The following is a 57032-nucleotide window of genomic DNA, read 5'->3' as shown; positions in this document are numbered from 1 at the left end:
TACTTTCGCGCATTTGAATTCAAAACTCCCAAAGCAGAAAGAAAGTCAGTTTTCAGCAAAAAAGACACCCTTTTCAATTCCATTGCACTAGCCAGAGGAAGAGCCTCAAAAAGAGCGTTGTCTAGTACCTTATCTATCGAATAATGCAATTTCACAACCAGATTCAACAAATCGGTTTCAACTTCAACTAAAGCTGTAAAGTCTTTTTCAATAGACGCAACGTTCATCGGTACTCTCCGTGCTGGCTGATGCCTCAAAGCGTTTTTTCTGCCAATCCAATCACTTTCCCGCGAGAAAGCGATCACTACCGCACAGACAACCCTCGAATGCAGCTGAAATCAAGCCTTAGGCGCCCGCTTACGAGATCGCCCCCCACAGAAGCATTCCCATATCGTTCCCATATCGCCCTTTTTCAGACACCAAAAACCACAAACCCCCGACTTTCTCTAGGAAAATCAGGGGTTTGTGTTTGCAGAATGTGGCGGTGAAGGAGAGATTCGAACTCTCGATACAGTTTCCTGTATACACACTTTCCAGGCGTGCTCCTTAAGCCACTCGGACACTTCACCGTATCTCGTCAAACCTATTCAGTCTGTCGAGGCGCGCTAATGTAGTCGAAAGCTTTTCCGATGGCAAAGGTTTTTTTCAGAATTTTCATGCGCTTAAGTCAATCAGCCGGCCTCCCCCACGCCCCCGGCCCACGGATCAGGGCAAAACCGCCAATCTCCGGCCCGGTGCGCAGCCCTCTATCCCCTCCCCAACAGGCCCGCCGCAAGCTGCCAGCCCGGCCCGAACACGGAAAAGCCTGACTCACCAGTCAGTCACGGCGCTTTACCTGACCCCAGCGGCTGGGTAACGTCTGCTCCACTTCTATATAAGGAATTGCGTCATGAGTGAATTGATCTCTTACCACCTCGACGACGGTATCGCGACCCTGACCTTGAGCAATGGCAAGGTCAATGCCATTTCCCCAGACGTGATTGCCGCCTTCAACGCCGCCCTGGACCAGGCCACCGCCGACCGCGCCATCGTCATCATCACCGGCCAACCCGGCATCCTGTCCGGCGGCTACGACCTGAAAGTCATGACCGCCGGCCCCAAGCAAGCCGTGAGCCTGGTGACCGCCGGTTCCACCCTCGCCCGCCGCCTGCTGTCCCACCCTTTCCCGGTGATCGTCGCCTGCCCGGGGCACGCCGTTGCCAAAGGCGCGTTCCTGCTGCTCTCGGCCGATTACCGGATCGGCGTCGAGGGACCGTTCAGCATCGGCCTGAATGAAGTGCAGATCGGCATGACCATGCACCACGCCGGGATCGAACTGGCCCGCGATCGCCTGCGCCGTTCGGCGTTCCACCGCTCGGTGATCAATGGCGAGATGTTCAATCCACAGGACGCCGTGGACGCCGGGTTCCTCGACAAGGTGGTGGCCGCCGATGCCCTGAAAGACGCCGCGCTGGCCGCCGCCCAGGCGCTGAAGAAGATCAATATGAACGCTCACAAGAACACCAAGCTGAAGGTGCGCAAGGCGCTGCTGGAAACCCTGGATAACGCGATCCTTCTCGATCAGGAACATTTGGGCTGAACCCCGCGCCTGCCTTTACCGTCGGAGAAGGATTTATGCCTGTCTCCGTCGGCCAGGCGAACGAAAAACTGTGGGAGCCGGCTTGCCGGCGATGAGGCCCTGAGTCTTGTATCGTTCTTGCGGCCGTCATCGCCGGCAAGCCAGCTCCCACAGGGACTGTGTGCTCCTGTAGGCCCGCGTTATCGTTGATCTCCGTTGTCGGAACGCGGCCCGGCGCAAACTCGCTCCTACGGCGCCCCCAACCTCGCAACCGCTCTAATCCGCACCTGCCGCCATCAAGCGGAAACATGCGCTAAAACATCGCCATCTCCCGGCTACAGACGGCAATTGCCGAAAACAGTGCACATCCGTACACTGCGCCACCTTTTGTCCCGGCGGACCCTATAGATGCTGTTTTTGGTACGTATGTTGTTGATGGCACTGCATTTTGTGCTGGCCGGTGTGCTCGGTGTGTTGCTCGGGCTGTGTCGGCCCTTCAATCCGGACAACAGTCGGCTGTGCGCCCGCCTCTATGCTTTGCCTGCGATGTGCATCCTGCGCCTGCGGGTCAAGGCCGAGGTCGAACAGTTGATGAACAAGCCGCACGGCTGCGTGATCGTCGCCAATCATCAATCCAACTATGACCTGTTCGTCTTCGGCAACGTGGTGCCCCGCCGCACCGTGTGCATCGGCAAGAAAAGCCTGAAGTGGGTACCGCTGTTCGGCCAGTTGTTCTGGCTGGCCGGCAATGTGCTGATCGACCGCGGCAATGCCCACAAGGCCCGGCGGTCCATGCTGACCACCACCGAAACCTTGCAGCACAAGAACACCTCGATCTGGGTCTTTCCAGAGGGCACGCGCAATCTGGGTGAAGCACTGCTGCCATTCAAGAAAGGCGCGTTCCAGATGGCCATTGCCGCCGGGGTACCGATCGTGCCGGTGTGTGTCAGCAGCTATATCAAGCACATGCGCCTGAACCGCTGGCGCAGCGGCAAGATCCTGATTCGCTCGCTGCCGGCGATTCCGACCGCCGGGCTGACACTGGACGACCTGCCGATGCTGATCGCCGAATGCCGCGAGCAGATGCGCGCCTGCATCGCGACCATGGATCAACAACTGTTCCCCGAACTCCCGCGCGTTTGCTGACTCTGATCAGGCAGGGCAGGATAAGCTGCACCCCCCTCAAAAAAAGAAGAAGTGATCAGCACTATGGGTAGAGTCGTTGCCTCGGCGGTTTACAGTGCCGGCAGGAAAGTCCGGGATATCACACTCGATGAGGGCAGCGCCTGGGCGGCCAAGCCGGACCATTTTGTCTGGATCGGCCTGGAAGAACCCAACGCCGAGGAACTGGCCAATCTGCAAAAGCAGTTCAACCTCCACGAACTGGCCATTGAAGACGCCCTGGAAAAGCACAGCCGGCCCAAGCTGGAAAGCTTCGGCGATGCGCTGTTTATCGTCACTTATTCGCCGATACGCAACGACGGCAAGCTGCAGTTCATCGAAACCCACATCTTTGCCGGCAACGGCTACATCATCACCTGCCGTAACGGCCACTCAAAGTCCTACGCCCACGTCCGACAACGCTGCGAAGCCCGACCGCTGTTGCTGGAGCACGGCGAGGACTTTGTGCTGTATGCCCTGCTGGACTTCGTCACCGAGAGCTATCAGCCCGTCAGCGAAGCCATCCACGCCGAGATCGACGAACTGGAAAAGAACGTGCTCACCCATTCCCTGAACGAGGGCGATATCCAACGTATCCATTACCTGCGCCGTGATGTGCTGCGTCTGCGCCGCTACGTGGCGCCGATGGTGGAGATCAGCGAGGAGGTGTCGCGCCTGGACTTCCCGTTTATCGACAAGAACATGCGCCCGTATTTCCGCGACGTGCAGATCCATGTCACCCGCCAGATGGAAGACCTGGCGACCCTGCGCGATATCGCCAGCCAGACCATCGAGATCGGTGTGCTGCTGGAGGCCGCGCGCCAGAGCGTGGTGCAACGCAAGTTCGCCGCCTGGGCGGCGATCCTGGCGTTCCCGACGGCGGTGGCCGGGATCTATGGGATGAACTTCCAGAACATGCCAGAACTGAACTGGCACTACGGTTATTTCACCGTGCTGGGATTTATTGCGGTGGGCTGCACGGGGTTGTGGGCCAGCTTCAAGAAATCCGGCTGGCTATAAACCAGCCCCCTGGAAACCCCTCTCGCCCATTCAGGCCGATGCCGCCTCTGGCTTATGCGCCACGAAACGCATCATCCATTCCGCAACCGTGGTGCCGTGGTGCTCGTGCACCAGGCTGGCCACGCCACTGGAATAGATCTGCTCGCCGAGAAACTCCTGGCGAATCTCCAGCAGCGCCCGGGAGTAGTCGTGGATAAATTCCGGATGCCCCTGGAAGCACAGCACCTGGTCGTTGATGTGGTACGCCGCATACGGGCAGAAATCGCTGGAGGCGATCACCGTGGCATTTTCCGGCAGCGCAGTGACCTGGTCCTGGTGGCTGATCAACAGGGTCAGTTCTTCGCGCACCGGGCTCATCCACGGTGCCTTGGCGGCCATCTTGTATTGGTGAGTGCCCACGCCCCAGCCCTGGGTCGCACGCTCGGTCTTGCCGCCCAGCAGCAGCGCCAGCAACTGATGGCCGAAGCAGATGCCGAGTAACTTGTCACCACGCTGGTAGCGATCCAGCAGATAGACCTTGAGGGTCTGGATCCACGGATCGCTGCCAAAGGAGTCGGCCTTGCTGCCGGTCACCAGGTAGGCGTCGAAGCTCAGTTCGTCACTCGGGTAGTTGCCCTGCATCACGTTGTACACGCAGAAGGAGGCCGCGATCGGTTGACGGGAGAACAGGCGCTCGAACATCTGCCCGTAGCCCTGATATTGATCGACCAGTTCCGGGCGCAGGACATCGGTTTCCAGAATGCAGATGCGTAACGACATAAAAATACCTGACACAAAAAGACAAAGAATGAAACCCGAGCCTGCCTTGAAACCCGCGCTCAAGGCAAGCACAGAACGCACTGTCGCAAGCTGCGGTTCAGCTAGCCGGTAAACCGGCGAACGGGCGGTTGAACGGCGCTGATCCTCACACTCGGACGAACGGTAGTCGGCTAAGGGACAAGCGCTTTTCACCCTTGCATGCGTCTAGCAAAAGGCCCGCTAGGCGGCTGGCGATATGCCTCATGCCTTTTTAAAAAGATATTTTGATCAGTTGATACGAAATGGTTCTAAGTCAAGTGTGACGCGGGCTCTAAGGTTAAGCCTGTAGTGATGGCCGTCGGGTTTTGCCGAGGCATCTCTCCAGCAGCATTGTTGTCAGTAGTCGTCGTCAGGAATAACAACAAAAGGCAGTCCGCCATGTTCAAACATTCGAAAATCCGTCAAGCCGGTCTCATCGTCATCGCCACCACATTACTGTTGATCCTGCCGAACCTCACCAAAGTGATCGGCTAGACGCGCTGTGGCGTGTTTCCCGGCAACCCCAGCGCGACCTTCATCGGTTCACTACCGAAGTGCGGTTTTGTGTGCCAATCTTGAGCCATGACTCAATGGAGAGAGACTCATGCGCCACTGGATTGTCATTCCCGCGCCGCTCATCAGTTGTTCCGCCCAGGCGGGCATCATCGATGTGAATCGCGCGGTGGAGGAGATCCGCGACCGCGCGCTGATTCTCGATTTGCGCAATAACGCCGATGAGGCCGCCCCGACAGGTCCCCCTACCGAATGAAGCCGCTGATACTGCTCACGACCCTGCTGCTCTGCCCTGCCCTTTATGCCGCGCAACTGGAACTGCCCCAGGGCAGCGGTAGCCGGACCTGGCAAACCGAGGAGCTGCTGGGCCAGGCCCAGACCATCACCGTCAAGGATGATGTCTCCTACAAGCGCGACATGACCTATCGCGCGGTGCCAATAGCGGCCTTGCTGGAAGGGATCAAGGCCGACGACCACCTGCAGGCGGTGGCGCTGGATGGTTTTGCCGCCGAGATGGGTGCCGCCCCACTATTGAGTCGCCAAGGTGCCCAAGCCTGGCTGGCGGTGGAGGATCCGGGCAAGCCCTGGCCGCCACTGGCTGAAGGCAAACCCAGTGCTGGCCCCTTTTACCTGGTCTGGACAGACCCGCAGGCGGGCCATATCAGCCCTGAACAATGGCCCTATCAGATGGCGAGCATCAAGCGCCTGGCGCCTGTGGCCGAACGTTTCCCGGCCCTGCGGCCGGACCCGAAGCTGGCGGCCAATGATCCAGTGAACAAGGGCTTTGCGCTGTTTCAGAAAAACTGCCTGGCCTGCCATCGGCTCAATGGCGCCGGGGATGCCCAGGTCGGACCGGACCTGAACGTACCCTACAACCCCACCGAATACTTCGCCGCCGGCTATCTCAAGCGCTATATCCGTGACCCGCAGAACCTGCGGCACTGGCCACAGGCGAAGATGCCCGCGTTCGCGCCGGCGGTGCTGCCGGATGGCGAACTGGATCAGTTGGTGGCGTACTTGAAGCACATGGCCAAACGCAAACAGCCGATCTAGGACCTGTACGAGAACTCGCCGAGCGGCGATCAGGCAAGGCAAAAACAGGCGAGGAAGCGGAGTTTAGTCCACTAAATGAGCATCCGAGCCTGTTTTTAACGCAGCATGATCGTCGCGCAGGCAGTTATCGTACAGAGCCTAGGACCTTACTGCTGCTGCACCGACAGGATCGGCGTCGGCGATACCTGCACCTTGGCGTGCATCTGCTCACAACCGCCACCCCGGCGCATGCCGCGCACCGGGCAAGCGTCGAGGTAATCCAGGCCCACCGCCAGTTTCAGATGGCGCTCCGGCCGGGACAACTGGTTGGTCACATCGAAACTGTACCAGGCGTCGTCCAGCCAGGCTTCGGCCCAGGCATGGCTGGCCAGATGCTCGCTGTTCTCGCTGTACAGATACCCCGACACATAACGCGCCGGAATCCCCAGGCTGCGCGCGCAGGCCAGGAACGCATGGGTATGGTCCTGGCACACCCCGGCCCGCCGGGCAAAGGCCTGGGCGGCGCTGGTGTCGACTTCGGTGGCGCCTGGCGTGTAGGCCATGTGCTGGTTCAGCGCGTGCATCAGGTCGATCAAGGCACTACGGTCACGTCGCTTGCGGCATTGCTTGTCGGCGAAGCCGCGCAAGGCATCGTCCGGCTCGGTCAGGCGGGTCATGCGCAAGAACGGCAAGGCCGACTGGCTCTCGTGCTCGGCCTCGCGCTGCTCATCGATATCCACCTGGCCCCGGGCGCCGATGATGATGGCTTCGTGGGGCTCGTCCAGCGTCAGCACATGCAGGATATTGCCGAACGGGTCGAGCTGCGCCCGCACCGGACGCGGCAGGTTCAGTTGCCAGCTGAGCACGTGCTGGCGCTCGCTGTCGTGGGGGGTCAGACGCAAATACTGGATGCTCGCCCGCACCTGATCCTCGTAGTGATAGGTGGTCTCATGGCTAATGGAAAGTCTCATGCAGCCTCCAGGTAAGAACTGTGTATGGCGTTGCCCAGTTCGGCAACCAGGGGAATGAACTCAATCAGCCAGGTGTGCAGGCCTTCATCGAGGATCTCATCGATACCGGTGTAGCGCAGTCGCGCATCCATCTCGGCGGCCAGGCGCTGGGCCGGCCGGCCGTTGATACCCGGCAGGCTGGCGAGGATCTGGTCGATTTCTTCGGTGCAGGCGCGCAATGAGCGCGGCACATCGGCACGCAACAACAGCAGTTCGGCGACCTGCCGGGCGCCCGGGGCGTCACGGTAGATCTCGGTGTAGGCCTCGAACGACGACAAGGCCCGCAACAACGCACTCCACTGGTAATAGGCGTGGGCCGTGCCGTCGCTGACCGCGTCGGCCTGGTCGCCGGCCATGTCGTAGCGGGCATCGAGCAAGCGCAAGGTGTTGTCGGCCCGTTCGATAAAGGTGCCCAGGCGAATGAAACGAAAGGCATCGTTACGCATGATGGTGCCGTAGGACGCCCCACGGAACAGATGGGAACGTTCCTTGATCCACTCGCAGAAACGGCTCATGCCATAGCGCCCCAAGCCCTGGTCGGCAATGCCGCGAATTTCCAGCCAGGTGGCGTTGATGTTTTCCCACATGTCTGCGGTAATCCGCCCACGCACCGCATGGGCACTGGCCCGCGCCGCCCGCAGGCAACTGAAGATACTCGCCGGGTTGGCCGCGTCCAGGGCGAAAAAATGCAGCAGCCGGTCAGCGTGCAGCTCGCCATGGCGTTCCAGGTAATCGTCCAGGGTGCCGGTGATCAACAACGGCATGGCCATTTCATGCAGACCGTCGCCACGACCATCCTGCGGCATCAACGACAACGAATAACTCACGTCGAGCATCCGCGCGAGGTTTTCCACGCGCTCCAGATAACGCGACATCCAATACAAATCCGAGGCAGTTCTACTTAGCATGTCAGGCTTCCTTAATCCTCGACCACCCAGGTGTCCTTGGTGCCGCCGCCCTGGGACGAGTTCACCACCAGGGAGCCTTCGCGCAGTGCGACACGGGTCAACCCGCCCGGCACCACGCGGGTCTCACGACCGGAGAGGACAAATGGACGCAGATCGATATGGCGCGGGGCAATGCCGCTCTCGACAAAGGTCGGGCAGGTCGACAGGGACAACGTCGGCTGGGCGATATAAGCGTGGGGCTTGGCCTTGAGCCGAGCGCGGAAATTCTCGATTTCCGCGGCGCTCGCCGCCGGCCCCACGAGCATGCCGTAGCCGCCCGAGCCCTGGGTTTCCTTGACCACCAATTCCGGTAGGTGCGCCAGCACGTGGGAGAGCTCCTCGGGCTTGCGACATTGCCAGGTGGGTACGTTCTGCAGAATCGGCTCTTCGTCCAGGTAAAAACGGATCATGTCGGTAACGAATGGGTACACCGACTTGTCGTCCGCCACCCCGGTGCCGATGGCATTGGCCAATACCACATTGCCGGACCGGTAGGACGACAACAGGCCAGGCACGCCGAGCATCGAGTCGGGGTTGAAGGCCAGCGGATCGAGGAACGCATCGTCGAGGCGGCGGTAGATCACATCCACCTGTTTCGGGCCGTCGGTGGTACGCATGAAGACCTTGTCGTCACGCACGAACAGGTCGGCGCCCTCCACCAGCTCCACACCCATTTCCCGAGCCAGGAACGCGTGCTCGAAGAACGCACTGTTGAAGCGCCCGGGCGTCAGTACCACCACGCTCGGGTTGTCCAGCGGACTGGAGCTTTTCAGGGTGTCGAGCAGCAGGTTGGGGTAATGGTCAATGGGCGCGATGCGCTGGGCAGCGAACAGTTCGGGGAACAGGCGCATCATCATCTTGCGGTCTTCGAGCATGTAGCTCACGCCGCTGGGGGTACGCAGGTTGTCTTCCAGGACGTAGTAGGTGCCGTCGCCATCACGGACCAGGTCGACCCCGGAAATATGCGAGTAGATATCACGGTGCAGGTTCAGGCCCTGCATCGCCAATTGGTACTGCTCGTTGGCCAGGACCTGTTCGGCGGGAATGATCCCGGCCTTGATGATGCGTTGTTCGTGGTAGAGGTCGGCGAGAAACATGTTCAGCGCCTTGACCCGTTGGATACAACCGCGCTCCACGACGCGCCATTCACTGGCGGGAATACTGCGGGGAATGGTATCGAACGGAATCAGGCGTTCGGTGCCTTGTTCGTCTCCATAGAGGGTGAAAGTAATCCCGGCGCGATGAAACAGCAGATCGGCCTCACGTCGCCGTTGTGCCAATAACTCCTCGGGAGTATCGGCCAGCCAACGAGCAAACTCCCGGTAATGCGGGCGGACCTGGCCGCCGGCATCGTACATCTCGTCAAAATAGGTGCGGATCATGCCGTGCTCCTTGTCACCCGGTCACAAGGGCCTTCGCAAGGCCCGTGCCATCGGCATAAACGCTTTAATATCAACACGTTGGATAATCATCCAACCTGCGCCGCACCATCACTGTGCAGTAAACGCCCCAATACAAACAGCAGCGCCTCATTGCGAAGCAGGCTTTGCCTATCCACCAGCATAGCCAGAGTTTACCCACCTGCCCGGGCGGCCCTTTTTTGTGCGCAACAAACAAAAACGGCCGACCCTTGGGTCAGCCGCTGCTGGTGGAAGGAAGTCTCTCAATTAAGCGCCCGTACCGGGTGCTTGACGCCCCAACCTTCGATGGTGCCGCCCAGAGGCTCGACCACCGCCCCGAAGTTCTGTTCGAAGTCACCGATACCGCCATAGGTGGCGTACATCACCTTGCTCAACTCCAGGTACCAGGCACCGTCGTCACGAACACTGACCTGGGCATTCAAGGATTCACCGCGAAACTTGCCTGCCGCCCTGCGCGCCCGCTCCTCGTCCGGGAAAACGGCATAGAACTCGATGGGATGGATGCGTGCGAAATCAAAACCGCCTTCTTTCATGCGGCGCAGCACGTTGCTGCTGATGTCTTCTTGATAGGCTGTGCTCATGAAACGTCCTCCTCAGCAAGCGTTGGATAGACTTTCCGTACTCCCGAACCAGGCACCGAACGGCGCTGGCGATACGACAACCGGGAAACAAGCATGTAGCTGACAAGACCAGACCTATAGCGAATCATTCGCTGATCTCCCTTGCAGAGTAGCGCGATGACATCACCTCTGCCAGAGGGAGTGCAGAGGAAAAAGCGCGGTCAGGGTAAAGGCGTGATACTGAGGATCTGGATGCTGTTCTGATCCTTCAGGCTTTTGACCGTCGGGTCCGGGGTACGGCCTTCCAGATCATTGAGGTCAAGCGCGGCGGGAACCGGCAACAGCTTGGCGCGAATCAAGCGCGCCGCCTGCTCCAGGTCCGGTTGGCTGGCACATTCGAAGTGCTCCGTGTCCTGCACGCCATGATCGTCGACGAAGGTAACTGCCCACTTGCTCATCGGTGCCTCCTCGGTAAAGCCCATCAAGGGGCTTACAGTATCTGGACTGTAGAGCATGGAAGATCGTTCAACCGGATGTGAAAGGCATGGGCCCTGGAGAACGCCCAATAACCTGATGTGGGAGCGGTGCTTGCCCGCGAAGCTTTTGGCGACCTCAAGGGCCTCTTCGCGGATAAATCCGGCTCCCACAATGTCCGACAAGCCGAGTTGATCAGCCCCTCACTTCTCGGCGCGTTCCTTCAGGGCCTTGAGGGTATTGAACGGTGCATCGACCACGAACTTGTTGGCCAGCCACGAAGGCACGCTGCCGCCCGGCTCGGTGTGCACCTGGTAAGTCACTTCGGTCAGGCCACCGTCCTTGGGCACCAGCTTCCAGAAGCCCTCCACCTGGGCGACACGGACATAACCTTTCTCTTCCGGCAGGTAGGTCGGCACTTCCTTGAGCGTGCGAGTCAGGCTGCCATCAGCGCCCTTGGTGGTGGTGATCTGCAAGATGGAATCGCGATCAGTGACCGGGAACGGCGCCTTGAACTGGGTGTAGGTCCAGCTCAGATCACCGTCTTTTTTCAGCAGCTTCTGCGACTTGCACTCGTGAATCCAGGCACAGGCCCCGACCACGTCTTCCTGCAGCGCCTGGATCTTCGCCACGGGCGCCTTGATCAGGGTCACGCCACGGTAGGCCTTGTACTGGGAGTTGGCCACTTCACTCAGGGAGACCTTGATACCGTCCTGATCCTTGGCCGTTTCCCAGTTCTGCGCATACGCGGTACCGCTCAACAGGACAGTCAAACCACAAACCACAGCCATTCGATGCAGCGAACTCATTGTTTTATTCCTTATTGTCGAAGTTCCGTTCATTGAACACACCTCACGCCGCTGTCATTTGCTCCCACCAGCCGATCAGGCGGATCGCCTCTTCCCGGCTGCTGCCGCAGACCTCGGGATCGGCCTGGAAAGCCCCACACACAGAGGGCCGTTCAGGTTTGCCAAACAAGCCGCACAGACCTTCGACCGAGAGTTGCACGCAACGTTCTCCCGCCGGCTTACCGTTAGGCATGCCAGGAATCGGCGTACTGATGGAAGGGGCAATGCAACAAGCGCCACAGCCCTCACGGCACTTCATGACGACACGCTCCTGGCAGGGAAAAAGGTGTGTGGAGGACAGAGTACCCGCTAAAACGGCTGTTTAAAATTGGTCGCACAATTGTTTTTCACGGATAAGGCCCATGACCGGGCAGTCACCGACGAAGCGTCGTGCCGGGTGGGCCGTTTTACTGTTTGAATTCAAAATCCAGGGCCGCGCCGTCGACTTCCTTGCGCCCCTCGTTACGCAACTGTAGATCCATCTCATTCTTGAGCAAGCGCCCATTGAGCTGGAAAGGTGTCTGTTCAGGGGTTTTTTCGAATAGTTGTGGCAACAGCGGCCGACTTTTCGACAAGGGTACCGTGCCTGGCGGCTCAAGGCGCTTGACCATGTCCTGGGGCAGGCTCAGATCCAGCTGGGGCGGTGGCAGCGTGGTGTTCAGCGCGTCACTGGCCGGCACGGCTTTGGCGGCAATCGGTGCACGCCGCTTGGCCTTGCCCGGCGCAACCTTCTGGGTAGTTGCCCGTTTACTCGGTGGGTGTTTTTTCTTCACCAGCTTGACGCTGCTGGCCGGGCTCCCGAGCGGCTTTTTCGCCGTCGTCGCGGTCGCGGGTACGCTTGTGTCCTGGGCCTGCGCCGTCACAACAACTCCCGCGCCCAAGCCTGCCAGCACGAAAATCAACAGCAAACGAATGGAAAGAGTCACTTTCATAGGCTCTACGGCACGGACGACAGGGGGGGGCATATGCTCGCCTGTTGAGCGTCTCCTGACAAGCGGGCGATCATCCAGGACCGCCCAGGCTTGTTCCCGGCCCGTCACAAAAGCCCGGCCGCCGTTTCCTGGCACAGCTGGCTGGCCAGCATGCCGAGGGTCATCAACGCCCGTTCGGCCTCGCGATTCCAGGGGATTCCGCAGTTGAGCCGGATACAGTGGTTGAACTGCTCAGTGTTACTGAAGATCAACCCCGGGGCGATGCTGATGCCCTGCTGCAGTGCCCGCACGTGCAACTCCTGGGTGTTGACCCGCCCCGGCAGGCTGACCCACAGGATGAAACCGCCGGTAGGCCGGGTCATCTGCGTCCCCTCCGGGAAGAACTGCTGCACCGCCAGTTGGAAGGCACTCAGGTTCTTGCGGTACTCCTGGCGGATAAAACGCAGGTGCCGATCATAGCCGCCGTTTTCCAGATAGGCCGCCACCGCCATCTGCGTCACGCTGCACGCCGAGTGGGTACTGAAGGTCTGCAAGCGCTGGATTTCCTGCTGGAACTTGCCGGCGATCATCCAACCGATGCGCACGCCGGGCGACAGGGTCTTGGAAAAGCTCGAGCAGTAAATTACCCGGTCCAGGCGGTCATAGGCCTTGAGGGCCTTGGTCCGACCGACTTCGAACATCAGCTCGCCGTAGATGTCGTCTTCGACGATCTGGATATCGAAGTCCGAAGCCAGACGCAGCAACTGCTTCTGCCGTTCTTCCGGCATGGTCCCGCCCAGCGGATTGCTCAGCCGGGTGGTCAATACCAGGGCCTTGATCGACCATTGGTTGGCCGCCAGTTGCAGGGCCTCCAGGCTCATGCCGGTGGACGGGTCGCTGGGGATCTCGATGACTTTCAGGCCCAGCAGGTCGGCCAGTTGCAGCAGGCCGTAATAGGTCGGCGATTCGGCGGCGATCAGGTCGCCCGGCCGGGTCAGCACCCGCAACGACATTTGCAGGGCATCCACGCAACCGTGGGTGATCACCACTTCCGAGGGGTCGATCACCACCCCGGCATCGCGCATGCGAATCGCCACCTGGCGGCGCAACGGTTCGAAACCGGGACTGAACATGTAGCTGAAGGCCCGCGGGCTGTGAAAGCGCGTGACCTTGGCCAATTGCTGGTGCAACGCGCGCACCGGCAGGTAATCCACCGACGGCACCGCCGCGCCGAAGGGAAACACACCTTCACGGCGGGACTCGACCAGCACCTGTTGGATGATGCTGCTGCGGGTGACCAGCCCCGGCCGTTCGACCCGGGCGATGTCCGGGGTGGGCGCGGTCAGGGCCGGGGTCTGGTGCACGTAGTAGCCCGATTGCGGACGCGCGCGGATTAGCCCCTGGTCTTCCAGGTTGGCATAGGCCTGCAGCACCGTGGCGTGGCTGACATTGAGCTGCGAGCTCATCTTGCGCACCGACGGCACGCGCTCACCCGGCTGATAGACACCCCGCCGGATATCCTCGGCGAGCTGCTGAGCAATACGTTGGTAGAGCAATAGGTTGGTCATGAAGCGGCACTCGGTTTCAACGGCATTTTTATTCTTGGACGCAACAATACCGGAACAGTTTAAAAGTGTACTGGCACAGTTTCTACAATAGTCGACAATACAGTGACAAGAGAAGTAAAACTGTACGGGCACCCACCATCGCGCAAACACCGCATCCTCTTGTAGGCGCTGGCTCGCCGGCGATGAGGCCCTTGAGCCTTGCGGTGCCTACCTGGACGCCATCGCCGGCAAGCCGGACTCCTACAGGGTTGCACGGTGTTTTCGAGGATATAGCAGGCACAAAAAACCCGGCGCCTTGAGAGGGCCGGGTCTTCGTTGTAAACCGATAGCCGTCAGCGTGCCGTGCCCAGCCGGCCCTTCTCGTCGGAAAAAACGATCTCGACCCGACGGTTCTGCGCTCGCCCGCGCTCGCTGGCATTCACGTCCACCGGGTACTGGTCGCCATAACCCATGACCTCGATGCGCTTCTCATCGATACCCAGGTCCACCAGCATATCGGCCACCGACTGCGCGCGGTCACGGGACAGCTGCAGATTGTTGTCCGGATCGCCGGTGTTGTCGGTATACCCTTCGATACGCACCACGCGCCGCGGGTTGAGCTGGAGAAACTGCACCAACTTGAGCACCGTGCGATTGGCCGAATTCTTCAATTCCGCCTCACCGGTGTCGAACAACACATCGCCGAGGGTCATCACCAGGCCGCGATCTTTCTGGTTACTGGTCAGGCTGGCGATCTGCTCTTCTACCCACTTGCCCTGCTGCTGCACGCTAAGCAATTTGCTTTCGCGCAAGGCCAGTTGCAGGCGCTGGCGCTCCAGTTCCAGCTTGGCCGCCCGCTCCTGGTTCAGTGCGGTTTCGCTGTGCTCGCGGGCAATGTCGGCGTAGCGCTCGCTCAGGTAGGCGTAGTGTTCGACGTCAGCGGCGCTGCCCAGATAGCCGGACAGGCGCTCGGCCCGGGCCAGGGACTCACCGGCACGGATCACATCCTTGGGCGCGTAGCGCAACACATTGGTGTCTTCCTTGACCTTCTGAAAACTCGCCGACGCCGCCTGCAAGGCCGCCTCGCTGTCGTTCTGGCCGGCGCAACCGTACAAACCGACACAGGCCAGCAGCAACAGGCCGCCCGCCCTTGCGCTCGAATAGATCATTGAGCCGTCTCCAGTTGCTTATGCAGGCGCGTGATGCGGGTGTTGAGCAGCGTGACCTGCTCCTGGCTCTTCTCGGTCAGCACCCGGGCTTCGGCCAGGCGGGCATCCAGCTCGGCCTGTTCAGACTTGCGCCGGGCGCCACGGTAAGCCTGCTCGGTCATATTGGCCTTGGCCCGGCGGAACTTGTCCTCGGCCTGTTTCAGCTCTGGGACATCATTGGCGTTGGCCCCGACGGCATGGGCCTGCGCGATGGCGCGCTCGGTCAGGCGCATCTGCTCGTTCGGCGCCGGATCGGTGGCGCAGCCCGCCAGCGCCAGCACGGCCAGGGCAGCAAATAGAGGTCGAATACTCACAAAAAAATCCCTACGGTTTTGGGGCGCTGACGGGCTGCAATTGCGCCGCCCAACGCTCCAGATTGCGCTGCAGCGCGGCTTCGGTCAGGCCGGAGGCGGGCAATTCTGTCATCTTTTTCGCCAACTGTCCGCGCAACCAGGGGTCATTGCAGGCCGAGTTGTGGGAAACCGCGAGAAACAGCCCCGGCTGGTCGATCGGTTGCGGATGGGCCTTGAGGTCGTTGGCCATGCCCAGGGCCTGGCTCGTGACCATGCCGGCATAACGCCCGGCCAGCACATAGTCGACCTCGCCCAGCAGCAGCTTGTGGAGGGCCGGGGTCAAGGTCGGTGTGCGTTGAAGGGTCAGGCGCTCCTTGATAAAGGCGCTGAACGGCTGGGTCATCCGGGCCTTTTCCGAGACCGCCCCGGTATAGCCGTGCAGATCCTCGGCGCTGTTGTAGACCAGTGGTGAATCCTTGCGGGTCCAGACCAGGAAATCGTTTTGCACCAGCGCCGGGTGGATGTAGTCCAGCGAGTCCAGTTCGTCGAGGGCGATGGGCGCATCCACCAGCAGGTCCATGCGCCCGCTGCGCACCTCTTCCTGGGCCTGGGCGCGTTTACCGCCGTAGAGCACCTCGACCTTGAGCCCCAGCTCCCCCGCCACCTGGCGTAGCAGGTCGGCACTGGCACCGATCAGGTGCTCCGGGTCCTGAGGATCACGCCACAGGTACGGCGGCGCATCCGGGCTGCCGGTGACGATCAGGCGCTCGCATTTGCCCAGCGCCAGGGCCTGCGGGGCCAATACGGGCAAGCCCAGCAGCAGTGACAGCGCCGCGGCGCGAAGCCTGTCCATGAGGTGAATCTCCTTCTCAAAAATCATCCGACGCCGGGATACACCGCGGTGATGACGGCTGGCACCGCCCTACTGTAGGAGCCGGCTTGCCGGCGATGAGGCCCGTGAGACCTGCATCGCCTATTCAGCCGCCATCGCCAGCAAGCTGGCTCCCACAGGTTTGGTGCTTCACCGCAAAATACCGTGTTGCCACAACCCTTGTAGGAGCTGGCTTGCCAGCGATGAGGCCCGTGAGACCTGCATCGCCTATTCAGCCGCCATCGCCAGCAAGCCGGCTCATGCAGGGGATACGAAGTGTTCGATAAATAACTCAAAAAAAACCCGGCCAAACGGCCGGGTTCTTTTATAAGCCAAGCCGCTGGATCAGACCAGCTTCTCGAACTCAGGGATAGCTTCGAACAAGTCCGCCACCAGGCCGTAATCGGCCACCTGGAAGATCGGTGCTTCTTCGTCCTTGTTGATCGCGACGATCACCTTGGAGTCCTTCATACCGGCCAAATGCTGGATCGCGCCGGAGATACCGACGGCGATGTACAGCTGTGGCGCGACGATCTTGCCGGTCTGGCCGACCTGCATGTCGTTCGGTACGAAACCAGCGTCGACCGCCGCGCGGGAAGCGCCGACCGCGGCACCGAGCTTGTCGGCCAGGGCGTACAGGTGCTTGAAGTTGTCACCGTTCTGCATGCCACGACCGCCGGAAACGACGATCTTGGCAGCGGTCAGTTCAGGACGGTCGGACTTGGCCAGCTCCTCGCCGACGAACGACGATTTGCCTGCATCGTGAACCGCGGCAACCGCTTCAACCGCAGCCGAACCACCTTCAGCGGCAACCGGGTCGAAACCGGTGGCGCGCACGGTGATGACCTTGACGGCGGCGTTCGATTGCACGGTGGCAATGGCGTTACCGGCGTAGATCGGACGCTTGAAGGTGTCAGCGCTTTGCACCGAGATGATCTCGGAGATCTGGTCGACGTCCAGCTGAGCGGCAACCCGTGGCAGGATGTTTTTGCCGTTGGAAGTAGCGGCAGCCAGAATGTGGCTGTAGCCCTTGCCCAGCTCGGCAACCAGGGGAGCGACGTTTTCCGGCAGTTGATGGGCGTAGGCGGCGTTGTCGGCCACCAGCACTTTCGACACGCCAGCGATTTTCGCAGCGGCTTCAGCGACTGCACCCACGCCCTGGCCTGCAACCAGCACGTGAATGTCACCACCGATCTTTGCCGCGGCAGCCACGGTGTTCAGGGTGGCTGGGGCCACGACCTTGTTGTCGTGTTCGGCGATTACCAAGATAGTCATAGTCAGATTACCTTCGCTTCGTTTTTCAGTTTCTCGACCAGTTCTGCAACCGACTTGACCTTGATCCCGGCGCTACGCGCAGCCGGCGCTTCGACTTTCAGGGTCTTGTTGGTGGAGGCGGTGGAAACGCCCAAAGCATCCGGAGTCAGCACTTCAAGCGGCTTCTTCTTGGCTTTCATGATGTTTGGCAGGGACGCATAACGCGGCTCGTTCAAACGCAGGTCGGTGGTGACGATGGCCGGCAGGCTCAACGACACGGTCTGCAGGCCGCCGTCGATTTCGCGGGTCACGGCAACCTTGTCGCCGGACACTTCGACTTTCGAAGCGAAGGTGCCTTGGGCGTAACCGCTCAGGGCCGCCAGCATCTGACCGGTCTGGTTGTTGTCGCTGTCGATGGCCTGTTTGCCAAGGATCACCAGCTGTGGCTGTTCCTTGTCGACAACGGCTTTCAACAGTTTGGCCACGGCCAGGGAGGTCAGCTCTTCAGCCGATTCAACCAGGATCGCGCGGTCGGCACCCAGGGCCAGTGCGGTGCGCAATTGCTCCTGAGCGGTGGACGGACCGACGCAGACGACGACGATTTCAGTCGCCACGCCTTTTTCCTTCAGGCGTACCGCTTCTTCCACTGCGATTTCGCAGAACGGGTTCATCGACATCTTGACGTTGGCGAGGTCGACGCCGGAATTGTCCGCCTTGACGCGAACCTTGACGTTGTAATCGACAACGCGTTTGACAGCTACAAGAACCTTCATGGATTCCTCGTTACTCTCCGGTGAAAAGGAAATCGCCAGGACTTGCCTGGCGGTTGATGCTCAACGGCGCACAAGGGCACCTCCAAAAACGCCGGCACTTGAAGCGAAAACACCGCCGCCGACCACCCTATACCGTCCGTCGGACGCGACCAGGCAGTCATGAACCGTCAAGGCGTGTAAACTCCGCGCCAGAACGGTATGCCGCTGTACTTTCCACTGCCTTCGCCCTGTCTTTAGAGGGGCTCCTGAATCCTGGATTCAGCCTACGGCGAGCGCGAAACCGCCCGTATCTTGACCGGAACGCCCATTCCGGTCAATACGGCAAAATGGCCAGTCATAAGCCGCGCTTCTTTGATTTATCTAGCCTGCAGCGAATTCAAACAAACGTTTGTATTGGACGCTGGTAGTGGTGTAGATATAATGCGCCGCCTAGAGAGAAAGATGTCTCATCCGTGATCCTCTTCCCGACGTGGTGCAGGAATACTGGCGAGGGACACCAAACCTCCAATTAGAAAAAAACTGTTGAGCCTTGAGTAGGAGAGAGTCTGTGGAACGCGAATACATGGAATTCGACGTGGTCATCGTCGGTGCCGGCCCCGCAGGCCTGTCCGCCGCTTGCCGGCTGAAACAGAAAGCGGCTGAAGCGGGTCAGGAAATCAGCGTCTGCGTCGTGGAAAAAGGTTCCGAGGTCGGTGCCCATATCCTTTCCGGCGCGGTGTTCGAACCACGGGCGCTGAACGAGTTGTTCCCGGACTGGAAAGAACTCGGCGCGCCGCTGAACACACCAGTCAAGCGTGACGACATCTATGTCCTGCGCAGCAGCGAGACCTCGACCAAGGTTCCCGACTTCTTTGTGCCCAAGACCATGCACAACGAAGGCAACTACATCATCTCCCTGGGCAACCTGTGCCGCTGGCTGGCCCAGCAGGCCGAGAACCTGGGCGTGGAAATCTACCCCGGCTTCGCCGCCCAGGAAGCCCTGTTCGACGAGAACGGCGTGGTCCGCGGGATCATCACCGGCGACCTCGGTGTCGACCGTGAAGGCCATCCAAAAGACGGCCTCTATACCCCGGGCATGGAACTGCGCGGCAAGTACACGCTGTTCGCCGAAGGCTGCCGTGGGCATATCGGCAAACAGCTGATTTCGCGTTTCAAGCTCGACAGCGATGCGGATGCCCAGCACTACGGCATCGGTCTGAAAGAAATCTGGGAAATCGATCCGGCCAAGCATGAGCCAGGGCTGGTGGTACACACCGCCGGTTGGCCGCTGGACATCATGAGCCCCGAGAACACCGGCGGTTCGTTCCTTTATCACCTGGAAAACCACCAGGTGGTGGTCGGTCTGATCGTCGACCTGTCCTACAGCAACACCTTCCTCTCGCCGTTCGACGAGTTCCAGCGCCTCAAGCATCACCCGGTGCTCAAGCAATACCTGGAAGGCGGCAAGCGCATCAGCTACGGCGCGCGGGCCATCTGCAAGGGCGGCCTGAACTCGCTGCCGAAGATGGTCTTCAAAGGCGGCGCGCTGATCGGTTGCGACCTCGGCACCCTGAACTTCGCCAAGATCAAGGGCAGCCACACCGCGATGAAGTCCGGCATGCTCGCCGCCGAAGCCGTGGCCGAGAAGCTGCTGGCCGGCGCCGAAGGCGGTGACGAACTGAACAACTATGTCGAGTCGTTCAAATCCAGCTGGCTGTACGAAGAACTGTTCGCCAGCCGCAACTTCGGCCCGGCGATGCACAAGTTCGGTCCGATCGTCGGCGCCGGCTTCAACTGGCTCGACCAGAACATCTTCGCTGGCAAGCTGCCGTTCACCCTGCATGACACCAAGCCGGACTACGCCTGCCTGAAGCTGGCGGCCGCCTGCCAGAAGATCGACTACCCGAAACCGGACGGCAAGCTCAGCTTCGACAAGCTCAGCTCGGTATTCATCTCGGGTACCAACCATGAAGAAGAGCAGCCTTGCCACCTGAAGCTGACCGACCCGAGCATCCCGATCGGCAAGAACCTGCCGCTCTACGATGAACCGGCACAGCGTTACTGCCCGGCAGGTGTGTACGAAGTGATCACCCAGGAAGACGGTGCGAAGCGTTTCCAGATCAACGCCCAGAACTGCGTGCACTGCAAGACCTGTGACATCAAGGATCCTTCGCAGAACATCACCTGGGTCACCCCGGAAGGTGCCGGCGGCCCGACTTACCCGAACATGTAAGTCTCAAGCCGAACAAAGTAGGAGCGAGCTTGCTCGCGATGGTAGTCAGGGCACCGCAGGGTATCAGGTGCCCCGCGTTATCGTTGACGTCCATCGCGAGCAAGCTCGCTCCTACAGTGGACCATGTTCGGCCTAAACCGAACGGCATTGCCCCCAGGGGGCCTTTTTTTGGCCTGGGAAAACCGCCCCGGCGCCTAACCTCAATCCAATCCTACCTCCACCCGATCACCATTCAAACGCACCGGCCAGACCCGCAAGCGCTGTTCGGGATACTCGATACAAACCCCATCCGCCAGGCGGAAGTGCTGTTTGTACAAGGGCGAGGCAATCACCAGTTCGCCCTTCAGCGTACCGACGATGCCACGGCCAATAACATTGGCCCCCGATTTCGGATCGCGGTTATCGATGGCAAAAACCTGCTCGCCACCACCGATAACCGGCAAATGGAACAACGCCACCTGGTCGCCGTCGAGCCAGGCGACCACGCCGGAATCCGCTACCAGATCAGCGCGATTACACAGGGTTTTCCATTCCACAGCGTTCTGCGGACGTTCCAGGGTCGTGGTGTTCATCAGTTCAGCTCCTCGGCGACAGGGATCAGGTGCAGTTCATGGGCGCGGGCCGGACGACGCTGGCCACGCTCCTCGACGAAACGGATGGCGGGATCGCCGCCGGTGTCATTGACGAAGGTGCGGAAGCGCTTGAGCTTCTCCGGGTCCTGCAGGGCGTTGGCCCATTCGCACTGGTAACGGTCGATCAGCAGATTCATCTGTGCCTCCAACTCGTCGGCCAGGCCCAGGCTGTCATCGATGATCACCGCCTTGAGATAGTCCAAGCCGCCGTCCAGGCTTTCACGCCACACCGAAGTGCGCTGCAGGCGGTCGGCGGTGCGGATGTAGAACATCAGGAAGCGGTCGATGTAGCGGATCAGGGTCGCGTCATCGAGATCGGTGGCGAACAGCTCGGCATGTCGCGGGCGCATGCCGCCATTGCCGGCGACGTAGAGGTTCCAGCCCTTGTCGGTGGCGATCACGCCGATGTCCTTGCTCTGCGCCTCGGCGCATTCGCGGGTGCAACCGGAGACCGCCAGCTTGAACTTGTGCGGCGCCCGCACGCCCTTGTAGCGATTCTCCAGCAGCAGGGCCATGGCGACACTGTCCTGCACGCCATACCGGCACCAGGTGCTGCCGACGCAGGACTTCACCGTGCGCAGCGATTTGCCGTAGCCGTGACCCGTCTCGAAGCCGGCGTCCACCAGTTCGCCCCAGATCTGCGGCAACTGGTGCAACTGGGCGCCGAACAGGTCGATACGCTGACCGCCGGTAATCTTGGTGTAAAGCTCGTACTTCTTCGCCACGGCACCGAGGGCTATCAGTTTGTCTGGAGTGATCTCGCCGCCAGCAATACGCGGAATGATCGAATAGGTGCCGTTTTTCTGCATGTTGGCCATGAAGGTGTCGTTGGTGTCCTGCAACGGCACCAACGCCGGATCCATGATCGGCTGGTTCCAGCACGAAGCGAGGATCGAGCCCACCGCCGGCTTGCAGATATCACAGCCGACATGGCCCTTGCCGTGGCGCGCCAGCAGCGCGTCGAAAGACTCGATGCGCTCGACCCGGACAATGGCGTAAAGCTCCTGGCGAGTATGGGCGAAATGCTCGCACAAGCTCTTGTCCACCGTGACGCCACGGGCGCTCAACTCGTGCTCGAAGACCTGCTTGAGTAGCGCGGCACAGCCGCCGCAACCGGTGGCCGCGCGGGTGCAGGCCTTGAGTTCGGAGAGTTCGCTGCAACCGCCGTCGATGGCCGAACAGATCGCGCCCTTGCTGACGTTATGGCAGGAACACACGGTAGCGCTCGCGGGCAAGGCATCCACGCCCAGGGCCGGTGCCGCTTCGCCCAATGGCAGGATCAGCCCGGCGGGATCGGCCGGCAGGTCGATGCCATTGCTGACGTACTGCAACAAGGTATCGTAATAGCTGTTATCCCCCACCAGCACCGCACCCAGGGCGCGCTTGCCGTCGGCGGACACCACCAGGCGCCGGTAGCTGGCGCTGGCCTCGTCGATAAAGCGGTAGCTGCGTGAACCTGGCGTGGCGCCATGGGCATCGCCAATGGAACCGACATCGACCCCCAGCAGCTTGAGCTTGGTCGACATGTCCGCGCCCATGAACGGCTCGCTGTCTTCGCCACAGAGTTGCGTGGCCACCGCGCGGGCCATCTGGTAGCCCGGCGCGACCAGGCCGAAGATCCCACCGTTCCACGCCGCGCACTCGCCGATGGCATAGATGTCCGGGTCGCTGCTGACGCACTGGCTGTCGATGGCCACCCCGCCACGCGGGCCGAGTTCCAGGCCAGATTGCCGGGCCAGGGCATCCTGCGGACGGATACCGGCGGAAAACACAATCAGGTCGGCCTCGAGGAAATCCTCACCAGCGAAGTTCATCCGGTAGCGGTATTCGCTGCCGGCACTGATCGACTGGGTACCACGGGACAGGTGCACACTGACCCCCAGCGCCTCGATCTGGTCCTTGAGCGCCTGACCGCCTTGTTCATCCAACTGGACCGGCATCAGCCGTGGCGCGAACTCCACCACATGTGCTTCCAGCCCCAGGGACTTCAAGGCGTTGGCCGCTTCCAGGCCCAACAGGCCACCGCCGACCACCACGCCACGACGGGCATTTTTAGACGCGTCGCGAATGCGATCGAGATCCCCCAGGGTCCGATAGACCAGCCGCGAGTCGCCTTCGGCGCCTTCGATCGGCGGAACGAAGGGGAAGGAACCGGTAGCCAGCACCAGCTTGTCATAGGCCACACAGCCGTCGGCGGTGATCACCTCGCGACGTTCGCGATCAATCTCCAGCACCGCGCGCCCCAGGTGCAAGGTGACCCCGGGGGTCTGGTACAAGGCGATATCGCCGAGGGCCAGGGCCTGCGCATCGCGACCGCTGAAGTATTCGGACAAGTGCACACGATCGTAGGCGCGCTGCGGCTCTTCGCTGAACACATGAATCTGATAGTGCGCCAGGGCGCCGCGCTCGACCAATTGTTCGACACAGTGATGACCCACCATGCCGTTGCCGATCACCACCAGCGTTGGCCGGGTATTCGAGGTCGCTGAATAGCTGTTCATAGGGAGCATCCGTCAAAGCCAATCCGGTTTTTCGAAGGCAAAAAAAAGCGCCTGGAACCAAAAGGTTCCAGGCGCCTTTGCCTGTTCGTGCTGCCGGCCCGTGGGCCCGACGCAGTCATGTTCACCCGGGCCGGTTGTGGCCAAACGATCGCCGTTGATCGACGGGGCGTCCCACTCGCGCCATCGCGGTGAGGTATCAGGGGCTATGCATCGCTTGTGCCAATACCCGTCAACCAAGGCCGAACACGATCCCTGTAGGAGCCGGCTTGCCGGCGATGGCGTCCGCATGGACAGCGCAAGGTTCAAGGGCCTCATCGCCGGCAAGCCGGCTCCCACGGGTTACGCGGTGTTTTCAATAGCCCATTTCCTTAGCTGACTGGCGTTGGGAAAAGTTCAAGCCCAGCCAGGCAACAAAGCGCTAAAACAGTGCAACATGACTCGTCTTGCCCCATCACGACGCCGATTTTCATTGCCCTGGGTGGCGCCAGCGCACCGACCTCACCCCATGTCAGCCTTGTCTGCCGCACCCTGCCAGCCGTCACTGATGCAGTTGGCGCGCGCATTGCTAATGCCTGCATAGGCCATCAACGTCGATGGCACTCTATTTCACTCTCCAGGCAACAGTCACGACAAAGGCGCCGTGCCGCTCCCGTTGAAAAACGTGGAGCCGCAGGCGCCTTTTTTCGTTTCCGCCGGACCCGGTTGCCAAGCCGGGACGCATTATCGAGGACGCACCATGACCGATACCCAGGTGGCCAGCAAAACCGTGCGCAGTGTCTGTCCGTATTGCGGCGTGGGGTGCGGCATCGTCATGCAGGTCGAGGACAACCTGATCGTCAAGGTCTCGGGCGACAAGCAACACCCAAGCAACTTCGGGCGTCTGTGCACCAAGGGCAGCACCTGCGGCCAGGCGGTGGCCGACTCCGGGCGCATGGAAAACGCTTTCCTGCGCTCGCAACGCAGTCGCGACCCGGCCCGGGTCGGCATCGACCAGGCCATCAGCGCCACCGCCAGCCGCCTGCGCGGTATCATCGACAGCCATGGCGCGGATGCCGTGGCGCTCTATGTCTCCGGGCAAATGTCCCTGGAAGCCCAGTACCTGGCCAACAAACTGACCAAGGGCTTTATCCGCAGCCGGCATATCGAATCCAACTCGCGCCTGTGCATGGCCAGTGCCGGCAGCGGCTACAAACTGTCGCTGGGGGCCGATGGCCCGCCGGGTTCCTATGAGGACTTCGAGCACAGCGAGCTGTTCCTGGTGATTGGCGCGAATATGGCCGACTGTCACCCGATCCTGTTCCTGCGCCTGCTCGATCGGGTCAAGGCCGGAGCCAAGCTGATCGTCGTCGATCCGCGGCGCACCGGCACCGCCGACAAGGCCGACCTGTTCCTGCAGATCAAGCCGGGCACCGACCTCGCCCTGCTCAATGGCCTGCTGCATCTGCTGGTAAAAAACGGCCACAGCGACCGTGACTTCATCGCCGCCTTCACCGAAGGCTGGGAGGTGATGCCCGACTTCCTCGAGGACTACCCCCCGGCCCGGGTCGCCGAACTGACCGGCCTGGCCGAGGCCGACCTGCACCAGGCCGCGCAGTGGATTGGCCAGGCCGCCAACTGGATGAGCTGCTGGACCATGGGCCTCAACCAGAGCGTGCAAGGCACCTGGCACACCAATGCGCTGTGCAACCTGCACCTGGCCACCGGCACCCTCTGCCGTCCTGGCAGTGGGCCGTTTTCCCTGACCGGGCAACCCAACGCCATGGGCGGACGCGAGATGGGCTACATGGGCCCCGGCCTGCCGGGCCAGCGCTCGGCGCTGGTGGCCAGCGACCGCGCCTTTATCGAGCAGCTGTGGCGTCTGCCCCCCGGCAGCCTGCGCGCCGAAGCCGGCGAAGGCACGGTGGCGATGTTCGAGGCCATGCGTGCCGGCAGCATCAAGGCCTGCTGGATTATCTGCACCAACCCGGTGGCCAGCGTCCCCAACCGACAGAACGTCATCGAGGCGCTGCAAGCCGCCGAACTGGTCATCAGCCAGGACGCCTACCTGGATACCGAAACCAACCGCTACGCCGATATCCTCCTGCCCGGCGCCCTGTGGGCCGAGGCGCAAGGCGTGATGATTAACTCCGAACGCAACCTGACCCTGATGCAGCAGGCCGTGCAGCCACCCGGCGAGACCCTCCCCGACTGGCAGATCATCGCCCGCGTGGCCTGCGAAATGGGCTATGCCGAGGCCTTCAGCTATGACAGCGCCGAGGCGGTGTTCGAGGAGATCAAGCAGGCCTGGAATCCCAAGACCGGCTATGACCTGCGCGGCGCCAGCTATGCCCGCCTGCGCGAGCAGCCGCTGCAATGGCCCTGTGCCGAGGCGCAGGGGCCCACGCGCAATCCGATCCGCTACCTCAACAACGGCCTCAGCCAGGCGCTGAAATACGCCCAGGACGGCCAGCAACCGGCGATCGCCTTCCCCACCGAAAGCGGCAAGGCACAGTTCTTTGCCCGGCCGCACCTGATGCCGGCGGAAATGCCCGACGAGGCATTCCCGCTGGTGCTCAACACCGGGCGGGTGCAGCACCAATGGCACACCCTGACCAAGACAGGCAAGGTGCCGACCCTGAACAAGCTCAACCCCGGCCCCTTCGTGGAAATTCATCCCGACGACGCCACTCGCCTGGGCATCCAGGAACGCGGCCCGGTGCAGATCCGTTCGCGGCGGGGCCGCGCGGTGCTGCCGGCGGTGATCACCGACCGGGTCCGACCGGGCAACTGTTTCGCGCCCTTTCATTGGAACGATGTGTTCGGCGATGACCTGGCGATCAACGCCGTCACCAGCGACGCCATCGACCCGCTGTCGCTACAACCAGCGTTCAAGTTCTCTGCGGTGAACCTGCTGGCCCTGGCCCCGGAGCCCGCCAGCCTTATACCCGAGGGCGCGCTGGCCGGCACCTCGACTGTCGCCCCGGAGGGCTTTTCGTCCATGCAGATCAACGCCTTTGCTCGCCTGCTCAACCTCGATATCCCGGCAGAACTGAGCCTGGCCAGCGACGAGCGCCTGTACATGCAGGGCTACCTGCTGGGCCTGCGCAGCGCCGAGGCCCAGACACCGGGGGTACCCACCCTCCCCGCCAGCGCGCCCTTTGGCGCCGACAAACGCCTGCTGCTGGATGGCCTGCTGGCCGGGCTGTTTTCCCGTACGACGAGCACCGCGCTGGAACCGCAGACGACCGCCACGGTTCCAGCACCAACTGCCGAATGGCTGGTGCTCTGGGCCTCACAAACCGGCAACAGCGAAGAGCTGGCCCAGGCCTGCGCCAAGCGTCTGGACGCCGCCGGCCAACGGACCTGCCTGCGCGCCATGGACGAGGCCGGCCTTGACGACCTGCGCGCCGCCAGCAGCGTGTTGCTGGTCACCAGCACCTTCGGCGACGGCGACCCACCGGACAACGCCGCGGGTTTCTGGCAGACGCTGCAAGGAGCCCAGGACCAGGCCCTGGCGCAAAGCCGCTACAGCGTACTGGCCCTGGGCGACACCAATTACGATCAGTTCTGCGGTTTCGGCCGCAAGCTCGACGAGCGCTTGAGCGAACTCGGCGCTGAACGCCTGCTGCCGCGCCTGGAGTGCGAACAGGATGCCCAGCAAGCCGTCGAACCCTGGCTTACCACCCTGTGCACGGCACTCAGCGGCCCATCAGCGCCTCCGGTCGCACTCCCGACAATCGTCGCCAGCGCTGCCGTGTCGGCAACCGCGCAGCCGGCTCGGACCGACGTCGGCAGCCCCTACAGCCGTCATCACCCATTGCACGCCCGCCTCCTGCACAACCAGGTGCTGAATGCCCCGGGCGCGGAAAAGGAAACCCGGCACCTGGTGTTCGACCTCGCCGACCAGGACTTCCCCTACCAGGCCGGCGATGCCCTCGGCGTCTGGCCAAGCAACTGCGCGGAGGCGGTCGACAAGCTGCTGGATATCCTGCAGTTGGACGGCGACAACCTGGTCACGCTCAAGGACAAGGCGCCGATGACGCTGCGCGAGGCCCTGCTCGACCACCTGGACATCACTCGCATCACTCCGGAGATCCTCCGTCGGGTCTGCGGGCTTTGCGCCAGCCCCTGGCTGGATGAGTTGCAGGAGGAAGCCAATCAGGCCCGGCTCAAGGACTGGCTCTGGGGCCGGCAATTGCTCGACCTGCTGCACGAGTTCCCCATCAGCCTTGGCGCCAACCAGTTGATCAGCCTGCTCAAGCCTTTGCAGCCGCGCCTGTACTCGATTTCTTCCAGCGCGAAAGTCACCCCGAGCCAGGTGCACCTGACGGTTTCCACGGTGCGCTACCGGCATGGCGAGCAGATCCGCGGCGGGGTCTGTTCGACCTTTCTCGCCGATCGTGCCGCCACGACCGGGGCACGCCTGTTTATCCAGCGCACCACGCACTTCCGGGTCCCGCAGGACCCACGCACGCCGCTGATCATGATCGGCCCCGGCACCGGCATCGCGCCGTTTCGCGCCTTCCTGCAGGAACGCCAGGCCCAGGGCGCCGAAGGCAAGAACTGGTTGTTTTTCGGCGAGCAACGCGCCGCCAGCGACTTCTACTACCGCGAGGAGCTCGACGCCTGGCTGCTCAGCGGTCACCTGAGCCGCCTGGACACCGCCTTCTCCCGCGACCAGACTGAAAAGATCTACGTACAGCAGCGCATGCTCGAAGCCGGTGCGCAGTTCTGGAGCTGGCTGGAGCAAGGCGCCAGCGTCTATGTCTGTGGCGATGCCAGCCGCATGGCCAAGGACGTCGATGCCGCGTTGAAGAAGATCGTCCAGGTCCACGGGCGGATGAGCGGCGGTGCCGCGGGTTTGTATGTCAGTGCCCTGAGCAAGGATCGACGGTATCTGCGCGATGTCTATTGAGTGGCACCGTGTAACCGTAGCTACGCGGTCACTGTGGGCCGGCTTGCCGGCGGTGGGGCCGGCGAGTCTTGCCGCGATCTTGCGGACGTCATCGCCGGCAAGCCGCCTCCCACAAGGGCCCTGTGCGGCATGACTCACAGCTATCGGCATAACTCTTGCTCCGCCTTGTGACAGGCGTCAGCCCTACAGCTTCAGGAATCACCGCATGAACAACGATTTGGCAAGGTCCCCTCTGGCCTGGGTAGCAGGCAGTGATGCCCCGGAAAAGAACGTACTCAACCTCGGCTATATGCCCTTGAGCGACAGCGCCTCCCTGGTGGTCGCGGCCACCCAGGGCTTCGCCCAGCCCTACGGCCTGACACTGAATCTGCAACGCCAGAATTCCTGGGCCGGCCTGAGCGACAAACTGGTCAGCGGCGAACTGGATGCCGCCCATGGCCTGTACGGGATGATCTACGCCATCCAACTGGGTATCAGCGGCACACCGGCCACCGACATGGCGGTGCTGATGGGCCTGAACCAGAACGGTCAAAGCATCAACCTCTCGCAACCGCTCAAGGACGCCGGCGTCACCAGCGCCCAGGCGCTGCAACAACGTGCCCGCAGCGGTCAGGCCAAACTGACCTTCGCCCAGACCTATCCCACCGGCACCCATGCCATGTGGTTGTATTACTGGCTGGCCAGCCAGGGGATCCACCCTTTGGAAGACGTCAACAGCGTGGTGGTGCCGCCACCGCAGATGCTCGAACACCTGCAAGCCGGGCGCATCGACGGCTTCTGTGTCGGTGAACCCTGGGCCGCCCACGCCGTCGAGCAGGGCCAGGGCTTTACCCTGGCCACCAGCCAGGCGATCTGGCCGGACCATCCGGAAAAGGTCCTGGCCTGCACCCGCGCCTTCGTCGAACAGTATCCCAACACCGCGCAAGCGCTGGTGATGGCAATCCTCGAGGCCAGCCGCTTTATCGAGGAGAGCCAGGAAAACCGCCGTGGCACCGCGCAATTGCTCAGTGGCCGCGACTACCTCGATGCGCCGCTGGCAAGCATCGAGCCACGCCTGCTGGGCAGCTACAACGACGGTCTCGGCCGGCACTGGCAAGACCCCCACGCCCTGAGCTTCCATGCTCGAGGCACGGCCAACTACCCGTACCTCTCCGACGGCATGTGGTTCATGACCCAGTTCCGCCGCTGGGGCCTGCTGCATGCGGCGCCGGATTACCTGGGCGTGGCGCGCCAGGTCCAGCAACTCGATCTCTATCGTCGCGCCGCGACCGCCCTGGACATCCCCGTGCCCAGCGCACCGATGCGCAGCAGCCAACTGCTCGACGGCCAACTCTGGGACGGCTCCGCCCCGGAAGCCTATGCCCGCGGTTTTGCCCTGCATGCCCTCAATGATCACTGACGGGAGCTGGCCGCCATGTTGAAAATCCTGCTGATCAACGACACCTCGAAAAAACTCGGGCGCCTGCGCACGGCCTTGAGCGAAGCGGGTTTCGAGGTGATTGACGAATCCGGCCTGACCATTGACCTGCCCGCGCGGGTCGAGGCGGTGCGCCCGGATGTGCTGCTGATCGACACCGACTCGCCCAGCCGCGACGTGCTCGAACAGGTGGTGCTGCTGAGTCGCAACCAACCGCGCCCGATCGTCATGTTTACCGACGAGCACGACCCTGCGGTGATGCGCCAGGCGATCAAGGCCGGAGTCAGTGCCTATATCGTCGAAGGCATCCAGTCCCAGCGCCTGCAGCCGATCATGGAGGTGGCCATGGCTCGTTTCGAAAGCGACCAGCACCTGCGTGCGCAGTTGCAGGCCCGCGACCAGCAGATTGCCGAGCGCAAGCGCATCGAAATGGCCAAGGGACTGCTGATGAAGATGAAGGGTTGCGACGAGGAAGCCGCCCATACCCTGATGCGCCGCCAGGCCATGAGCAAGCAGCAGAAACTGATCCAGGTCGCCGAACAGGTGATCGCCATGAGCGAACTGCTCGACTGAGACGCACCGCAACGCAGCACGGTCTGGCCAGCAGGCTGCGTTGTGGGGCACGCCCCTCTCCCTCTCTGCCTGCAACCTGCCGGCAACGCCCTCGAAAGGCCGCGCTTGAGCCTCGAATGGGCGCGGACTGAAAACTGGCACACATAGTGCTCAGACAATACCCGGTAGCCAACGGCGGCTGCCCCACCCCCGACAAAGACGTCGCAATCCCTACGTGAAAACGAGCAGGGATGCGGCGTTTTTGCGTTTTTGGCGTCGGCAAATGGGGACCAGCGGCCGGTGAACATCACCCGCCCGCAGACCCCGTGCCGTCACTGAACCCTTTGGCAGATGAGGTGTTAAATGCACAACAGTTTCTGGAAAGCCGGCCATACACCGACCCTGTTCGCGGCGTTCTTGTATTTCGACCTGAGTTTCATGGTCTGGTACCTGCTCGGGCCACTGGCGGTGCAGATCGCCACCGACCTGCAACTGACCACGCAACAGCGTGGCTTCATGGTTGCCACGCCGATCCTGGCCGGCGCCTTCCTGCGCTTTATCATGGGCATGCTCGCCGACCAGTTGTCCCCGAAAACCGCCGGCATCATCGGCCAGGTGATTGTCATCGTGGCCTTGCTGGTGGCTTGGCAACTGGGCATCCACAGCTATCAGCAGGCGCTGCTGCTGGGCGTCTGCCTGGGCATGGCCGGGGCCTCCTTCGCCGTGGCCCTGCCCCTGGCCTCGCAATGGTATCCGCCGCAACACCAGGGCAAAGCCATGGGCATCGCCGGGGCCGGTAACTCGGGCACCGTGATCGCCGCCCTGGCGGCACCGCTGCTGGCCGCGGCCTTTGGCTGGAGCAACGTGTTCGGCCTGGCCCTGATCCCCCTGGTGTTGACCCTGGTACTGTTCAGCCTGCTGGCCCGCAACGCACCCAACCGCAGCAAGGCCAAATCCATGGCCGACTACCTGACCACTCTCGGCGACCGTGACAGCTGGTGGTTCATGTTTTTCTACAGCGTCACCTTCGGCGGCTTTATCGGTCTGGCCAGCGCCCTGCCCGGTTACTTCCACGACCAGTACGGCCTCGACCCGCAAACCGCCGGCTACTACACCGCTGCCTGCGTCTTCGCCGGCAGCCTGATGCGCCCGTTGGGCGGAGCCCTGGCGGACCGCTTCGGTGGTATTCGCGCCCTGCTCGGCACCTACGCCATTGCCACCCTGTGCATCGGCGCGGTGGGTTTCCACCTGTCCAGCTCGGTGGCGGCCCTGGCACTGTTCGTCACTGCCATGCTCGGCCTCGGCGCCGGCAACGGTGCGGTGTTCCAACTGGTACCGCAGCGCTTTACCAAGGAGATCGGTGTGATGACCGGCCTGGTTGGCATGGCCGGCGGTATCGGCGGCTTCCTTCTCGCGGCAGGCCTCGGCGCGATCAAGCAGAGTACCGGTGACTACCAGTTGGCCCTGTGGTTGTTCGCCAGCCTGGGGCTGATCGCCTGGTTCGGCCTGTACGGGGTCAAGCGGCGCTGGAGAACCACCTGGGGCTCGGCCGCCTTCTCCGCGGCCCGGGTCTGAGTCAGGACCATGGGCTTGCAGCTCAGCTATGCCGAGGCCAGCGCCAGCGGGCCCCGGGAGCAGAACCAGGATGCCACGCGCCTGGTTATCCCGGTGCCCGCCCTGGCCGCCAGCAAGGGTTATCTGTTCGCCCTGGCCGACGGGGTCAGCCAGTGCGCCGACGGCGGCCTGGCCGCGCGCTCGACCTTGCAGGCCCTGGCGCTGGACTATTACGCCACGCCGCCGACCTGGGGTGTGTCGCAGGCCCTGGACCGGCTGCTGCTGGCGCAGAATCGCTGGTTGCATGCCAATGGCGGACAGTCACCGCTGCTGACCACCCTCAGTGCGCTGGTGCTGCGCGGGCGTTCATTCACCCTCGCGCATATCGGCGATTGCCGGGTCTATCGCTGGTTTGCCGGGCAGTTGCAACGTATCAGCGAGGATCACGTCTGGGGCCAGGCCGGCATGCAGCATGTGCTGAAACGCGCCCTGGGCCTGGAACAGCACCTGGTGGTCGACTACCTGGAAGGCGATCTGCGCCAGGACGAACAGTTCCTGATCCTCAGTGACGGAGTCTGGGCGACCCTCAGCGACGCGTCGATCGTCGAGATCCTGCAACGTGACCTGTCATTGGAAAACACCACCCAGGCCCTGGTCGAGGCCGCGCATCGATCTGGCAGCCAGGACAATGCCAGTGCCGTGCTGGTGCGCATCGATGAACTGGCCGACACCGAACTCGACGATCTGCTCGGGCGAGCCGAGCAATGGCCTCTGCCGCCGCCCCTGAAGCCTGGGCAACTGTTCGAGGGCTGGCAGGTCGAGGGCCTGTTGAAACAGAGTCGCCAGTCCCTGCTGTACCGGGTCCACGATGCGCAGCAGCAAGCCTGGCTGTTGAAAACCCTGCCACCCCAACGCCAGGACGACACGGCGGCCGGCCAGAGTCTGTTGCTGGAAGAGTGGTTCCTGCGACGCATGACGGGTCGCCACTTCCCCGAAGTGCACCCCGCCGAGCAGCGCCAGCACCTGTATTACCTGATGCGCGAATACCCGGGGATGACCCTCGCCGAACACTTCAATGCGCAGGGTAACCTGGGGCTCAACCAGGGGCTGGAGCTGGCTTTTCGCCTGCTGCGCGCCGTGGGCCAGATGCACCGGCGCAATCTCCTGCACCGTGATATCAAGCCGGAAAACCTGCTGCTGGGTGTCGACGGCGAGCTACGGGTACTGGACTTCGGACTGGCCTACTGCCCCGGGCTGAGCCGTCAGCGCGATGCCGAGCTGCCGGGCACGCCCAGTTATATCGCCCCGGAAGCCTACGGCGGTGCGCCACCGAGTCCGGCGCAAGACCTCTATAGCGTCGGCGTCAGCCTGTATTACCTGCTGACCGGGCACTATCCCTATGGCGAAATCGAAGCGTTCCAACGCCCGCGGTTCGGCTCACCGGTGCCGGCCAGTCGTTATCGTCCGGACCTGCCCGACTGGCTCGAACACAGCCTCGGCAAGGCCCTGGCCAGCGACCCGGCGCAGCGCTACGAAACCGCCGAGGAGTGGCTGCTGGCCCTGCAACAGGCCGAGCACCTGCCGGCACCACGCCCACGGCCCCTGCTGGAACGCGAACCGCTCAAGGTCTGGCGTGCCCTGGCCCTCGGCTCCCTGCTACTGAACCTGCTCCTGCTGGCCTGGCGTCTGCACGGCTGAAGCGAACACCTCCTGGAGAAATGAACATGCATGGCAAAGTCTGGTTGGTTGGCGCGGGCCCCGGTGACCCGGAACTCTTGACCCTGAAAGCGGCGCGGGTCCTGCGCGGCGCCCAAGTGGTGATGGTCGATGACCTGGTCAATCGCGCCGTGCTCGAACATTGTCCCGACGCCCGGGTGATTGCCGTGGGCAAGCGCGGCGGCTGTCGCTCGACGCCCCAGGCGTTTATCCATCGGCTGATGCTGCGTTATGCCCGCCAGGGTAAATCGGTGGTCCGCCTCAAGGGCGGCGACCCGTGCATCTTCGGCCGCGCCAGCGAAGAAGCCGACTGGCTGCAAGCCCGCGGGATCGAGGTCGAAGTGGTCAACGGCATCACCGCCGGCCTGGCCGGCGCCACCCATTTCGGCATCCCGCTGACCTTGCGCGGCGTGGCCCGTGGCGTGAGCTTCGTCACCGCTCATACCCAGGACGACAGCCCGCTGGACTGGACCGCCCTGGCGCAAAGCGGCACGACCCTGGTGGTCTACATGGGCGTGGCCAAGCTGGCGGAAATCCGCGCCAGCCTGATCGCCGCCGGACTCGCCGCCAGTACTCCGGTGGCGCTGATCGAGAACGCCTCGCTGCCGCAACAACGGGAATGCCGCAGCGACCTGGCGAACATGCACCAGGATGCTCTGGCGTTTGAACTCAAGAGCCCGGCGATCCTGGTGATCGGTGAGGTGGCGGCCAGCGCGTCAAGCCAGGCTCAAGCCGCCCGCTCGTCCCCGGGGCTGCGCTCGAAGTAGCGCTTGTACTCGCGACTGAACTGCGAAGAACTCTGGTAGCCGACCCGATGGGCGACCTGCGCCACGCCGAGGCCGTCGGCCAGCAACAACTTCTGCGCCTTGAGCAGGCGCAGACGCTTGAGGTACTGCACCGGCGACAGCAAGGTGACGCGCTTGAAATGCTCATGGAAGGTCGACAGGCTCATGTTCGCGCAACTGGCCAGGGTCTCGACGTTCAAGGGTTCGGTGTAGTGGCTGTGCAGATGGCTCAAGGACGCCGCCACCCGGGCAAAGTGACCTTGCTGCTCCACCAGAGCCCGCAACACATCCGCCTGTGGGCCGCGCAAGGCGGCAAACAACAACTCACGTACCCGCGCCGGGCCCATGACGCGACACTCCAAAGGATCCTGCAGGCAACGCAGCAAACGTTCGACACAGCCGCGCAGAGTGTCGTCGAACACCACCGAGGTCATCGACTCCAGGGTCTGGGCCGCCGCCGGGCGGTCGTGGTTGATGCCCATGGCCAATACCAGCTCGCCGAGCATTGCCCGGTCGATGCCGACGGAAACCCCCAGCAAGGGTTCGCCTGCGGAGCGGGCAAAGGTCTCGCACTCGAACGGCACCGGCAAGGCCTGAATCAGATAGTGCCCGGCGCCGTACTCCAGGGTTCGCGGCCCCAGGTACGCCAGCTTGCTGCCCTGGACGATGATCATCAGGCTCGGTTCGTAGATCTGCGGGCCACGGGCCACGTCGCAACTGGCGCGCAATACCTGCACGCCAGGCAGCCGGGTCGGGGCGAAACCGTCGCGCGTGGCCAGGGACTCGATCAGCGCGACCAGGGGGGCATTGGCGTCCAGGTGACGGGTCAACTGCATGGCAAAAACTTCACGGAAAAAGGGATGAGAACATCTTCGCAGGTCCGGGGACACAGGCGAATGGCGAAAGCGCGATACCGGAGGAATAGGCAAGACACGCGGAGGAATCGCCATGGCCGTGGCCAGGTTCGACGCCGAGAATGCATCGCCTCAACCGTCACAGCTTTGCGAGGTTCCTCATGTACACCGCCATCGGTTATGCCGCCCAGTCGCCTACCACGCCCCTCGCCCCCATGTCCTTCCAGCGCCGCTCGCCGCGACCTGACGATGTCGCCATCGAGATCCTCTACTGCGGCGTCTGCCATTCCGATATCCACCAGGCCCGCAACGAGTGGGGCATTGCCGTCTACCCGTTGATGCCCGGCCATGAAATCGTCGGCAAGGTCAGCGCCGTCGGTGCCAGCGTCACCCGGCACAAGGTCGGCGATCTGGTGGGCGTCGGCTGCATGGTCGACTCCTGCCGTCACTGCGAAGCCTGCCACGCGGACCTGGAGCAATACTGCCTCGAAGGCCCGACCATGACCTATGCCACCCCGGATCGGGTCGATGGCAGCAACACCATGGGCGGTTACTCCGACAGCATCGTGGTCAGCGAGCACTTCGTCGTACGCATTCCGGAAAAGCTCGACCTGGCCAGCGCCGCGCCGCTGCTCTGCGCCGGTATCACCACCTACTCGCCGCTCAAGCACTATGGCGTCAAGCCGGGCGACAAGGTCGGGGTTCTCGGCATGGGCGGCCTGGGTCATATGGGCATCAAGTTCGCCAAGGCCCTGGGCGCCGAAGTCACCCTGTTCACCCGTTCGGCGAGCAAGGCCGAGGAAGCTCGTCGCCAGGGCGCCGACCATGTGATCGTCTCCACCGACGCCGAACAGATGGCCGCGGCGGCGGGTCGCTTCAATTTCCTGCTGGACACCATCCCGGTGCAGCACGACCTCAACCCCTACCTCGACACCCTGGCCTTCGACGGCGTGCATATTCTGGTGGGCCTGATCGAACCGGTGGACCCGGCGCTGCATGCCGCCAAGCTGGTGATGAAGCGCCGGGTGCTGGCCGGTTCGCTGATCGGCGGCATTGCCGAAACCCAGGAAGTCCTGGATTTCTGCGCCGAGCACGGCATCAGCTGCGACATCGAGATGCTCGACATCCGCCAGATCAACGAGGCCTACAGCCGCATGATTGCCGGTGACGTGAAGTACCGTTTCGTGATCGACATGGCGACTCTCAAGGTCTGATCCCCGCCGCGCGCCACCCTGCCGGGTGGCGCGTCTGCCTTCGGGCAACGCCCCCATGCTATATTCGCGTCCCTTTCCGACCCACAGAAGGAATGCCGACGGTGAACAAGAAGACCGGCATCAGAGCCCAACAAGCCGACCAGACCCGTGCCCGGATCCTCAAGGCGGCGGTGACGGTGTTCACCCGCGATGGCTATTCCGGTGGCCGGGTCGAGAGCATTTCCCGTGAGGCCGAATCCAACGACCGCATGCTCTACTACTATTTCGGCAGCAAGGAACGCCTGTTTATCTGCGTGCTGGAACACACCTACGAGCAGTTCAACAAAGCTGAAAGCAAGCTCAAGCTGAACCTGGAAGAGCCCCTGCAAGCCTTGCAGGACATGGTGGCCTTCGTCTGGAACTACTACGTCAAGCACCCCGAATTCGTCGCCATCCTGAGCATCGAAAACCTGCACAAGGGCCAGCATGCCCAGCAGTCGGGCGAACTGCGGCGCCTCTCCGGTGAAGCCGTGGGCGTGCTGCGACCGATCATCGAAGCGGGCCAGGCCAAGGGGATCTTTCGGCAGGACCTGGACCTCAAGCACGTGTACCTGATGATCGCCTCGCTCTGTTATTTCTATAATTCCAACCAGCACACCCTGAGTTCGTTCCTCGGTGAGCCGCTGGCGGAGAAACGCCAGCAGCAGGACTGGCTGGCGTTTATCAGTGATTTGGTGGTGCGTGGGGTGTTGCGCCTGCCGTAACTCTTGCGCCCGACGCAAAACCTGTAGGAGCTGGCTTGCCAGCGATGAGGCCATCAAGCCTTGCAGCGCTAATCCGGCCGCCATCGCTGGCAAGCCAGGCTCCTACAGGTTCGCGGTGTGGCAACGAACAGTGCCCATCAGTGGGTTCCGGGATTGGCCCGTACATGCGCCACGGTCTTTTCCAACCCCTGCCACGCCGGCGCCTCACCGGCAAACCGACTGCGCAGATACGCCGCCAACTCCGCCACCTGGGTATCGGAAAAACTGTCCTTGAACCCCGGCATATAACCCAGGTCCCGGGTTGCCGGATTCTGGATGCCCTGCAGGATCACCTTGAGCAGATTGTCCGGCACATCGCTGTGCACATTGCTGTTGGTCGCCAGCGACGGGCTGACCCCGAACAGCTTCGGCCCCAACCCATCGGCATGGCAGCCCTGGCAGGAACCTTCGAACAGGCGCTGGCCGTTGTTCAAAGACAACTTCACCTCGGGCACCCGGCGTTCCGCGGCAGCTACCGGCCGGGTCGCCTTCTCCACCACCCGCGCCTCGGCCTGCGCGCCATTGAGCGACGCCAGGTACACCGCCATCGCCCGCACATCGTCCTTCGGCAATTTCGCCAGCTCAGTGACCACCGGCCCCATCGGCCCCGTCGCCACACCATGGGCGTCGGAGTAACCGGTGCTCAGGTAGCTGAATAACTGATCCTCGGTCCACGGCGTCGGCGCCTTCGACAAGCCGTTCAACGCCGGCGCCTCCCAACCATCGACCATGGCCCCGGACAGAAACGCCGCCCCGCCCTTCTCCGCACCGAAGAGATTGCGCGGTGAATGACAGGCCGCGCAGTGCCCCAGGCCATTGACCAGGTAGGCGCCACGATTCCATTGCTCACTGCGCTGCGGCTGTACCTGGATTTCGCCCTGGCGCAGGAACAAGGCATTCCAGCCGGCCATCAACGGCCGCTGGTTGAACGGAAACCTCATCGCATTGGCCTTGGCCGGCTGGCTGACCGGCGTCTGCGACATCAGGTAGGCATACAGCGCCTGCATATCGGCATCGTTGATATTGCGGAACGCGGTATAGGGAAACGCCGGATACAGGTTACGCCCGTCACGGCCGATGCCATCACGCATCGCCCGCTCGAACGCCGGATAGGACCAACTGCCGATGCCGGTCTGCACATCCGGGGTGATATTGCTGCTGTACAAAGTGCCGAACGGCGTCTCCATCGCCAGCCCACCGGCATTGCTCGCACCACCCGGCGCCGTGTGGCACACCGCACAATCGCCGACCGCCGCCAGCAAGCGCCCGCGCTCCAGTGTCGCCGTCGACCAGGTCCCGGCACTGGGCGGCGCGATGGGGGCGATTTCGCCATGCCAGGGCCAGGCCGTGGCAGCCATGCCGAGCAGTGCGCCAAAGGCCGCGAACAACGAACCGAACAACCATTTCGAACGTTTCTCCGGCGACTTCGGCGGATCCCCGGCAGTCCCGGCATTGAGCGCCTGCAACACCCGCTCCGGGGTAATCGGCAACTCGCGAAAACGAATCCCGGTGGCATCGAAGATCGCGTTGGCAATCGCCGCCGCGCTCGGCACCGAGGCCGACTCGCCGGCGCCCATGGGCGGTTCGCTCTGGCGCGGCATCATCAGCACATCGATCTGCGGCACCTCGGGAAAGGTCAGGATCGGATAACCGCCCCACTCCTTGCTCGACACCGTCGACTCCTCGAAGGTCACCCGCTCCTTGAGCACCCGGCTGGTGGACTGGATCACATTGCCGTGAATCTGGTGCCGCACCCCGTCGGGGTTGATCATCATCCCCGAGTCATGGCCGATCACCACCCGGGTCACCGAGACATCGCCGGTCTGTCGGTCCACCGCCACATCGGCGACCCAGGCCGCCCACGCCGCGCCGAAACCGGGAAACTTGCTGTGGATATAACGCGCATAGGCGAAACCGCGACCGCGCAACAGATGGTCGTCGCTGGGCGTTTGCATGGGCGCGGTGCGTGGAGTCCAGGCGGCCCGTTCGGCGGTGGACTTCACCAGGTCCACCGCCCGCGGGTCCGGCAGGTAACGCAGGCGATACTCCACCGGATCGACCCCGGCGGCAAAGGCCAGCTCGTCGATATAGGACTCATGGGCAAAGGTGTTGGGCAAGGCCGACACCCCGCGCATCCACGAGGCCCGGACAATCGGCGACATGTCGTTGATGCTGACCCGCATGTGTTCATAGGCGTAGGGGGGGATCGAGGTGCGGTCGCCCATTTCGAACATCGCCGCCACCGGTTCCACCCGGCCGGTCAGCAGCAAGGCCAGGGTCGGCGCGCCGTTGGACGGGTAGCTGGTCTGGAAATCGTAGGCGGCCACGCTGCCGTCGGCATTCAGGCCGCCATCGATGTCCATCAGTTGCGCCGTGCCCTTGGGCTCCCAGGCATGCTCCTGGTCGCGAGTCAGTTGCACCCGCACCGGCTTGCCCACCGCCCGGGACAGCAACAAGGCGTCGGCACAGACGTCATCGGCGCAGTTGCGACCGTAACAGCCTGAGGCCTCCATGCGGATGATCTCGATACGTTCTTCCGGATACTCCAGCAGCCAGGCCAGGTCAGCCCGCAGCAGGTGCGGATTCTGGCTGCCGGACCAGACCCGGATACCCTCCTCGTGATAATCCGCCAGGCCACAGGACGGTCCGATGGAGGCGTGCATCTGATAGGGCCAAAGATAAGTGCGCGGCATGCGTTGGCTGGCACCGGCAAGCGCCCCATCCACATCGCCCTGGTCCAGCACCGTGCGTTTGATCCGCGGGTTGTCGCGAATCGCCTGTTCGACATTGCTCAGGTCCGGCAACTTCTGCGTCCAGTCCTTCCAGCGCACCCGCAGTTCCCGGGCGGCCTTCGCCGCCTGCTCTTCACGCAGCGCGACCACCCCGATAAAGTCACGAATCACCACCACCGCGACGATCCCGGGGATATGCGCGATGGATGACTCATCGACTTCCAGCAGGCTGTTGCCGACAAAGTCGCCGCTGTCGAAACCGGCATAAGGTGGGCGCACGACCCGGCCATGGAGCATGTCTGGCACACGCATGTCATGGACATAGACCAGTTCGCCGGTGGCCTTGGCCGGAATATCCACCCGCGCCGTGCCCTTGCCCACCAGCCGATAGTCTTCGGCCGGCTTGAGCGGCGCATTGCCGCTGATGCGCAACTGGTCATGCTCGCCCGCCACCAGTTCGCTGTAACTCAAGGCCCGGCCATCTGCTGCCTTGACGATACCGTGCTCGACCCGCAGCGCCGCCACGTTCAGCGACCAGCGCCCGGCGGCCCGCGCCAGCAGGAAACGCCGGGCTTCGGCCGCGGCATTGCGCAACGGAATCGCAGAAATCTGCAGGGTCGCGCTGGCAATGGTCGCGCCCTGGTTCGGCGCCCGTTCGGTATCGCCGAGCACCATGCACACCTGCTCCAGCTCCAGGTCCAGCTCTTCGGCGACGATCTGCGCCAGCGAGGTGCGGATGCCGGTGCCCAGGTCCACATGGCCGTTGAAGGCATAGACCCGACCATCGTCATTGACCGCGATAAACAGTCCCAGCTCCTTGGGTTTTACCAAGGGCGTGCCGCCCTTGGCCACCGGTCCCGAGGGCGGCAGGATGTCATCGACGACCAACAGCACGCCGGTCTTGGCCAGCCATTGGTCGCGGGTTGGGATGGCGTCGCTCATGGTCGTCGATCCTGGTTCAAGGCAATGGACGGGCGGCACGCAGCACCGCGCGAAGGATTTCGATATGGGTGCCGCAGCGACAGAGATTGGCCGAGAGTTCCTGGCGGATCTGAGCTTCACTGGGGTGCGGGATGCGGTCGAGCAAGGCCTTGGCGGTCATGATCATGCCGTTCAGGCAATAGCCGCACTGGGCCGCCTGCTCGTCGATAAAGGCCTGTTGCACCGGGTGCGGCGCCTCGCGGCTGCCGAGGCCTTCGAGGGTGACGATCTGTCGACCCACGGCGCCGGCCAGGGGAAACACGCAGGAGCGCGCGGCCACGCCGTCGACGATCACCGTGCACGCCCCGCACTCCCCCAGGCCGCAGCCGTACTTGGGGCCGTTGAGCCGCAGGTCGTTGCGCAGCACCAGCAACAGCGGGGTGTCGGCCATGGCCGTGACCGAATGGCGTTGGCCGTTGACCTCAAGGGCTAGCGTGATTTCCTGCGTCGTCATGGCTTGCGCTCGCTTCATTTGATGAAGCAACTACTACATGAAAAGGGTATGGGTTGAGAACTATGTCTCCTGACGACACACTTTTTTCGATGAAGTGGTTACTACATGAAGAGAGAGCAAGAAGAGTGCCAGTTGGCCATTCGGGTGCTTGCGTCAGCCATTGGCGAAACGCAAAACCTGTAGGAGCCAGCTTGCTGGCGATAGCGATTTATCAGGCGACAGCGATGTCGGCTATCAGATCGCATCGCCGGCAAGCCAGCTCCTACAAGAGCCCGCGCACCAACATGATTCGCGGTGAATACGCAGACCCTGTAGGAGCCAGCTTGCTGGCGATAGCGGTTTATCAGGCGACAGCGATGTCGGCTACCAGATCGCATCGCCGGCAAGCCAGCTCCTACAAGAGCCCGTGCACAAGAAGTTATTCGTCGCGGTCGTCGATCATCTTGCGCAACAGGAACAGCACCGCAACCCGCTCGGCGGGATTGAGGTTGCTCATGGTCAGCTCGCTGATCTTCGCCGCGCAGGGCACGGTCTGCTGCACCAACCGGCTGCCGGCCTCGGACAAACCGACGATAACCTTGCGCCGGTCTTCCGGGTCCGGCTCCAGGCTGATCAGTTCACGCGCCCTCAGTCGCTCGACGATGCCACGAATGGTCGCCTGGTCCACGGCGGTGGCCTTGACCAGCTCGGTCAGCGAGCTGGGACCGTGATCGCGCACCGCGCACAAGGTCACGAACTGCACGGCGGTGAGCTGCGAATCGCCGACATTCTGCTGGAAGATCGCCATATGCCGCTGGTAGGCCTTGCGCAGCAGGTGGCCGACTTGTTCGGAAAACACATAAGGATTGGAATCAGGAATATCCGACACGGCGGGCTCGAAAAGGCGAGGGAGAATGGGCAGGCATGATGGACAGATTGTGGGAGGGACTCAAGTGTGGGGTTGTCTGACAGGGCCTCTTCGCGGGCAAGCTCCGCTCCCACAGTACCGCGTCATACCTATCAGTATCGGTAGACGCCAGAATTGTGGGAGCGGAGCTTGCCCGCGAAGAGGCCAGCAAGACCACCCGAAGCCTCACTGGCAAGCCCCCTCCCACCGGACTCAGCGGGCCCGCGACGCCTCTGGCGCCACCACATCACCGCCGATCACCACCGCCTGGTCATCCAGGTACACATCGCAATGACGCAACGGAATGTCCATATGACACGGCGTCTTGCGCGTCCCGCCGACCTCGGTATTCGGCCCGGTGGAGAACAGGAAGTTGCCATAGAACGCCCGGGCATCCATGCACATGCCGTCGTTCTTGTCGTGCAACCCCATCGCGGTCCACTGCGCCCGGGGTTGCAGGCCCCAGCCGATATGGGAGATGCCGTACACCTCAGGGTCATTGAAATACTTCATGTAGTCGCGCAGGTACCCGGCCTCGAAACCACCGTGGATCGAGGTGATAAAGCCCTTCTCGATCTCCAGGGTGATCTTCTCCCGGGTGTAGGTCTTGAACGGCAGCAGGATATCGCCGACATCCAGCACCAGCACGCCCTCGGCGGTTTCCTCGTTCGGCCAGGAAAACAGGAAACCGCTCGGCCAATGGTCCCAACGTCCCGGTTCGTCGGCGAAACCGTACTCGGTCACCGACGGATACTGCCCCAGCGCCGCACGGAAATCGCTACCCGCCCGGGAGGTCACATGGATCGAACGAGCCTTCTTCAACAGCGCTTCCGCCGCCAGCACCCGCACCTTATCCGCCTCGCTGGGGAGCATGCGTGCCAGCACTTCCGGCGGCTCCACCGCCAGCAGGATGCGCGTGCCGGTCTTGAGGATCTGCTCCTGTTCCGGTGAATGCAGCAGCATCATGGTGTCGACGATCAAATCCGCCGCTTCCAGCGCCCGCTGCGCGGCGATATTGCCGGTCAGCGCGGTGTCGCCACAGTAGGCGGTCATGTCGTTGCCCATGGCCGTCGGGTGGTTGAACGACGGCAATTCCACCGCGTACACCTTGGCCCCCAGGCGCTGCGCCGCCTCCATCGCCGAGCGCACGGTACGCGGGTCGGAGTAATGACTCTTGAGCACCGCGACACTCTGGGTCGAGTCGACTTTCGACAGTTTCAACACGTGCTCGAACATTTGCGTCAGTTCGCAATCACTTACCGGCATTTTCTTCTCTCCTCTTCGTTCGCGCTGCACCAAGTCGAGGCGCGACGCTTCAGCTTAGTGCGTATTTGTAGCGTATACGCCATTTAATATCGATAAGACCTGAATTAACGGCACTCTGCAAGCAGCAGACCAAAACGTTACAAACCCACACACAGCCAATAAAGTTTGGTTACTTAGCGTTACCCATGGCGAAACGCGGTGAAAATTTAATTTTTATAGAGGATCTTCTCTTTTGAAAAAAAGAGCGTATACACTTTAAAACCCGGTGGAAAAAACCGCCGCCCCACACTCGGAACGAGGAGCAAGCCCCATGGCAAGCACGCAAAAAATCGCCATCGTCGGCGCGGGCCTGGGTGGCGCCGCCGCCGCCACGCTGTTGCAACAAGCCGGATTCGACGTATCGATCTACGAGCAGGCCCCGGAGTTTTCCCGCCTGGGCGCCGGGATCCACATGGGTCCGAATATCATGAAGATCTTCCGGCGCATGGGCATCGAGCAGCAGCTCGACCAGATGGGCTCGCACCCCGATCACTGGTTCAGTCGCGATGGCATGAGCGGTGACTACCTGTCGCGCATTCCCCTGGGCGAATTCGCTCGCAAGGAATACGGCGCGTCCTACATCACCGTGCACCGTGGCGATCTGCATGCGTTGCAGATGTCGACGATCAAGCCCGGCACCCTGCACTTCAACAAGCGCCTGGAAAAGATCGAGGACTGCGGTGATCAGGTACGCCTGAACTTCACCGACGGCACCAGCGCCAGCGCCGATATCGTGATCGGGGCCGATGGCATCAACTCGAAGATCCGCGAGGAACTGCTGGGCCATGAAGCGCCGCTGTACAGCGGCTGGGTCGCCCACCGCGCGCTGATCACCCGTGACAAACTGGCCCGCTACGACCTCGATTTCGAGGACTGCATCAAGTGGTGGAGCGAGGACCGGCACATGATGGTCTACTACACCACCGGCAAGCGCGACGAGTACTACTATGTCACCGGCGTACCGCACCCGGAGCTGGACTTCGAGGGCCCGTTCGTCGACAGCAGCCGCGAAGAGATGTTCGAAGCCTTCCAGGGTTACCACCCCACCGTGCAGGCGCTGATCGAATCCACCGACAGCGTGACCAAATGGCCGTTGCGCAACCGCAATCCGCTGCCTCTGTGGAGCCGCGGTCGCCTGGTGCTGCTGGGCGATGCCTGTCACCCGATGAAACCGCACATGGCCCAGGGTGCCGGGATGGCCATCGAAGACGCCGCCATGCTCACTCGCTGCCTGCAGGAAACCGGCCTCGGCGACTACCGCACCGCCTTCGAACTCTATGAAGCCAACCGCAAGGAACGCGCCTCGCGGGTCCAGGCGGTGTCCAACGCCAATACCTGGCTACGCACCCAGGAAGATCCGGCCTGGGTCTACGGCTACGACCTTTACGCCCAGGTACTGAAATCGGGGGTGGCGGCGTGAGCACTTTCGTCCATGGCGGCAACGTCCAGGCCAACGGTATTCGCCAGCACTACCTGCGTTATGGCGGCCAGGGCCCGGCGCTGATCCTGATCCCCGGCATCACCAGCCCGGCGATCACCTGGGGCTTCGTTGCCGAACGCTTCGGCCGGCACTTCGACACCTATGTGCTGGACGTCCGCGGCCGCGGCCTGTCCGCAAGCGGTCCGGAGCTGGACTACAGCGCCGAGGCCTGTGCGAAGGATATCGCCGCCTTTGCCGCCGCCCTGGGCCTGGACAACTACCACCTGGTCGGCCATTCCATGGGTGCACGCTTCGCTGTGCGCAGTGCCGTGCTCAGCCCCGCCGGGGTCAAGAGCCTGGTGTTGATCGATCCGCCGGTGTCCGGTCCGGGTCGGCGCGAGTATCCGAGCAAGCTGCCCTGGTACGTCGACTCGATCCGCCAGGCGCTGATCGGCATGGACGCCGAGGCGATGCGCGCCTTCTGCGCCAGCTGGACCCCGGAGCAACTGCAACTGCGCGCCGAATGGCTGCACACCTGCTATGAGCCGGCCATCGTCAGGGCCTTCAACGACTTCCATACGGTGGACTTCCACCAGGATCTGCCCCAGCTCAGCGCCCCCACGCTGCTGTTGGTGGCCGGTCGCGGCGGCGTGATCCTGCCCGAGGACCAAGCCGAAATCCGTGAGCTGCAACCGAGCATCCGGATCGCCCACGTGGCCAATGCCGGCCACATGATTCCCTGGGATGACCTGGAAGGCTTCTTCACCGCCTTCGGCGACTTCCTCGGCGTCAGCCTGACCTGAACCTGTAGGAGCGAGCTTGCTCGCGATGGACGTTAACGATAACGCGGGGCACCTGATACCCAGTGGTGCCTGGACAACCATCGCGAGCAAGCTCGCTCCTACAGGGTAATGACCCGAACCTTATAAGGAGACCCGCATGATCAAGCCCTACCGTATCGGCCAGATCGTACCCAGCTCGAACACCACCATGGAGACCGAGATCCCGGCGATGCTCAACGCGCGCCAGGCGATCCGTCCGGAACGCTTCACCTTTCACTCTGCCCGCATGCGCATGAAGCAGGTGCGCAAGGAAGAACTGGCGGCCATGGACGGTGAATCCGACCGTTGCGCCGTCGAGCTGTCCGACGCCAAGGTCGATGTGCTCGGCTACGCCTGCCTGGTGGCGATCATGGCCATGGGCCTGGGCTATCACCGCCAGTCCGAGGCCCGGCTGCGCAAGGCCACCGCCGACAATGACGGCAACGCCCCGGTGATCACCAGCGCCGGCGCCCTGATCGAAGGCTTGAAAGTCATGGGCGCCAAGCGCATCGCGATTGTCGCGCCGTATATGAAACCGCTGACCGAGCTGGTGGTGAACTACATCCGCGAAGAAGGTTTCGAGGTGGTGGACTGGCGCGCCCTGGAGATCCCCGACAACCTCGAAGTGGCCCGTCACGACCCGGACAACCTGCCAGGCATCGTCGCCGGCATGAACCTGGAAGGCGTCGATGTGATCGTGCTCTCGGCCTGCGTGCAGATGCAGTCGCTGCCGGCAGTCGCCAAGGTCGAGGCGCAGACCGGCAAACCGGTGCTGACCGCCGCCATCGCCACCACCTACGCGATGCTCAAGGCCCTGGACCTGGAGCCGATCGTGCCCGGTGCCGGCGCCCTGCTCTCCGGCGCGTACTGATCGAGGAATCTCGCCATGAGCGAACAAAGCGCCAATGACAATTACCAGGGCGTCTGGGGCCAGCGGATCGGCTTCGGCCACAAGCCGGCCCTGCTGATGATCGACTTCATGCAAGGCTACACCACCGAAGGCGCGCCGCTATTTGCCCCCGGGGTGGTCAGCGCCGTGGCCGAAAGCGTCGAGTTGTTGGATTGTGCCCGTCGTCATGGAGTTACGGTGGTGCACACCAATATTCGCTACCATCCGGGGCATTTCGCCGATGGTGGCATCTGGGTGCGCAAGGCACCGGTGATGAAGGACATGGTCGAGGGCAATCCGCTCGCGGCCTTCTGCGCAGCGGTGCTGCCGCTACCTTCGGAAGTAGTGATCAGCAAGCAATACGCCAGCGCGTTTTTCGGTACCAGCCTGGCCTCGCAGTTGCACGCCCAAGGCATCGACACCGTGGTGCTGGCCGGTTGTTCCACCAGTGGCTGCATCCGCGCGACAGCGGTGGATGCCGTCCAGCATGGTTTCCGGACCATCGTGGTACGTGAATGCGTGGGTGACCGCCATCCGGCGCCCCATGAAGCGAATCTGTTCGACATCGACAGCAAGTACGGCGATGTCGTCAGCAAACAGGAAGCGATAGAGAAGTTCAAGGAGCAATAAGGTTTTACGAAGAACCGCGCCATAGAGCGTGGTCTTGAAAAACTGAGAGCCCACTTTGGAATACGGCTTGTTGAACACAGCCGATCAACTGTGGGAGCTGGCTTGCCTGCGATAGCGGAGTGTCAGACGACAGCAATGTTTCTGAACGACCGCCATCGCTGGCAAGCCAGCTCCCACATTGAAAAACCAGTGCAGCTCCCAGTCTTCTGACACTGCCTTTGGAAGCCGCCTTTACTGCGCTCCAGAGTGCTGGAAAAAGCGGCTGTATAAAAACCATAAGTCACCGCCAGGAGACAACCAATGCCCATTGCGAATGCGACAACCGCGACTACGGTCGCCGACCCGACTCAAGCGCTTTACCACAAGATCACCTGGAAACTGATCCCGTTCCTGTGCTTCTGCTATCTGGCCGCGTACCTCGACCGGATCAATATCGGCTTCGCCAAACTGCAGATGCTCGACCAGTTGCACTTCAGTGAAACCGCCTTCGGCCTCGGGGCCGGGCTGTTCTTCGTCGGCTATATCCTCTTCGAAGTACCGAGCAACCTGGTGCTGGAAAAGGTCGGGGCGAAAATCTGGATCGCGCGGATCATGATCACCTGGGGCCTGCTCTCGGCCTGCACCATGCTGGTGACCTCCACCACCCAGTTCTACATCCTGCGTTTCCTCCTCGGCGCCGCCGAGGCCGGGTTCCTGCCGGGCGTGCTGTTCTACCTGACCACCTGGTTTCCGACCAATCGGCGCGGGCGGATCATCGCCCTGTTCATGATCGGCCTGCCGCTCTCCAGCGTCATCGGCGGACCACTGTCGGGCTGGGTCATGGGCCACTTCGACCAGGTCAACGGACTGCGCGGCTGGCAATGGCTGTTCCTGATCGAAGCCGTGCCCAGCGTGTTGCTCGGCCTCCTGACCTTCCGGGTGTTGCCGAACCACTTCCAGCAGGCCAAATGGCTCAACGAAGAGGAAAAAGCCGTACTGGAAAGTGAACTGTTGAGCGACGAGGCCAGCAGCCCCGAGAGCAAGCAGCATTTCCGCGACGGTTTCTTCAACCTCAAGGTCTGGATGCTCGGCGGTATCGATTTCTCGATCCTGCTCAGCGCCTATGCCATGGGCTTCTGGATGCCGACCTTCATCCGCAACGCGGGGATCACCGACACCTTTCATATCGGTGTGCTCACCGCCCTGCCGAGTGTCGCTGCACTGCTCGGCATGCTGCTGATCGGCGCCAGTTCCGACAAGCACCGCGAACGCCGCTGGCACATCATCGTGCCGTTTTTCATCGGCGCCGCCGCCATGGCCACCAGCACCTTCTTCACCCATAACGTGGTGGCGACGGTGGCCCTGTTCGCCATTGCCTCGGCGGCGATCATCGGCGCGGTACCGGTGTTCTTCAGCCTGCCGGCGACCTTCCTCAAGGGCACCGCGGCGGCCACCGGCTTTGCCCTGGCCTGCTCGCTGGCGAACATCGCCGGGCTGGTCAGCAACTCGCTGATGGGCGTGGCCATCGACCTCACCGGCAGCAGTGCCGGAGCCCTCTGGTTCTTCGCCGGTTGCCTGATCCTCAGCAGCTTCCTGGTGATCGCCTTGCCGGCCAAGCTGGTCAATCGTTAAGTAGGCCACTGACCTGCCGATGGCGTTTCCAGGCATCGGCAGGCAGGCTGGATTAGCGCAATACAACAACCACTCATTGGGGCATATCACCATGCAACGCTTTCTCAAGGGCTGCGCGCTGGCGCTGGCTGTCGGTCTGTCGGCCGGCTCGCTGCAAGCAGCCGAAAAAGTCATCATCGACACCGATTTCAACGTCCTCAACGACGACGGCCAGGCCTTTATCATGCTGGCGCAGTTGCACGCGCAGAAGAAGATCGACCTGCTGGGCATGACCCTGGTCAGCGGCAATGCCTGGGTCGACCAGGAACAGGTCGACGCGCTCAAGGCCGTGGAGCGCATGGGGGTGGAAAAGGAAATTGGCGTCTACTCCGGCGCGGCCTATCCGCTGCTGCATGACTTCGCCACTTATCCACAGGAGCAGGCGCTGTTCGGCGCAGGCTGGCCGGGGGCGTTCAAGAACCCGCGGCCGACCTCGGCGACACAATTGATCGCACCGCCCGATGGCCTGGCAACGCATACCAAACTGCGCAGCGAAACCGCGCCGCAGTTCATTATCGACAGCGTGCGCAAGAATCCCCATGAGGTGACCCTGCTGGCTATCGGTCCGCTGACCAACCTGGCTCTGGCGATCCGCCAGGCGCCGGACATCGTGCCGCTGATCAAGCGCATCGTGTACATGGGCGGCGCCATCGAGATCCCCGGCAACACCACGCCGGCGGCGGAGTTCAACTGGTGGTTCGATCCCGAGGCGGCGAGGATCGTCCTGCGCTCGCCGATCGAACACGTGATCTTCCCCAACGATGTCTGTGAGAAAGTCACCTTCGATGCCTCGGTCTACCAGCGGGTGATTGCGGCCAAGGGGGCGGTGCCGGAGCTGTACAAGAGCGTGTTCGGACCGCAATTCGCCAAGGACCCGGGTTATCACAGCTTTACCTGGGACAGCCTGCCGGCGTTGTTCCTCGCGGAGCCGGAAATCGTCACCGAATCGCGCGATATGTGGATCGATGTCGACACCCATTTCGGCCCGGACTACGGTCGCGCGCTGGGCTACAAGAAGAACCCGCCGGTGGGGACGCAGAAAGCCAGGATCGTGTTCGCGGTGGACCAGAAGAAATTCTGGAACGACTACGTGTCGCTGGTAACCTTGCCGACGCCGGTGAAAAAGCCCTGAGGCCAGCGCTGTCGGATAGGCCGCTATCGCCGGCAAGCCGGCTCCCACAGAAGAGCAACCGTGAACGCTCCATTGGAGTAGACACAGATCTCTGTGGGAGCTGCTTGGCCAGCGATGACCGCGTAGCGGTCGCCATTCAGAACCGCACGTCAGCCGTGTTCAACACCTGCACAAACGCCCCGTTCAAGGTCGCGTTGTGATGTTCGACAATCGCCCGGGCCGATAGCCCGGGCGTATCCATGCAGGTATGGGCATCGCCCACCAGGAGCGCCTCGAACCCCAGATCCCGCGCCAAGCGGCTCGTGCTATCGACGCAATACTGGGTCTTCATCCCGACGATCACCAAGCGCCCGATACCGGCATCATCCAGTTGCTCGGCCAACCCGGTATTGAAGAAACAACTGGGGCGCGTCTTGTCGAGCAAACGATCCACCGCGGGATCAACCTGAAGTTCCGGCACCAGTTGCCACAGGGCACTGCCCGGCGCAATCGGCGAGCCTTCAGGCCCGTTATGCCTGACCGCGAAAATCGGCGCATTGGCCTGCCGCGCCCTGCCAATCAATTGATTGATATTCTCCAGCACCCGCTGCCCTTCCCAGGGCTGGTCGGGAGCGTGGAACAGACCGACCTGCATATCGATGATCAACAAAGCCGAACGCTGTGCATTGTCTGCTTGCATGGGGTGTTTCTCCTTCCGTGTGATACCCACAAGAGTACCGCAAGCAAAAGTCCCCTTCTCTCAAATCCGCAACCGCCAGTGCCCGTTACGACGCAGGTCAACCACGGATAAAGGCTCGATATCGATCGCGTTGAAGGAAGCGGGGCCGGCCCCCAGGGCATGCAGCAGTGCCGCGCGCATCACAAAGGGATGGGTCACCACGATAAAATGCCCCTCCTCGCGAAAGCCCTCGAGCCAGGCCCCGACCCGGGCACACAACGCCGCCACCGACTCGCCCGCCGGCGGGGCCTGCGTCGGGTCCGAGGTCCAGGCCGCGAGCAAGTCGGGCTCGCTCTCAAGCAAGTCGGTCAGCGCAACACCCTGCCATTCGCCAAAATCCAGATCGCCCAGTTCCGGGACGATTTCGATCTCGCCACCCAAGGCCTCGGCGGTCTGCCAGGCGCGGGTTTCCGGGGCACTGAGGATACGCACCGGTTTTTTCAGACGCGCCGCTAGTTCAGCGGCCTTGAGCAAGCCCTTGGGCTCCACCGGCTCGTCCAGCGGGAAACGCCCCAGGCGCTGGGCCTCGGTGCGGGCATGACAAACAAAGCTCAAACGCGTCGGCATAAGGGTGTGTTCCGAAAGGCAGTCCGTGTCGTGGCTCAACATACCGGGAAGTCACTCGACCCGTATTGCAAGTATCGCTCACGCGAACCCAGGCTCAAATGCGACGTTCGGCTGCAGAGCGAGCTAGTATAGTCAGCTCACTTCATTCCACGAGGAACCGCTCGATGCCTGCTGCCCTGCTCAAGAAAACCCTCGGCGCCCTGCTCCTGCTGGCCGGCCTGGCCGGGGCGAACGCCGCCTTCGCCCATGCCCACCTGAAAAGCGAAACCCCGGCCAAGGACGCCACCGTCAGCGCCCCGGCCGAATTGCGCCTGGTGTTCAGCGAAGGGGTCGAAGCGGCCTTGAGCAAGGTCGAAGTCAGCAGCGCCGAGAAGAACGTCATACTGAAAAGCATCGCCACCGATCCGGCCGACAAGAAAACCCTGATCGTCACCCCGGCCGCACCGCTCCCGGCCGGCGAGTACAAGGTTGTGTGGCACGCGGTGTCGGTCGATACCCACAAGAGCGAAGGCAACTACAGCTTCAAGGTGGGCAACTGAGTCTATGCAAAACGCCATGGTCCTGTGCCGCTTCCTGCATTTCGCCGTGGTGTTGTCGTTGTTCGGGGCCTGCCTGTTCAGACCCTGGCTGATCGGCAGCGCAGCCCGACCGGCACTGGATCAACGGCTGCTCCGGATCAAGCGCTGGCTGGCGCTGCTGGGCTTGCTCAGCGCCGGGGGTTGGCTGCTGCTGACCACCGCCGATATGACCGGCGACTGGGCCGACGCCCTGAATCCGGCCACCCTGCAGTTGGTTCTGGGCAAGACCTTTTTCGGTCAGGTCTGGAGCTGGCATCTGAGCTTGTGCCTGCTGCTGTTGCTCAGCCTGCTGGCCAACGCCCGCCCGGCCGTCAACCTGCTGCTCGGTTTCCTGCTGCTGGCAACCCTTGCCCCGGTCGGCCACGGCGCCATGCTCGACGGCCTCGACGGGCGCTTGCTGATGCTCAACCAGTTCATCCACCTGAGCGGCGTCGGTGCCTGGGTCGGTGGCCTGATGTTGCTCGCCCTGATGTTGAACCAGCCAGCGGAACATGACATCAAGCAGGTCCTGGGACGGTTCGGCAGCCTCGGCTACCTGATGGTCGCGGTGATTATCGTCACCGGCCTGATCAATGTGCGTGTGCTCACTGGCGCCATCTGGCCGACGCCACTGTTCAGCGGCTTCGCCCTGATCCTGCTGATCAAGGTGCTGATGGTCACGCTGATGCTGGGACTGGCGCTGTTCAACCGGGTGATGAGTCCTCGCGGACGTTTCAGCATCCTGCGCACCAGTGTGGCGGTCGAATGGCTGCTCGGGCTGGGGGCGATTCTCGCGGTATCGCTGTTGGGCACGCTACCGCCGATGCTGATGGACTGAACCCACCCGGGCATGGCCATCGAACAACGTAAAGCCGTCCGAACTTTCATACCCCTGTTCGCAAAAAAACCTGTCTCATCTAATCATCTATATGAATCCATCAGGTATATTCCCTCCAACCGCGTAACAAAATAATACAAGAAGGGGTTCCCGTTGGATCTTTCACATGCCGCGTGGCTTGCCCACGACACCCGCCTGATCGTCTGCTGCCTGCTGGCAATCGCCACCATCATCGTGCTGATCAGCCTGACCAAACTGCCCCCTTTCCTGTCCATCCTGATCGGCACCTTCGTCGCCGGGATCGGCGCCTCGTTGCCGCCAGAAGAAGTGGCCAAGGCCTTCAGCAAGGGCGCCGGCAGCCTGCTCGGCGAAGCCGGGATCATCATTTCCCTGGGTGCCATGCTCGGCGCGTTGATGGCCGAGTCCGGGGCCGCCGACCGTATCGCCTCGACCCTCTTGCGCCATGCGCGGGGCAAGGCCCTGCCCTGGGTCATAGCAATGGTCGCGATGATCATCGGCCTGCCGCTGTTCTTCGAAGTCGGCCTGGTGCTGATGGTGCCGATCATCTTCGTGATCGCCCGCCAATCCGGCCAGCCGCTGCTCAAGGTGGCGATCCCGGCCCTGGCCGGCATGACCACCCTGCACGCACTGATGCCGCCCCATCCGGGCCCGCTGATCGCGGTCAGTGCCTTGCACGCCGACCTTGGCATGACCATGTTGCTGGGCTTTTGCATCGCCGTTCCGGCGGTGATCCTCGCCGGCCCGCTCTACGGGATCTGGCTGTCCAAGCGCATGGATGTGAAGGAGCCGGCCGAACTCGGCGCCCTGTTCACCGCCAAGGTCCAGACCCGGCGCCAACCGAGCTTCGCCATCTCGCTGCTGATCATCCTGCTGCCGGTGCTGCTGATGCTCGGCAGCACCCTGGCCAAGGTCGCCATGGCGCCGCAAAGCAACTTCGCCATCACCCTGAAGTTCCTCGGCGAGCCCTTGGTCGCCCTGGGCATCGCGGTAATCGCGGCGGTGATCTGCCTGGGCTGGTCCATCGGCATGGCCCGCGACCAGGTCGGCAGCGTGCTGCGCAAGAGCCTTGGGCCGATTGCCATGCTGCTGCTGACCATCGGCGCCGGCGGCGGCCTGAAACAGACCCTGCTGGAAGCCGGCATCAGCGACACCATCAGCAAAGTCGCCACTGGCGCCAACATGTCCTACATCCTGCTGGCCTGGCTGATTGCCGTGGCGCTGCGCCAGGCCACCGGTTCGGCTACCGTGGCAACCACCACCACGGCGGGTATTCTCGCGCCGCTGATGGCCGGCCTGGCGAGCACCCAGAGCTCGCTGGTGGCCCTGGCGATCGGCGCCGGCTCGGTGTTCTTCTGCCACGTCAACGACGCCGGCTTCTGGATGGTCCGCGAGTACTTCGGCTTGCAGCTCAAGCAGACAATCTGGGTCTGGTCGGTGTTGCAGACCATTGTTTCAGTGGTTGGCCTGATCGGCACGCTGTTACTGTGGCAGTGGTTCCAGTAACCCATTGCGACGAGTTGAAGATTGACGGAAGGCGCCTCCCAACTGGGATAATGGCGCCTTTCCCCAGGGAATAACCTGACTCAAGGAATAGTCGTCATGGACAAAAAGCAAACCCGGCAACAGGCGCTCGAGTTACTGGACGCCGGGACACCGAAAAGTCAGATTTTCCAGTCCTTGCGTGGCGGCGCCCTGAAAGACAAGGCGCTGGCAGTGTTGCTGGCCAATCATCCCGATCCGCAGCTATACCAGCGCCATCGCTGGAAAGTCATCGGGGTACTCGCCATCATGATCCTGCAGGGCTTGCTGGCGGCCGCCGTCGGCTTTGTGTTCGGGGCGAGTATCGGCCCGACGGCTGTCTGGTTGATGCCCCTGGGTTTCGCCGCCATTCCCTTCCTGCTGGCCTACGGCGTTTACCGCAACCACTCCAGCTACTACACCGTCTACGTCCTGCTCAACGTCTCGCAGTTCCACCGAGCGTTCGACGGATTCAGCGAGGAGCCGATCACTACGGTTATCGGCGTGCTGATCGGCTTTGCCAGCCTGGTGTACGTCATCTACGTGAAGTCACTGCTGTTTCCGGACGTGGTGTTCATGTCACCGAAAAAGATCAAGGGACAGTACGTCTTCAGCCGTTGAGCTCAGTCTTCGGTGTTGGCAAAGCGCTTCAGCACCTCACCGTCCATGCGGTAGCGCACCCATTCACTCAGGGGTTGCGCGCCGATGGATTCGTAGAAGCGAATCGCCGGCTCATTCCAGTCCAGCACACTCCACTCCAGGCGCCCGCAGTCATTGGCGCAGGCAATCTTCGCCAGATGCCGCAACAGCTTCTTGCCCGCCCCGGCACCGCGTTGTAGCGGCGACACGTAGAGGTCTTCCAGGTACAGGCCATTACGCCCGAGCCAGGTGGAGTAGCTGAAGAAAAACACCGCAAACCCGACCGGCTCGCCGTCACGCAGGCAGATCAGGCCATGGGCCGTGGCGCCTTCGCCAAACAGGCTGCGCTCGATGTCGACGACATTGGCGATCACTTCATGGCGGGCTCGCTCGTACTCGGCCAGTTCAGTGATAAAGGCCAGGATCTGCGGCGCATCGCTGGGCCGGGCTTCGCGTATTTCGAGGGACATGGGCGCTTCCAGAGTCGGTGAAGTCGCCCATGCTATGCGGATTGTGCGACGGCTTGAATCATTTCAATGAAAATTCACCATCGGCAGGCCGATCAGCAGCGTCAGGCTGAGGATCAACCCCGCACCGACACCCAGCCCGAGCAGATGCCAACCCAGGGCATCCCGACGCTCCCGGCTTGCGGACAGCGCCGCCTCACGCCCGCGCGATGCCCGGCTGCGCCAGGTACAGCACTTCATAGGCTTTGTCTGCGCGGTGGCGGTCGGGTTCGGATGACGACAGGGTGAACTAGATCAGCAGGAACAACGCCAGCAAGCCACCGAAGATCGCCCACTTTTCCAGGTAGTAGCGGGTGCGATTGCGCTTTTTCAATTCCTTGCCCCGCAGGCGAATACCGTAGATCTTGGTGAAGAACTTGTTGATCCCACCGGTCTTGTCGTTCGCATCATTCGGCGAGGCGGCGGCGGACATCACGTTGCGGCTGAACCAGCGGTTGAACGCTGTCGCCCAGCGATACTTCAACGGACGCTCGACATCGCAGAACAGGATCACACGATTCTGCTCGGTCTTGTTTTCGGCGTAGTGGATAAAGGTCTCATCGAACATCACCGGCTCGCCATCGCGCCAATGGTAGTCCTGGCCGTCGACATTGATGTAGCAGCCCGGATCGTTCGGCGTCTCCAGGCCCAGGTGATAGCGCAGGGAACCGGCGTAGGGGTCGCGGTGGCGAACCAGGCGCGAACCCGGCGGCAACTCGGCGAACATCGCGGCCTTGATGCTGCCGATGCTGTTGAGCAGCTCCGTGGTACGCGGGCACAGCTCGACGGCGGAAGGATGGTTGTCGCCGTACCACTTGAGGTAGAAACGCTTCCAGCCGGTCTTGAAGAAAGAGTTGAAGCCGACGTCGTTGGGCGTCTCGGATTTCTTGATCTCACCGGCACGCAGCAGCGCCAGGGCCTCGGTGCGGATTTCCTGCCAGTTGTCCTGCAGCGGCTTGAGCTCGGGGAAGTCGGCCGGCTCCAGGTACGGACGGCTCGGCACCTTGGAGAACAGGTAGAGGAAGCAGTTGATCGGGGCCAGGAAGGTCGAGTGGTCACTCAGTTGCCGGCTCAGCTTGTGCCGGACCTTGCCGCGCAGGTGTACGTACGCGATGGACAAGACGTAAACAGCGATGATGATGAGTTTCACGGGCGTCGTCACAGAAGTCAAAAGGACACGCTACCCTTCATGCATCTGGTGAGCCGGTGCACACAAGCCGGGGTCCAGACGTCGCAAAGGTAGCCAACGCGCTAGGGTAGAACAGCTGGCGTATGGGTTTCCAGTGTTTCGTCTTCCGGATGAAAGCAAAATCACTATCCATTACAGGATTTTCTTACAGCGCTACTGGCACGGCCCATCTCCGCAGACCTGGCACGCTCTTGTGAACACGAGGCAACCTTGTAATTGGATGGACTCGCCCAAGCCGAGGCGTCTGTAGCGCCACGGTGGCATTCTAATGAAGCCAACGACAGCGAG

Annotated in this window: 52 protein-coding genes and 1 tRNA gene (1 of these 53 running past the window's edge); 24 read left to right on the top strand and 29 right to left on the bottom strand. The window is 62.4% G+C overall.

The window, feature by feature from the left end; translation table 11 throughout:
- Together AC07VG_RS15590 and AC07VG_RS15585 are read right to left on the bottom strand one after the other, a co-directional pair.
- Nucleotides 1-227, bottom strand: the 5' portion of a protein-coding gene (locus AC07VG_RS15590; RefSeq protein WP_495021460.1) for a hypothetical protein. The gene continues 403 nt to the left of window position 1, outside the view; 227 of the gene's 630 nt are visible here — the first part of the coding sequence; it begins with the start codon at nucleotides 225-227; the stop codon falls past the left edge of the window.
- Nucleotides 228-479: 252 nt separating this feature from the next.
- Nucleotides 480-569 (bottom strand) — tRNA-Ser (locus tag AC07VG_RS15585).
- A gap of 320 nt (nucleotides 570-889) precedes the next feature.
- On the opposite strand from AC07VG_RS15585, the gene AC07VG_RS15580 reads away from it, so the two are divergent.
- The 3 genes from AC07VG_RS15580 to AC07VG_RS15570 all read left to right on the top strand — a co-directional run bounded on the left by AC07VG_RS15580 (nucleotide 890) and on the right by AC07VG_RS15570 (nucleotide 3739).
- The gene (locus AC07VG_RS15580) at nucleotides 890-1579 is read left to right on the top strand and encodes a crotonase/enoyl-CoA hydratase family protein (RefSeq protein WP_495001457.1); all 690 of its coding nucleotides are present in this window, start codon (nucleotides 890-892) and stop codon (nucleotides 1577-1579) included.
- A 387-nt stretch (nucleotides 1580-1966) separates the two neighbouring features.
- Nucleotides 1967-2704 (top strand): lysophospholipid acyltransferase family protein, encoded by a 738-nt coding sequence (locus AC07VG_RS15575; protein ID WP_495021459.1) that lies wholly within the window; start codon nucleotides 1967-1969, stop codon nucleotides 2702-2704.
- A 63-nt stretch (nucleotides 2705-2767) separates the two neighbouring features.
- A complete protein-coding gene (locus AC07VG_RS15570) occupies nucleotides 2768-3739 on the top strand; it encodes a magnesium and cobalt transport protein CorA (protein WP_495001455.1) in 972 nt (323 codons plus the stop codon).
- 30 nt (nucleotides 3740-3769) lie between these two features.
- Here the strand turns inward: AC07VG_RS15570 and AC07VG_RS15565 are convergent, their stop codons facing one another.
- A complete protein-coding gene (locus tag AC07VG_RS15565) occupies nucleotides 3770-4498 on the bottom strand; it encodes an amidotransferase (protein ID WP_495001454.1) in 729 nt (242 codons plus the stop codon).
- Nucleotides 4499-5120: 622 nt separating this feature from the next.
- On the opposite strand from AC07VG_RS15565, the gene AC07VG_RS15560 reads away from it, so the two are divergent.
- Nucleotides 5121-5285 (top strand): hypothetical protein, encoded by a 165-nt coding sequence (locus AC07VG_RS15560; protein ID WP_495001453.1) that lies wholly within the window; start codon nucleotides 5121-5123, stop codon nucleotides 5283-5285.
- On the top strand, nucleotides 5282-6082 hold the full coding sequence (locus AC07VG_RS15555) for a cytochrome c (RefSeq protein WP_495021458.1): 801 nt from the start codon (nucleotides 5282-5284) through the stop codon (nucleotides 6080-6082). Before AC07VG_RS15560 ends, AC07VG_RS15555 begins: the two co-directional genes overlap by 4 nt.
- Nucleotides 6083-6228: 146 nt before the next feature.
- Here AC07VG_RS15555 and AC07VG_RS15550 read toward each other — a convergent pair whose 3' ends face one another.
- The 14 genes from AC07VG_RS15550 to AC07VG_RS15485 all read right to left on the bottom strand — a co-directional run bounded on the left by AC07VG_RS15550 (nucleotide 6229) and on the right by AC07VG_RS15485 (nucleotide 18178).
- Nucleotides 6229-7032, bottom strand: coding sequence for a transglutaminase family protein (locus AC07VG_RS15550; RefSeq protein ID WP_495021457.1), 804 nt, complete (start codon nucleotides 7030-7032; stop codon nucleotides 6229-6231).
- Nucleotides 7029-7979, bottom strand: coding sequence for an alpha-E domain-containing protein (locus AC07VG_RS15545; RefSeq protein WP_100940699.1), 951 nt, complete (start codon nucleotides 7977-7979; stop codon nucleotides 7029-7031). Before AC07VG_RS15545 ends, AC07VG_RS15550 begins: the two co-directional genes overlap by 4 nt.
- Before the next feature lie 11 nt (nucleotides 7980-7990).
- Nucleotides 7991-9400, bottom strand: coding sequence for a circularly permuted type 2 ATP-grasp protein (locus tag AC07VG_RS15540; RefSeq protein ID WP_248796806.1), 1410 nt, complete (start codon nucleotides 9398-9400; stop codon nucleotides 7991-7993).
- 281 nt (nucleotides 9401-9681) lie between these two features.
- Nucleotides 9682-10020: a ribonuclease E inhibitor RraB gene (locus tag AC07VG_RS15535; protein WP_100940701.1), complete on the bottom strand. Its 339-nt coding sequence runs from the start codon at nucleotides 10018-10020 to the stop codon at nucleotides 9682-9684.
- Nucleotides 10021-10220: 200 nt separating this feature from the next.
- A complete protein-coding gene (locus AC07VG_RS15530; RefSeq protein WP_495001450.1) occupies nucleotides 10221-10457 on the bottom strand; it encodes a hypothetical protein in 237 nt (78 codons plus the stop codon).
- A gap of 219 nt (nucleotides 10458-10676) precedes the next feature.
- On the bottom strand, nucleotides 10677-11282 hold the full coding sequence (locus AC07VG_RS15525) for an START domain-containing protein (protein WP_495001449.1): 606 nt from the start codon (nucleotides 11280-11282) through the stop codon (nucleotides 10677-10679).
- Nucleotides 11283-11325: 43 nt separating this feature from the next.
- Nucleotides 11326-11580: a YkgJ family cysteine cluster protein gene (locus AC07VG_RS15520; protein ID WP_495001448.1), complete on the bottom strand. Its 255-nt coding sequence runs from the start codon at nucleotides 11578-11580 to the stop codon at nucleotides 11326-11328.
- Nucleotides 11581-11728: 148 nt separating this feature from the next.
- A complete protein-coding gene (locus AC07VG_RS15515) occupies nucleotides 11729-12253 on the bottom strand; it encodes a hypothetical protein (protein WP_495021456.1) in 525 nt (174 codons plus the stop codon).
- 104 nt (nucleotides 12254-12357) lie between these two features.
- Nucleotides 12358-13800, bottom strand: a complete 1443-nt coding sequence (locus AC07VG_RS15510; protein ID WP_495001446.1) for an aminotransferase-like domain-containing protein — start codon at nucleotides 13798-13800, stop codon at nucleotides 12358-12360.
- 332 nt (nucleotides 13801-14132) lie between these two features.
- Complete coding sequence (locus AC07VG_RS15505) at nucleotides 14133-14948, bottom strand: OmpA family protein (RefSeq protein ID WP_495021455.1); 816 nt, start codon at nucleotides 14946-14948, stop codon at nucleotides 14133-14135.
- Nucleotides 14945-15301: a DUF4398 domain-containing protein gene (locus tag AC07VG_RS15500; protein ID WP_495001444.1), complete on the bottom strand. Its 357-nt coding sequence runs from the start codon at nucleotides 15299-15301 to the stop codon at nucleotides 14945-14947. Before AC07VG_RS15500 ends, AC07VG_RS15505 begins: the two co-directional genes overlap by 4 nt.
- Nucleotides 15302-15311: 10 nt before the next feature.
- Nucleotides 15312-16133, bottom strand: coding sequence for a substrate-binding periplasmic protein (locus tag AC07VG_RS15495; protein WP_495021454.1), 822 nt, complete (start codon nucleotides 16131-16133; stop codon nucleotides 15312-15314).
- A 363-nt stretch (nucleotides 16134-16496) separates the two neighbouring features.
- Nucleotides 16497-17426 (bottom strand): electron transfer flavoprotein subunit alpha/FixB family protein, encoded by a 930-nt coding sequence (locus tag AC07VG_RS15490; protein ID WP_495021453.1) that lies wholly within the window; start codon nucleotides 17424-17426, stop codon nucleotides 16497-16499.
- 2 nt (nucleotides 17427-17428) lie between these two features.
- A complete protein-coding gene (locus AC07VG_RS15485; RefSeq protein WP_495021452.1) occupies nucleotides 17429-18178 on the bottom strand; it encodes an electron transfer flavoprotein subunit beta/FixA family protein in 750 nt (249 codons plus the stop codon).
- 547 nt (nucleotides 18179-18725) lie between these two features.
- Here AC07VG_RS15485 and AC07VG_RS15480 point away from each other — a divergent pair.
- A complete protein-coding gene (locus AC07VG_RS15480) occupies nucleotides 18726-20390 on the top strand; it encodes an electron transfer flavoprotein-ubiquinone oxidoreductase (protein ID WP_495003897.1) in 1665 nt (554 codons plus the stop codon).
- A gap of 200 nt (nucleotides 20391-20590) precedes the next feature.
- Here AC07VG_RS15480 and nirD read toward each other — a convergent pair whose 3' ends face one another.
- Both nirD and nirB read right to left on the bottom strand, forming a co-directional pair.
- Nucleotides 20591-20962, bottom strand: coding sequence for a nitrite reductase small subunit NirD (nirD, locus tag AC07VG_RS15475; protein ID WP_495003896.1), 372 nt, complete (start codon nucleotides 20960-20962; stop codon nucleotides 20591-20593).
- Entirely contained in the window at nucleotides 20962-23523 is a 2562-nt protein-coding gene (gene nirB / locus AC07VG_RS15470; RefSeq protein ID WP_495021451.1) for a nitrite reductase large subunit NirB, read from the bottom strand. Before nirB ends, nirD begins: the two co-directional genes overlap by 1 nt.
- A 751-nt stretch (nucleotides 23524-24274) precedes the next feature.
- Between nirB and AC07VG_RS15465 the strand changes: the two genes are divergently transcribed.
- The 6 genes from AC07VG_RS15465 to cobA all read left to right on the top strand — a co-directional run bounded on the left by AC07VG_RS15465 (nucleotide 24275) and on the right by cobA (nucleotide 34423).
- The gene (locus AC07VG_RS15465) at nucleotides 24275-28417 is read left to right on the top strand and encodes a sulfite reductase subunit alpha (protein WP_495021567.1); all 4143 of its coding nucleotides are present in this window, start codon (nucleotides 24275-24277) and stop codon (nucleotides 28415-28417) included.
- A gap of 205 nt (nucleotides 28418-28622) precedes the next feature.
- Complete coding sequence (locus AC07VG_RS15460; RefSeq protein WP_495003894.1) at nucleotides 28623-29816, top strand: CmpA/NrtA family ABC transporter substrate-binding protein; 1194 nt, start codon at nucleotides 28623-28625, stop codon at nucleotides 29814-29816.
- Between the two features lie 15 nt (nucleotides 29817-29831).
- Entirely contained in the window at nucleotides 29832-30407 is a 576-nt protein-coding gene (locus AC07VG_RS15455; protein WP_177094768.1) for an ANTAR domain-containing response regulator, read from the top strand.
- A gap of 342 nt (nucleotides 30408-30749) precedes the next feature.
- A complete protein-coding gene (locus AC07VG_RS15450; RefSeq protein ID WP_495003893.1) occupies nucleotides 30750-31961 on the top strand; it encodes a nitrate/nitrite transporter in 1212 nt (403 codons plus the stop codon).
- A gap of 9 nt (nucleotides 31962-31970) precedes the next feature.
- The gene (locus tag AC07VG_RS15445; RefSeq protein WP_495021450.1) at nucleotides 31971-33638 is read left to right on the top strand and encodes a bifunctional protein-serine/threonine kinase/phosphatase; all 1668 of its coding nucleotides are present in this window, start codon (nucleotides 31971-31973) and stop codon (nucleotides 33636-33638) included.
- Nucleotides 33639-33664: 26 nt separating this feature from the next.
- On the top strand, nucleotides 33665-34423 hold the full coding sequence (cobA, locus tag AC07VG_RS15440; protein ID WP_495021449.1) for a uroporphyrinogen-III C-methyltransferase: 759 nt from the start codon (nucleotides 33665-33667) through the stop codon (nucleotides 34421-34423).
- Here the strand turns inward: cobA and AC07VG_RS15435 are convergent.
- A complete protein-coding gene (locus AC07VG_RS15435; RefSeq protein ID WP_495021448.1) occupies nucleotides 34384-35277 on the bottom strand; it encodes an AraC family transcriptional regulator in 894 nt (297 codons plus the stop codon). The genes cobA and AC07VG_RS15435 overlap by 40 nt on opposite strands.
- Before the next feature lie 179 nt (nucleotides 35278-35456).
- Between AC07VG_RS15435 and AC07VG_RS15430 the strand changes: the two genes are divergently transcribed.
- The gene (locus AC07VG_RS15430; RefSeq protein ID WP_495003889.1) at nucleotides 35457-36509 is read left to right on the top strand and encodes an NAD(P)-dependent alcohol dehydrogenase; all 1053 of its coding nucleotides are present in this window, start codon (nucleotides 35457-35459) and stop codon (nucleotides 36507-36509) included.
- A 92-nt stretch (nucleotides 36510-36601) separates the two neighbouring features.
- Nucleotides 36602-37252, top strand: a complete 651-nt coding sequence (locus tag AC07VG_RS15425) for a TetR family transcriptional regulator (protein ID WP_495003888.1) — start codon at nucleotides 36602-36604, stop codon at nucleotides 37250-37252.
- A gap of 137 nt (nucleotides 37253-37389) precedes the next feature.
- Here the strand turns inward: AC07VG_RS15425 and AC07VG_RS15420 are convergent, their stop codons facing one another.
- From AC07VG_RS15420 to AC07VG_RS15405, 4 genes are all read right to left on the bottom strand, one after another.
- Nucleotides 37390-40965, bottom strand: a complete 3576-nt coding sequence (locus AC07VG_RS15420) for a molybdopterin cofactor-binding domain-containing protein (protein WP_495003887.1) — start codon at nucleotides 40963-40965, stop codon at nucleotides 37390-37392.
- Nucleotides 40966-40981: 16 nt separating this feature from the next.
- A complete protein-coding gene (locus AC07VG_RS15415) occupies nucleotides 40982-41458 on the bottom strand; it encodes a (2Fe-2S)-binding protein (RefSeq protein WP_495021447.1) in 477 nt (158 codons plus the stop codon).
- A gap of 418 nt (nucleotides 41459-41876) precedes the next feature.
- Nucleotides 41877-42317 (bottom strand): MarR family winged helix-turn-helix transcriptional regulator, encoded by a 441-nt coding sequence (locus AC07VG_RS15410; protein ID WP_495003899.1) that lies wholly within the window; start codon nucleotides 42315-42317, stop codon nucleotides 41877-41879.
- A 240-nt stretch (nucleotides 42318-42557) separates the two neighbouring features.
- Nucleotides 42558-43610, bottom strand: a complete 1053-nt coding sequence (locus AC07VG_RS15405; RefSeq protein ID WP_495003885.1) for a 2,5-dihydroxypyridine 5,6-dioxygenase — start codon at nucleotides 43608-43610, stop codon at nucleotides 42558-42560.
- A gap of 310 nt (nucleotides 43611-43920) precedes the next feature.
- On the opposite strand from AC07VG_RS15405, the gene AC07VG_RS15400 reads away from it, so the two are divergent.
- The 6 genes from AC07VG_RS15400 to AC07VG_RS15375 all read left to right on the top strand — a co-directional run bounded on the left by AC07VG_RS15400 (nucleotide 43921) and on the right by AC07VG_RS15375 (nucleotide 50191).
- Nucleotides 43921-45069 carry an FAD-dependent monooxygenase gene (locus AC07VG_RS15400; RefSeq protein ID WP_495003884.1) on the top strand — a complete coding sequence of 383 codons (1149 nt, stop codon included), beginning with the start codon at nucleotides 43921-43923 and terminating at the stop codon, nucleotides 45067-45069.
- Nucleotides 45066-45872, top strand: coding sequence for an alpha/beta fold hydrolase (locus tag AC07VG_RS15395; RefSeq protein ID WP_495003883.1), 807 nt, complete (start codon nucleotides 45066-45068; stop codon nucleotides 45870-45872). Before AC07VG_RS15400 ends, AC07VG_RS15395 begins: the two co-directional genes overlap by 4 nt.
- Before the next feature lie 136 nt (nucleotides 45873-46008).
- Nucleotides 46009-46761 carry a maleate cis-trans isomerase family protein gene (locus AC07VG_RS15390; protein WP_495003882.1) on the top strand — a complete coding sequence of 251 codons (753 nt, stop codon included), beginning with the start codon at nucleotides 46009-46011 and terminating at the stop codon, nucleotides 46759-46761.
- A gap of 15 nt (nucleotides 46762-46776) precedes the next feature.
- Nucleotides 46777-47409 carry an N-carbamoylsarcosine amidohydrolase gene (locus tag AC07VG_RS15385; protein ID WP_495003881.1) on the top strand — a complete coding sequence of 211 codons (633 nt, stop codon included), beginning with the start codon at nucleotides 46777-46779 and terminating at the stop codon, nucleotides 47407-47409.
- Nucleotides 47410-47709: 300 nt separating this feature from the next.
- A complete protein-coding gene (locus tag AC07VG_RS15380; protein ID WP_495021446.1) occupies nucleotides 47710-49020 on the top strand; it encodes an MFS transporter in 1311 nt (436 codons plus the stop codon).
- 91 nt (nucleotides 49021-49111) lie between these two features.
- A complete protein-coding gene (locus AC07VG_RS15375; protein ID WP_495003898.1) occupies nucleotides 49112-50191 on the top strand; it encodes a nucleoside hydrolase in 1080 nt (359 codons plus the stop codon).
- A gap of 136 nt (nucleotides 50192-50327) precedes the next feature.
- Here the strand turns inward: AC07VG_RS15375 and AC07VG_RS15370 are convergent, their stop codons facing one another.
- Together AC07VG_RS15370 and AC07VG_RS15365 are read right to left on the bottom strand one after the other, a co-directional pair.
- Nucleotides 50328-50870 carry a cysteine hydrolase family protein gene (locus tag AC07VG_RS15370; protein WP_495003879.1) on the bottom strand — a complete coding sequence of 181 codons (543 nt, stop codon included), beginning with the start codon at nucleotides 50868-50870 and terminating at the stop codon, nucleotides 50328-50330.
- A 60-nt stretch (nucleotides 50871-50930) separates the two neighbouring features.
- Nucleotides 50931-51476, bottom strand: a complete 546-nt coding sequence (locus tag AC07VG_RS15365) for a histidine phosphatase family protein (RefSeq protein WP_495003878.1) — start codon at nucleotides 51474-51476, stop codon at nucleotides 50931-50933.
- A gap of 164 nt (nucleotides 51477-51640) precedes the next feature.
- Between AC07VG_RS15365 and copC the strand changes: the two genes are divergently transcribed.
- From copC to AC07VG_RS15345, 4 genes are all read left to right on the top strand, one after another.
- Nucleotides 51641-52015 (top strand): copper homeostasis periplasmic binding protein CopC, encoded by a 375-nt coding sequence (copC, locus tag AC07VG_RS15360; RefSeq protein ID WP_495003877.1) that lies wholly within the window; start codon nucleotides 51641-51643, stop codon nucleotides 52013-52015.
- A 4-nt stretch (nucleotides 52016-52019) separates the two neighbouring features.
- The gene (gene copD, locus AC07VG_RS15355) at nucleotides 52020-52871 is read left to right on the top strand and encodes a copper homeostasis membrane protein CopD (RefSeq protein ID WP_495021445.1); all 852 of its coding nucleotides are present in this window, start codon (nucleotides 52020-52022) and stop codon (nucleotides 52869-52871) included.
- 153 nt (nucleotides 52872-53024) lie between these two features.
- Entirely contained in the window at nucleotides 53025-54395 is a 1371-nt protein-coding gene (locus tag AC07VG_RS15350; protein WP_495003875.1) for a GntT/GntP/DsdX family permease, read from the top strand.
- Between the two features lie 96 nt (nucleotides 54396-54491).
- Complete coding sequence (locus AC07VG_RS15345; RefSeq protein WP_495003874.1) at nucleotides 54492-55031, top strand: hypothetical protein; 540 nt, start codon at nucleotides 54492-54494, stop codon at nucleotides 55029-55031.
- A gap of 2 nt (nucleotides 55032-55033) precedes the next feature.
- On the opposite strand, the gene AC07VG_RS15340 is transcribed toward AC07VG_RS15345, so the two are convergent.
- From AC07VG_RS15340 to lpxO, 3 genes are all read right to left on the bottom strand, one after another.
- Nucleotides 55034-55519 carry a GNAT family N-acetyltransferase gene (locus AC07VG_RS15340; protein WP_495003873.1) on the bottom strand — a complete coding sequence of 162 codons (486 nt, stop codon included), beginning with the start codon at nucleotides 55517-55519 and terminating at the stop codon, nucleotides 55034-55036.
- Nucleotides 55520-55582: 63 nt separating this feature from the next.
- Entirely contained in the window at nucleotides 55583-55756 is a 174-nt protein-coding gene (locus AC07VG_RS15335) for a hypothetical protein (RefSeq protein WP_495003872.1), read from the bottom strand.
- 49 nt (nucleotides 55757-55805) lie between these two features.
- A complete protein-coding gene (gene lpxO, locus AC07VG_RS15330; protein ID WP_495003871.1) occupies nucleotides 55806-56705 on the bottom strand; it encodes a lipid A hydroxylase LpxO in 900 nt (299 codons plus the stop codon).
- Nucleotides 56706-57032 lie beyond the last annotated feature (327 nt).

The organism is Pseudomonas sp. GW821-FHT03C07 (assembly GCF_059420925.1).
Note: the sequence above shows the minus strand (reverse complement) of the source record. Positions and strands in the feature narration are given on the sequence as shown.

What these genes read in the sequence shown, in the direction of transcription:
- AC07VG_RS15450 (WP_495003893.1), top strand. Translation starts at nt 30,750, where the DNA reads ATGCACAACAGTTTCTGGAAAGCCGGCCATACACCGACCCTGTTCGCG.
- AC07VG_RS15460 (WP_495003894.1), top strand. Translation starts at nt 28,623, where the DNA reads ATGAACAACGATTTGGCAAGGTCCCCTCTGGCCTGGGTAGCAGGCAGT.
- AC07VG_RS15575 (WP_495021459.1), top strand. Translation starts at nt 1,967, where the DNA reads ATGCTGTTTTTGGTACGTATGTTGTTGATGGCACTGCATTTTGTGCTG.
- AC07VG_RS15430 (WP_495003889.1), top strand. Translation starts at nt 35,457, where the DNA reads ATGTACACCGCCATCGGTTATGCCGCCCAGTCGCCTACCACGCCCCTC.
- AC07VG_RS15560 (WP_495001453.1), top strand. Translation starts at nt 5,121, where the DNA reads ATGCGCCACTGGATTGTCATTCCCGCGCCGCTCATCAGTTGTTCCGCC.
- AC07VG_RS15420 (WP_495003887.1), bottom strand. Translation starts at nt 40,965, where the DNA reads ATGAGCGACGCCATCCCAACCCGCGACCAATGGCTGGCCAAGACCGGC.
- AC07VG_RS15505 (WP_495021455.1), bottom strand. Translation starts at nt 14,948, where the DNA reads ATGATCTATTCGAGCGCAAGGGCGGGCGGCCTGTTGCTGCTGGCCTGT.
- AC07VG_RS15535 (WP_100940701.1), bottom strand. Translation starts at nt 10,020, where the DNA reads ATGAGCACAGCCTATCAAGAAGACATCAGCAGCAACGTGCTGCGCCGC.
- AC07VG_RS15550 (WP_495021457.1), bottom strand. Translation starts at nt 7,032, where the DNA reads ATGAGACTTTCCATTAGCCATGAGACCACCTATCACTACGAGGATCAG.
- AC07VG_RS15400 (WP_495003884.1), top strand. Translation starts at nt 43,921, where the DNA reads ATGGCAAGCACGCAAAAAATCGCCATCGTCGGCGCGGGCCTGGGTGGC.
- AC07VG_RS15405 (WP_495003885.1), bottom strand. Translation starts at nt 43,610, where the DNA reads ATGCCGGTAAGTGATTGCGAACTGACGCAAATGTTCGAGCACGTGTTG.
- AC07VG_RS15375 (WP_495003898.1), top strand. Translation starts at nt 49,112, where the DNA reads ATGCAACGCTTTCTCAAGGGCTGCGCGCTGGCGCTGGCTGTCGGTCTG.
- AC07VG_RS15530 (WP_495001450.1), bottom strand. Translation starts at nt 10,457, where the DNA reads ATGAGCAAGTGGGCAGTTACCTTCGTCGACGATCATGGCGTGCAGGAC.
- AC07VG_RS15515 (WP_495021456.1), bottom strand. Translation starts at nt 12,253, where the DNA reads ATGAAAGTGACTCTTTCCATTCGTTTGCTGTTGATTTTCGTGCTGGCA.
- copC (WP_495003877.1), top strand. Translation starts at nt 51,641, where the DNA reads ATGCCTGCTGCCCTGCTCAAGAAAACCCTCGGCGCCCTGCTCCTGCTG.
- cobA (WP_495021449.1), top strand. Translation starts at nt 33,665, where the DNA reads ATGCATGGCAAAGTCTGGTTGGTTGGCGCGGGCCCCGGTGACCCGGAA.
- AC07VG_RS15570 (WP_495001455.1), top strand. Translation starts at nt 2,768, where the DNA reads ATGGGTAGAGTCGTTGCCTCGGCGGTTTACAGTGCCGGCAGGAAAGTC.
- AC07VG_RS15415 (WP_495021447.1), bottom strand. Translation starts at nt 41,458, where the DNA reads ATGACGACGCAGGAAATCACGCTAGCCCTTGAGGTCAACGGCCAACGC.
- AC07VG_RS15385 (WP_495003881.1), top strand. Translation starts at nt 46,777, where the DNA reads ATGAGCGAACAAAGCGCCAATGACAATTACCAGGGCGTCTGGGGCCAG.
- AC07VG_RS15445 (WP_495021450.1), top strand. Translation starts at nt 31,971, where the DNA reads ATGGGCTTGCAGCTCAGCTATGCCGAGGCCAGCGCCAGCGGGCCCCGG.
- nirD (WP_495003896.1), bottom strand. Translation starts at nt 20,962, where the DNA reads ATGAACACCACGACCCTGGAACGTCCGCAGAACGCTGTGGAATGGAAA.
- AC07VG_RS15495 (WP_495021454.1), bottom strand. Translation starts at nt 16,133, where the DNA reads ATGGACAGGCTTCGCGCCGCGGCGCTGTCACTGCTGCTGGGCTTGCCC.
- AC07VG_RS15520 (WP_495001448.1), bottom strand. Translation starts at nt 11,580, where the DNA reads ATGAAGTGCCGTGAGGGCTGTGGCGCTTGTTGCATTGCCCCTTCCATC.
- AC07VG_RS15490 (WP_495021453.1), bottom strand. Translation starts at nt 17,426, where the DNA reads ATGACTATCTTGGTAATCGCCGAACACGACAACAAGGTCGTGGCCCCA.
- AC07VG_RS15580 (WP_495001457.1), top strand. Translation starts at nt 890, where the DNA reads ATGAGTGAATTGATCTCTTACCACCTCGACGACGGTATCGCGACCCTG.
- copD (WP_495021445.1), top strand. Translation starts at nt 52,020, where the DNA reads ATGCAAAACGCCATGGTCCTGTGCCGCTTCCTGCATTTCGCCGTGGTG.
- AC07VG_RS15365 (WP_495003878.1), bottom strand. Translation starts at nt 51,476, where the DNA reads ATGCCGACGCGTTTGAGCTTTGTTTGTCATGCCCGCACCGAGGCCCAG.
- AC07VG_RS15335 (WP_495003872.1), bottom strand. Translation starts at nt 55,756, where the DNA reads ATGAAGTGCTGTACCTGGCGCAGCCGGGCATCGCGCGGGCGTGAGGCG.
- AC07VG_RS15545 (WP_100940699.1), bottom strand. Translation starts at nt 7,979, where the DNA reads ATGCTAAGTAGAACTGCCTCGGATTTGTATTGGATGTCGCGTTATCTG.
- AC07VG_RS15455 (WP_177094768.1), top strand. Translation starts at nt 29,832, where the DNA reads ATGTTGAAAATCCTGCTGATCAACGACACCTCGAAAAAACTCGGGCGC.
- AC07VG_RS15540 (WP_248796806.1), bottom strand. Translation starts at nt 9,400, where the DNA reads ATGATCCGCACCTATTTTGACGAGATGTACGATGCCGGCGGCCAGGTC.
- AC07VG_RS15525 (WP_495001449.1), bottom strand. Translation starts at nt 11,282, where the DNA reads ATGAGTTCGCTGCATCGAATGGCTGTGGTTTGTGGTTTGACTGTCCTG.
- AC07VG_RS15345 (WP_495003874.1), top strand. Translation starts at nt 54,492, where the DNA reads ATGGACAAAAAGCAAACCCGGCAACAGGCGCTCGAGTTACTGGACGCC.
- AC07VG_RS15390 (WP_495003882.1), top strand. Translation starts at nt 46,009, where the DNA reads ATGATCAAGCCCTACCGTATCGGCCAGATCGTACCCAGCTCGAACACC.
- AC07VG_RS15380 (WP_495021446.1), top strand. Translation starts at nt 47,710, where the DNA reads ATGCCCATTGCGAATGCGACAACCGCGACTACGGTCGCCGACCCGACT.
- AC07VG_RS15435 (WP_495021448.1), bottom strand. Translation starts at nt 35,277, where the DNA reads ATGCAGTTGACCCGTCACCTGGACGCCAATGCCCCCCTGGTCGCGCTG.
- AC07VG_RS15425 (WP_495003888.1), top strand. Translation starts at nt 36,602, where the DNA reads ATGCCGACGGTGAACAAGAAGACCGGCATCAGAGCCCAACAAGCCGAC.
- AC07VG_RS15485 (WP_495021452.1), bottom strand. Translation starts at nt 18,178, where the DNA reads ATGAAGGTTCTTGTAGCTGTCAAACGCGTTGTCGATTACAACGTCAAG.
- nirB (WP_495021451.1), bottom strand. Translation starts at nt 23,523, where the DNA reads ATGAACAGCTATTCAGCGACCTCGAATACCCGGCCAACGCTGGTGGTG.
- AC07VG_RS15340 (WP_495003873.1), bottom strand. Translation starts at nt 55,519, where the DNA reads ATGTCCCTCGAAATACGCGAAGCCCGGCCCAGCGATGCGCCGCAGATC.
- AC07VG_RS15565 (WP_495001454.1), bottom strand. Translation starts at nt 4,498, where the DNA reads ATGTCGTTACGCATCTGCATTCTGGAAACCGATGTCCTGCGCCCGGAA.
- AC07VG_RS15510 (WP_495001446.1), bottom strand. Translation starts at nt 13,800, where the DNA reads ATGACCAACCTATTGCTCTACCAACGTATTGCTCAGCAGCTCGCCGAG.
- AC07VG_RS15555 (WP_495021458.1), top strand. Translation starts at nt 5,282, where the DNA reads ATGAAGCCGCTGATACTGCTCACGACCCTGCTGCTCTGCCCTGCCCTT.
- AC07VG_RS15370 (WP_495003879.1), bottom strand. Translation starts at nt 50,870, where the DNA reads ATGCAAGCAGACAATGCACAGCGTTCGGCTTTGTTGATCATCGATATG.